This is a genomic window from Vibrio sp. SCSIO 43135, from assembly GCF_023716665.1.
Taxonomy (GTDB): Bacteria; Pseudomonadota; Gammaproteobacteria; order Enterobacterales; family Vibrionaceae; genus Vibrio; species Vibrio paucivorans.
In genome coordinates, this window is sequence record NZ_CP071859.1 from 288357 (window position 1) to 342580 (window position 54224).

At 45.4% G+C, this 54224-nt stretch carries 70 protein-coding genes (2 of these 70 cut by a window edge); 42 read left to right on the plus strand and 28 right to left on the minus strand.

Features of this window, described 5'->3' with window-relative positions:
- The 26 genes from rplD to rplQ all read left to right on the plus strand — a co-directional run.
- Positions 1–144 carry the 3' end of a 50S ribosomal protein L4 gene (gene rplD, locus J4N42_RS01305; RefSeq protein ID WP_038209089.1) on the plus strand. Its footprint begins 459 nt before the window's first position, so the window shows 144 of its 603 coding nt (coding positions 460–603); its start codon lies beyond the left edge, outside the window; its stop codon occupies positions 142–144.
- Positions 141–443 (plus strand): 50S ribosomal protein L23, encoded by a 303-nt coding sequence (rplW, locus tag J4N42_RS01310; protein WP_004398471.1) that lies wholly within the window; start codon positions 141–143, stop codon positions 441–443. Before rplD ends, rplW begins: the two co-directional genes overlap by 4 nt.
- Positions 444–458: 15 nt before the next feature.
- Positions 459–1283, plus strand: coding sequence for a 50S ribosomal protein L2 (rplB, locus tag J4N42_RS01315; protein ID WP_252029135.1), 825 nt, complete (start codon positions 459–461; stop codon positions 1281–1283).
- Positions 1284–1302: 19 nt separating this feature from the next.
- Positions 1303–1581 (plus strand): 30S ribosomal protein S19, encoded by a 279-nt coding sequence (gene rpsS, locus J4N42_RS01320; RefSeq protein ID WP_005435078.1) that lies wholly within the window; start codon positions 1303–1305, stop codon positions 1579–1581.
- Between the two features lie 10 nt (positions 1582–1591).
- Positions 1592–1924 carry a 50S ribosomal protein L22 gene (gene rplV / locus J4N42_RS01325; RefSeq protein ID WP_004745877.1) on the plus strand — a complete coding sequence of 111 codons (333 nt, stop codon included), beginning with the start codon at positions 1592–1594 and terminating at the stop codon, positions 1922–1924.
- Between the two features lie 19 nt (positions 1925–1943).
- Positions 1944–2642 (plus strand): 30S ribosomal protein S3, encoded by a 699-nt coding sequence (gene rpsC, locus J4N42_RS01330; RefSeq protein WP_021704473.1) that lies wholly within the window; start codon positions 1944–1946, stop codon positions 2640–2642.
- An 11-nt stretch (positions 2643–2653) separates the two neighbouring features.
- Entirely contained in the window at positions 2654–3064 is a 411-nt protein-coding gene (gene rplP, locus J4N42_RS01335) for a 50S ribosomal protein L16 (RefSeq protein WP_006075723.1), read from the plus strand.
- Complete coding sequence (gene rpmC / locus J4N42_RS01340; RefSeq protein WP_004410456.1) at positions 3064–3255, plus strand: 50S ribosomal protein L29; 192 nt, start codon at positions 3064–3066, stop codon at positions 3253–3255. The genes rplP and rpmC overlap by 1 nt, the downstream gene beginning before the upstream one ends.
- Positions 3255–3509 carry a 30S ribosomal protein S17 gene (rpsQ, locus tag J4N42_RS01345; RefSeq protein ID WP_252029137.1) on the plus strand — a complete coding sequence of 85 codons (255 nt, stop codon included), beginning with the start codon at positions 3255–3257 and terminating at the stop codon, positions 3507–3509. Before rpmC ends, rpsQ begins: the two co-directional genes overlap by 1 nt.
- A gap of 161 nt (positions 3510–3670) precedes the next feature.
- Positions 3671–4042, plus strand: a complete 372-nt coding sequence (rplN, locus tag J4N42_RS01350; RefSeq protein ID WP_006075569.1) for a 50S ribosomal protein L14 — start codon at positions 3671–3673, stop codon at positions 4040–4042.
- Between the two features lie 12 nt (positions 4043–4054).
- Positions 4055–4372 carry a 50S ribosomal protein L24 gene (rplX, locus tag J4N42_RS01355; protein WP_096994896.1) on the plus strand — a complete coding sequence of 106 codons (318 nt, stop codon included), beginning with the start codon at positions 4055–4057 and terminating at the stop codon, positions 4370–4372.
- A gap of 23 nt (positions 4373–4395) precedes the next feature.
- Positions 4396–4935: a 50S ribosomal protein L5 gene (rplE, locus tag J4N42_RS01360; RefSeq protein WP_239841884.1), complete on the plus strand. Its 540-nt coding sequence runs from the start codon at positions 4396–4398 to the stop codon at positions 4933–4935.
- A gap of 17 nt (positions 4936–4952) precedes the next feature.
- Positions 4953–5258 (plus strand): 30S ribosomal protein S14, encoded by a 306-nt coding sequence (gene rpsN / locus J4N42_RS01365; RefSeq protein WP_038228838.1) that lies wholly within the window; start codon positions 4953–4955, stop codon positions 5256–5258.
- A gap of 30 nt (positions 5259–5288) precedes the next feature.
- On the plus strand, positions 5289–5681 hold the full coding sequence (gene rpsH / locus J4N42_RS01370; protein ID WP_252029139.1) for a 30S ribosomal protein S8: 393 nt from the start codon (positions 5289–5291) through the stop codon (positions 5679–5681).
- Positions 5682–5693: 12 nt separating this feature from the next.
- Positions 5694–6227 carry a 50S ribosomal protein L6 gene (gene rplF, locus J4N42_RS01375; RefSeq protein ID WP_252029141.1) on the plus strand — a complete coding sequence of 178 codons (534 nt, stop codon included), beginning with the start codon at positions 5694–5696 and terminating at the stop codon, positions 6225–6227.
- A gap of 9 nt (positions 6228–6236) precedes the next feature.
- Entirely contained in the window at positions 6237–6590 is a 354-nt protein-coding gene (gene rplR / locus J4N42_RS01380) for a 50S ribosomal protein L18 (protein WP_252029143.1), read from the plus strand.
- 14 nt (positions 6591–6604) lie between these two features.
- Positions 6605–7108, plus strand: a complete 504-nt coding sequence (gene rpsE, locus J4N42_RS01385; RefSeq protein WP_004745894.1) for a 30S ribosomal protein S5 — start codon at positions 6605–6607, stop codon at positions 7106–7108.
- A 7-nt stretch (positions 7109–7115) separates the two neighbouring features.
- Positions 7116–7292, plus strand: a complete 177-nt coding sequence (gene rpmD, locus J4N42_RS01390; protein WP_252029144.1) for a 50S ribosomal protein L30 — start codon at positions 7116–7118, stop codon at positions 7290–7292.
- A 5-nt stretch (positions 7293–7297) separates the two neighbouring features.
- Positions 7298–7732 carry a 50S ribosomal protein L15 gene (gene rplO / locus J4N42_RS01395; protein WP_252029146.1) on the plus strand — a complete coding sequence of 145 codons (435 nt, stop codon included), beginning with the start codon at positions 7298–7300 and terminating at the stop codon, positions 7730–7732.
- Between the two features lie 20 nt (positions 7733–7752).
- The gene (gene secY / locus J4N42_RS01400) at positions 7753–9087 is read left to right on the plus strand and encodes a preprotein translocase subunit SecY (protein WP_252029148.1); all 1335 of its coding nucleotides are present in this window, start codon (positions 7753–7755) and stop codon (positions 9085–9087) included.
- 38 nt (positions 9088–9125) lie between these two features.
- Positions 9126–9239 carry a 50S ribosomal protein L36 gene (gene rpmJ, locus J4N42_RS01405; protein WP_000868186.1) on the plus strand — a complete coding sequence of 38 codons (114 nt, stop codon included), beginning with the start codon at positions 9126–9128 and terminating at the stop codon, positions 9237–9239.
- Between the two features lie 148 nt (positions 9240–9387).
- The gene (gene rpsM / locus J4N42_RS01410; RefSeq protein WP_252029150.1) at positions 9388–9744 is read left to right on the plus strand and encodes a 30S ribosomal protein S13; all 357 of its coding nucleotides are present in this window, start codon (positions 9388–9390) and stop codon (positions 9742–9744) included.
- Positions 9745–9762: 18 nt separating this feature from the next.
- Positions 9763–10152: a 30S ribosomal protein S11 gene (gene rpsK / locus J4N42_RS01415; protein WP_001118870.1), complete on the plus strand. Its 390-nt coding sequence runs from the start codon at positions 9763–9765 to the stop codon at positions 10150–10152.
- A gap of 27 nt (positions 10153–10179) precedes the next feature.
- Complete coding sequence (gene rpsD, locus J4N42_RS01420; RefSeq protein WP_252029152.1) at positions 10180–10800, plus strand: 30S ribosomal protein S4; 621 nt, start codon at positions 10180–10182, stop codon at positions 10798–10800.
- A gap of 24 nt (positions 10801–10824) precedes the next feature.
- Positions 10825–11817: a DNA-directed RNA polymerase subunit alpha gene (locus J4N42_RS01425; protein ID WP_252029154.1), complete on the plus strand. Its 993-nt coding sequence runs from the start codon at positions 10825–10827 to the stop codon at positions 11815–11817.
- A 26-nt stretch (positions 11818–11843) separates the two neighbouring features.
- Positions 11844–12224 (plus strand): 50S ribosomal protein L17, encoded by a 381-nt coding sequence (rplQ, locus tag J4N42_RS01430; RefSeq protein ID WP_005383141.1) that lies wholly within the window; start codon positions 11844–11846, stop codon positions 12222–12224.
- Between the two features lie 81 nt (positions 12225–12305).
- On the opposite strand, the gene J4N42_RS01435 is transcribed toward rplQ, so the two are convergent.
- Together J4N42_RS01435 and bamJ are read right to left on the minus strand one after the other, a co-directional pair.
- Positions 12306–12779 carry a DUF2780 domain-containing protein gene (locus J4N42_RS01435; protein ID WP_252029156.1) on the minus strand — a complete coding sequence of 158 codons (474 nt, stop codon included), beginning with the start codon at positions 12777–12779 and terminating at the stop codon, positions 12306–12308.
- 93 nt (positions 12780–12872) lie between these two features.
- On the minus strand, positions 12873–13493 hold the full coding sequence (gene bamJ, locus J4N42_RS01440; protein WP_252029158.1) for a BamJ family beta-barrel-assembly machinery protein: 621 nt from the start codon (positions 13491–13493) through the stop codon (positions 12873–12875).
- A 235-nt stretch (positions 13494–13728) separates the two neighbouring features.
- Here bamJ and J4N42_RS01445 point away from each other — a divergent pair, with 235 nt between their 5' ends.
- Entirely contained in the window at positions 13729–14289 is a 561-nt protein-coding gene (locus J4N42_RS01445; RefSeq protein WP_252029160.1) for a LysM-like peptidoglycan-binding domain-containing protein, read from the plus strand.
- On the opposite strand, the gene J4N42_RS01450 is transcribed toward J4N42_RS01445, so the two are convergent.
- The 4 genes from J4N42_RS01450 to cpdB all read right to left on the minus strand — a co-directional run bounded on the left by J4N42_RS01450 (position 14239) and on the right by cpdB (position 18271).
- Positions 14239–15141: a DMT family transporter gene (locus J4N42_RS01450; RefSeq protein WP_252029162.1), complete on the minus strand. Its 903-nt coding sequence runs from the start codon at positions 15139–15141 to the stop codon at positions 14239–14241. The genes J4N42_RS01445 and J4N42_RS01450 overlap by 51 nt on opposite strands.
- 2 nt (positions 15142–15143) lie before the next feature.
- A complete protein-coding gene (locus J4N42_RS01455) occupies positions 15144–15596 on the minus strand; it encodes a GNAT family N-acetyltransferase (RefSeq protein WP_252029164.1) in 453 nt (150 codons plus the stop codon).
- 70 nt (positions 15597–15666) lie between these two features.
- Positions 15667–16230 (minus strand): Crp/Fnr family transcriptional regulator, encoded by a 564-nt coding sequence (locus J4N42_RS01460; protein WP_252029166.1) that lies wholly within the window; start codon positions 16228–16230, stop codon positions 15667–15669.
- A 61-nt stretch (positions 16231–16291) separates the two neighbouring features.
- Positions 16292–18271, minus strand: a complete 1980-nt coding sequence (cpdB, locus tag J4N42_RS01465; protein WP_252029168.1) for a 2',3'-cyclic-nucleotide 2'-phosphodiesterase — start codon at positions 18269–18271, stop codon at positions 16292–16294.
- A gap of 418 nt (positions 18272–18689) precedes the next feature.
- On the opposite strand from cpdB, the gene cysD reads away from it, so the two are divergent.
- The 4 genes from cysD to cysC are packed head-to-tail and all read left to right on the plus strand — an operon-like array spanning position 18690 to position 23467.
- On the plus strand, positions 18690–19598 hold the full coding sequence (gene cysD, locus J4N42_RS01470; protein ID WP_252029170.1) for a sulfate adenylyltransferase subunit CysD: 909 nt from the start codon (positions 18690–18692) through the stop codon (positions 19596–19598).
- A gap of 16 nt (positions 19599–19614) precedes the next feature.
- Positions 19615–21042, plus strand: coding sequence for a sulfate adenylyltransferase subunit CysN (gene cysN / locus J4N42_RS01475; RefSeq protein ID WP_252029172.1), 1428 nt, complete (start codon positions 19615–19617; stop codon positions 21040–21042).
- Between the two features lie 45 nt (positions 21043–21087).
- Positions 21088–22812: an SLC13 family permease gene (locus J4N42_RS01480; RefSeq protein ID WP_252029174.1), complete on the plus strand. Its 1725-nt coding sequence runs from the start codon at positions 21088–21090 to the stop codon at positions 22810–22812.
- A 22-nt stretch (positions 22813–22834) separates the two neighbouring features.
- Positions 22835–23467, plus strand: coding sequence for an adenylyl-sulfate kinase (gene cysC, locus J4N42_RS01485; protein ID WP_252029176.1), 633 nt, complete (start codon positions 22835–22837; stop codon positions 23465–23467).
- On the opposite strand, the gene J4N42_RS01490 is transcribed toward cysC, so the two are convergent.
- From J4N42_RS01490 to J4N42_RS01520, 7 genes are all read right to left on the minus strand, one after another.
- Positions 23455–24357, minus strand: coding sequence for a TIGR03899 family protein (locus tag J4N42_RS01490; protein WP_252029178.1), 903 nt, complete (start codon positions 24355–24357; stop codon positions 23455–23457). The genes cysC and J4N42_RS01490 overlap by 13 nt on opposite strands.
- Before the next feature lie 300 nt (positions 24358–24657).
- Complete coding sequence (locus tag J4N42_RS01495; RefSeq protein WP_252029180.1) at positions 24658–25161, minus strand: DUF3299 domain-containing protein; 504 nt, start codon at positions 25159–25161, stop codon at positions 24658–24660.
- 11 nt (positions 25162–25172) lie between these two features.
- Positions 25173–26432, minus strand: coding sequence for an ABC transporter permease (locus J4N42_RS01500; protein ID WP_252029182.1), 1260 nt, complete (start codon positions 26430–26432; stop codon positions 25173–25175).
- Entirely contained in the window at positions 26429–27127 is a 699-nt protein-coding gene (locus J4N42_RS01505) for an ABC transporter ATP-binding protein (RefSeq protein WP_252029184.1), read from the minus strand. The genes J4N42_RS01500 and J4N42_RS01505 overlap by 4 nt, the downstream gene beginning before the upstream one ends.
- A gap of 67 nt (positions 27128–27194) precedes the next feature.
- Complete coding sequence (gene zrgA / locus J4N42_RS01510; protein ID WP_252029186.1) at positions 27195–27908, minus strand: zinc uptake protein ZrgA; 714 nt, start codon at positions 27906–27908, stop codon at positions 27195–27197.
- Between the two features lie 39 nt (positions 27909–27947).
- Positions 27948–28253 carry a DUF2607 family protein gene (locus J4N42_RS01515; RefSeq protein ID WP_252029188.1) on the minus strand — a complete coding sequence of 102 codons (306 nt, stop codon included), beginning with the start codon at positions 28251–28253 and terminating at the stop codon, positions 27948–27950.
- A 90-nt stretch (positions 28254–28343) separates the two neighbouring features.
- Positions 28344–28895 (minus strand): YtfJ family protein, encoded by a 552-nt coding sequence (locus tag J4N42_RS01520; RefSeq protein WP_252029190.1) that lies wholly within the window; start codon positions 28893–28895, stop codon positions 28344–28346.
- 278 nt (positions 28896–29173) lie between these two features.
- On the opposite strand from J4N42_RS01520, the gene J4N42_RS01525 reads away from it, so the two are divergent.
- The gene (locus J4N42_RS01525; protein ID WP_252029193.1) at positions 29174–29374 is read left to right on the plus strand and encodes a DUF1107 family protein; all 201 of its coding nucleotides are present in this window, start codon (positions 29174–29176) and stop codon (positions 29372–29374) included.
- Positions 29375–29407: 33 nt separating this feature from the next.
- Here the strand turns inward: J4N42_RS01525 and msrA are convergent, their stop codons facing one another.
- A complete protein-coding gene (msrA, locus tag J4N42_RS01530; RefSeq protein ID WP_252029195.1) occupies positions 29408–30037 on the minus strand; it encodes a peptide-methionine (S)-S-oxide reductase MsrA in 630 nt (209 codons plus the stop codon).
- Between the two features lie 129 nt (positions 30038–30166).
- Between msrA and tamA the strand changes: the two genes are divergently transcribed.
- The 4 genes from tamA (at position 30167) to J4N42_RS01550 (ending at position 36462) form a co-directional block, all read left to right on the plus strand.
- Positions 30167–31876 carry an autotransporter assembly complex protein TamA gene (gene tamA / locus J4N42_RS01535; RefSeq protein ID WP_252029197.1) on the plus strand — a complete coding sequence of 570 codons (1710 nt, stop codon included), beginning with the start codon at positions 30167–30169 and terminating at the stop codon, positions 31874–31876.
- On the plus strand, positions 31873–35631 hold the full coding sequence (tamB, locus tag J4N42_RS01540; protein WP_252029199.1) for an autotransporter assembly complex protein TamB: 3759 nt from the start codon (positions 31873–31875) through the stop codon (positions 35629–35631). The genes tamA and tamB overlap by 4 nt, the downstream gene beginning before the upstream one ends.
- Before the next feature lie 59 nt (positions 35632–35690).
- A complete protein-coding gene (locus J4N42_RS01545) occupies positions 35691–36038 on the plus strand; it encodes a gamma-glutamylcyclotransferase family protein (protein ID WP_252029201.1) in 348 nt (115 codons plus the stop codon).
- 70 nt (positions 36039–36108) lie between these two features.
- Positions 36109–36462, plus strand: coding sequence for a DUF2799 domain-containing protein (locus J4N42_RS01550; protein ID WP_252029203.1), 354 nt, complete (start codon positions 36109–36111; stop codon positions 36460–36462).
- A gap of 48 nt (positions 36463–36510) precedes the next feature.
- Here the strand turns inward: J4N42_RS01550 and ppa are convergent, their stop codons facing one another.
- Positions 36511–37038 (minus strand): inorganic diphosphatase, encoded by a 528-nt coding sequence (ppa, locus tag J4N42_RS01555; protein WP_252029205.1) that lies wholly within the window; start codon positions 37036–37038, stop codon positions 36511–36513.
- Between the two features lie 229 nt (positions 37039–37267).
- Complete coding sequence (fbp, locus tag J4N42_RS01560) at positions 37268–38281, minus strand: class 1 fructose-bisphosphatase (protein ID WP_252029208.1); 1014 nt, start codon at positions 38279–38281, stop codon at positions 37268–37270.
- 240 nt (positions 38282–38521) lie between these two features.
- On the opposite strand from fbp, the gene mpl reads away from it, so the two are divergent.
- From mpl to thiQ, 5 genes are all read left to right on the plus strand, one after another.
- Positions 38522–39877 (plus strand): UDP-N-acetylmuramate:L-alanyl-gamma-D-glutamyl-meso-diaminopimelate ligase, encoded by a 1356-nt coding sequence (mpl, locus tag J4N42_RS01565; protein WP_252029210.1) that lies wholly within the window; start codon positions 38522–38524, stop codon positions 39875–39877.
- Between the two features lie 5 nt (positions 39878–39882).
- A complete protein-coding gene (locus tag J4N42_RS01570) occupies positions 39883–40512 on the plus strand; it encodes a flavin prenyltransferase UbiX (protein WP_252029212.1) in 630 nt (209 codons plus the stop codon).
- Between the two features lie 257 nt (positions 40513–40769).
- Positions 40770–41762, plus strand: coding sequence for a thiamine ABC transporter substrate binding subunit (gene thiB / locus J4N42_RS01575; RefSeq protein ID WP_252029214.1), 993 nt, complete (start codon positions 40770–40772; stop codon positions 41760–41762).
- 12 nt (positions 41763–41774) lie between these two features.
- The gene (thiP, locus tag J4N42_RS01580) at positions 41775–43397 is read left to right on the plus strand and encodes a thiamine/thiamine pyrophosphate ABC transporter permease ThiP (protein ID WP_252029216.1); all 1623 of its coding nucleotides are present in this window, start codon (positions 41775–41777) and stop codon (positions 43395–43397) included.
- Positions 43384–44088 (plus strand): thiamine ABC transporter ATP-binding protein, encoded by a 705-nt coding sequence (gene thiQ, locus J4N42_RS01585; protein ID WP_252029219.1) that lies wholly within the window; start codon positions 43384–43386, stop codon positions 44086–44088. Before thiP ends, thiQ begins: the two co-directional genes overlap by 14 nt.
- 95 nt (positions 44089–44183) lie before the next feature.
- Here the strand turns inward: thiQ and yjgA are convergent, their stop codons facing one another.
- Positions 44184–44711: a ribosome biogenesis factor YjgA gene (gene yjgA / locus J4N42_RS01590; RefSeq protein WP_252029221.1), complete on the minus strand. Its 528-nt coding sequence runs from the start codon at positions 44709–44711 to the stop codon at positions 44184–44186.
- 118 nt (positions 44712–44829) lie between these two features.
- Between yjgA and pmbA the strand changes: the two genes are divergently transcribed.
- Positions 44830–46173 (plus strand): metalloprotease PmbA, encoded by a 1344-nt coding sequence (gene pmbA, locus J4N42_RS01595; protein ID WP_252029223.1) that lies wholly within the window; start codon positions 44830–44832, stop codon positions 46171–46173.
- A gap of 103 nt (positions 46174–46276) precedes the next feature.
- Here the strand turns inward: pmbA and mgtE are convergent, their stop codons facing one another.
- The 11 genes from mgtE to J4N42_RS01650 all read right to left on the minus strand — a co-directional run.
- Entirely contained in the window at positions 46277–47632 is a 1356-nt protein-coding gene (gene mgtE, locus J4N42_RS01600; protein WP_252029225.1) for a magnesium transporter, read from the minus strand.
- 112 nt (positions 47633–47744) lie between these two features.
- Complete coding sequence (locus J4N42_RS01605) at positions 47745–48023, minus strand: HPr family phosphocarrier protein (protein WP_252029227.1); 279 nt, start codon at positions 48021–48023, stop codon at positions 47745–47747.
- Between the two features lie 10 nt (positions 48024–48033).
- Positions 48034–48894 (minus strand): RNase adapter RapZ, encoded by an 861-nt coding sequence (gene rapZ / locus J4N42_RS01610; RefSeq protein ID WP_252029229.1) that lies wholly within the window; start codon positions 48892–48894, stop codon positions 48034–48036.
- An 11-nt stretch (positions 48895–48905) separates the two neighbouring features.
- Positions 48906–49352: a PTS IIA-like nitrogen regulatory protein PtsN gene (ptsN, locus tag J4N42_RS01615; RefSeq protein ID WP_252029231.1), complete on the minus strand. Its 447-nt coding sequence runs from the start codon at positions 49350–49352 to the stop codon at positions 48906–48908.
- A 2-nt stretch (positions 49353–49354) separates the two neighbouring features.
- Positions 49355–49642 carry a ribosome hibernation promoting factor gene (gene hpf, locus J4N42_RS01620; protein WP_252029232.1) on the minus strand — a complete coding sequence of 96 codons (288 nt, stop codon included), beginning with the start codon at positions 49640–49642 and terminating at the stop codon, positions 49355–49357.
- Between the two features lie 25 nt (positions 49643–49667).
- Positions 49668–51128, minus strand: coding sequence for an RNA polymerase factor sigma-54 (locus tag J4N42_RS01625; protein WP_252029234.1), 1461 nt, complete (start codon positions 51126–51128; stop codon positions 49668–49670).
- Between the two features lie 51 nt (positions 51129–51179).
- On the minus strand, positions 51180–51905 hold the full coding sequence (gene lptB / locus J4N42_RS01630; RefSeq protein WP_252029236.1) for an LPS export ABC transporter ATP-binding protein: 726 nt from the start codon (positions 51903–51905) through the stop codon (positions 51180–51182).
- Between the two features lies 1 nt (position 51906).
- Positions 51907–52401: a lipopolysaccharide transport periplasmic protein LptA gene (gene lptA, locus J4N42_RS01635; protein WP_252029238.1), complete on the minus strand. Its 495-nt coding sequence runs from the start codon at positions 52399–52401 to the stop codon at positions 51907–51909.
- On the minus strand, positions 52382–52945 hold the full coding sequence (gene lptC, locus J4N42_RS01640) for an LPS export ABC transporter periplasmic protein LptC (protein WP_252029240.1): 564 nt from the start codon (positions 52943–52945) through the stop codon (positions 52382–52384). The genes lptA and lptC overlap by 20 nt, the downstream gene beginning before the upstream one ends.
- On the minus strand, positions 52942–53499 hold the full coding sequence (gene kdsC, locus J4N42_RS01645) for a 3-deoxy-manno-octulosonate-8-phosphatase KdsC (protein WP_252029241.1): 558 nt from the start codon (positions 53497–53499) through the stop codon (positions 52942–52944). The genes lptC and kdsC overlap by 4 nt, the downstream gene beginning before the upstream one ends.
- On the minus strand, positions 53499–54224 hold the 3' portion of the coding sequence (locus tag J4N42_RS01650) for a KpsF/GutQ family sugar-phosphate isomerase (protein WP_252029243.1). It continues 246 nt past the right edge of the window; the window shows 726 of its 972 coding nt (coding positions 247–972); the start codon falls outside the window, past its right edge; the stop codon is at positions 53499–53501. Before J4N42_RS01650 ends, kdsC begins: the two co-directional genes overlap by 1 nt.

Consider the following 54224-nt stretch of genomic DNA (forward strand, 5'->3'; position numbering starts at 1 on the left):
GAGAATCTATTCCTAGCGGCTCGTAACCTGTACAAAGTTGACGCTCGCGACGTAGCTGGTATTGACCCAGTTTCTCTAATCGCGTTTGACAAGGTTGTAATTACTGCTGAAGCAGTTAAGCAAGTTGAGGAGATGCTAGCATGATCACTGAAGAGCGTATCCTAAAAGTTCTACGTGCACCGCACATCTCTGAAAAAGCAACTATGGCAGCTGAGAAAGCGAACACTATCGTTTTCAAAGTAGCTAAAGATGCAACTAAAAAAGAGATCAAAGCAGCTGTAGAAAAGCTATTTGAAGTTGAAGTTAAGTCTGTAAATACTCTTATCACTAAGGGTAAGACCAAACGTCAAGGTCTACGCCAAGGTCGCCGCAGCGACGTTAAGAAAGCGTACGTTACTTTGAAAGAAGGTCAAGATCTTGACTTCGTTGGCGGCGCGGAATAACAGGAGTAGTTAAAAATGGCTATTGTTAAATGTAAGCCGACTTCCCCTGGTCGTCGTCACGTCGTTAAAGTTGTTAACGCTGACCTACACAAGGGTAAGCCATACGCACCTCTTCTAGAGAAAAACTCTAAGAATGGTGGTCGTAACAACAACGGTCGTATCACAGTACGTCACATCGGCGGTGGTCACAAACACCACTACCGTGTAATTGACTTCAAACGTACTAAAGACGGTATCCCAGCGAAAGTTGAGCGTCTAGAATACGATCCAAACCGTAGCGCTAACATCGCTCTAGTTCTGTACGCAGACGGTGAGCGTCGTTACATTATCGCACCTAAAGGTGTTCAAGCAGGTGACCAGATCCAATCTGGTGTAGATGCGCCAATTAAAGCAGGTAACACTCTGCCAATGCGCAACATCCCAGTAGGTTCTACTGTACACTGTGTTGAACTTAAGCCTGGTAAAGGTGCACAGCTAGCTCGTTCGGCTGGTGCTTATGCTCAAATCGTTGCTCGCGACGGTGCATACGTAACTATCCGTCTACGTTCTGGCGAAATGCGCAAAGTACTTTCTGAAGGCCGTGCAACAATCGGTGAAGTTGGTAACTCTGAGCACATGCTACGTGAACTAGGTAAAGCTGGTGCTAACCGCTGGCGCGGTGTTCGTCCAACCGTTCGCGGTGTGGTAATGAACCCAGTAGACCACCCACACGGTGGTGGTGAAGGCCGTACTTCTGGTGGTCGTCACCCAGTTTCTCCTTGGGGTCAGCCAACTAAAGGCTTCAAGACTCGTAAGAACAAGCGCACTGACAAGTACATTGTACGTCGTCGTAACAAATAATCTATAAAGAGGAATCGCCATGCCACGTTCTCTCAAGAAAGGTCCATTTATTGACCTACACTTGCTGAAGAAGGTAGAGAAAGCGGTGGAAAGCGGAGACAAAAAGCCTATTAAGACTTGGTCCCGTCGCTCAATGATCATCCCAACAATGATTGGTTTGACCATCGCTGTCCATAATGGTCGTCAACACGTTCCAGTATTTGTAACTGAAGAAATGATCGGTCACAAACTGGGCGAATTTGCACCAACACGTACTTACCGCGGTCACGCTGCGGATAAGAAAGCTAAGAAGCGTTAAGGAGTAGATGATGGAAGCATTAGCTAAACATAACTTTGCTCGCATTTCGCCTCAGAAAGCTCGCTTAGTTGCAGACCAAATTCGCGGTAAGTCAGTAGACCAAGCACTAGAAATCTTGACGTTCAGCAACAAAAAAGCTGCTGATCTAATCAAGAAAGTTCTTGAGTCAGCTATCGCAAACGCGGAGCACAACGAAGGTGCAGATATCGACGATCTAAATGTCGCTAAAATCTTCGTAGATGAGGGCCCTATCATGAAGCGTATTATGCCTCGTGCTAAAGGCCGTGCGGATCGTATCTTGAAGCGTTCAAGCCACATCACTGTTGTTGTAGCAGATCGCTAAGAGACTAGGAGAGTAAGCAATGGGTCAGAAAGTACATCCAAATGGTATTCGTCTTGGCATCGTTAAGCCTTGGAATGCTACATGGTTTGCTAACACCAAAGATTTCGCTGACAACCTAGACGGCGACTTCAAGGTACGTCAGTTCCTTACTAAGGAACTACAAAAAGCGTCTCTATCACGCATCGTTATCGAGCGTCCTGCTAAGAGCATCCGTGTGACTATTCACACTGCTCGTCCAGGTGTTGTTATCGGTAAGAAAGGTGAAGACGTTGAGAAGCTACGCGCAGCTGTAGCTAAAATTGCAGGTGTACCAGCGCAAATTAACATCGCTGAAGTACGTAAGCCTGAGCTGGACGCACAACTTGTGGGTGACAGCATCGCGTCTCAACTAGAGCGTCGTGTTATGTTCCGTCGTGCTATGAAGCGCGCAGTACAAAACGCAATGCGTCTAGGCGCTAAAGGTATCAAAGTGGAAGTAAGCGGTCGTCTAGGCGGCGCTGAAATCGCACGTTCTGAGTGGTACCGTGAAGGCCGTGTGCCTCTACACACTCTACGTGCTGACATTGATTACGCAACTTCTTCGGCTCACACTCAATACGGTGTGATCGGCATTAAAGTTTGGATCTTCAAAGGTGAGATTCTAGGCGGTATGCCAGCTGCTAACGCAGTAGAGCCAAAAGGCGACAAGCCTAAGAAGCAGCGTAAAGGCCGTAAGTAAGGAGTCGACAGATGCTACAACCTAAACGTACTAAGTTCCGTAAGGTTCAAACTGGTCGTAACCGTGGTCTAGCGAAAGGTACCGACGTAAGCTTCGGTACATTCGGTCTTAAAGCAGTCGGCCGTGGCCGTCTAACTGCTCGTCAGATCGAAGCAGCTCGTCGTGCAATGACACGTCACGTTAAGCGTCAAGGTAAAATCTGGATCCGTGTGTTCCCAGACAAACCAATCACAGAAAAACCGCTAGAAGTTCGTCAAGGTAAGGGTAAAGGTAACGTTGAGTACTGGGTAGCCCAAATCCAACCTGGTAAGGTTATGTACGAAATGGACGGTGTACCTGAAGAATTGGCACGTGAAGCGTTCCGCCTAGCGGCACGTAAACTGCCTTTCAAGACTACATTTGTAACTAAGCAGGTGATGTGATGAAAGCACAAGATCTACGCGAAAAGAGCGTTGAAGAGCTTAACGCTGAGCTATTGAATTTGCTACGCGAACAGTTCAACTTGCGCATGCAAGCTGCAACTGGTCAGCTACAGCAAACTCATACTCTGAAAGCTGTACGCCGTGATATCGCACGTGTGAAAACTGTTTTGACTGAGAAGGCAGGCGCATAATGAGCGAACAAAAACGTACTCAACAAGGTCGTGTTGTTAGCGACAAGATGGACAAGTCTATCGTTGTTTCTATCGAGCGCATGGTTAAACACCCAATTTACGGCAAGTTCGTAAAGCGCACGACTAAAGTACACGCACATGACGAAAACAACGAGTGTGGCCTAGGCGACACAGTTGAGATCGCTGAGTGTCGTCCACTGTCTAAGACTAAGTCTTGGACTTTGGTTAAAGTCCTAGAAAAAGCGAAAATTTAATTTCGGTTTTTCTTCGATAATAAAGCGGCTCCAAATTTTTTTTGGGGCCGCTTGTTTTTTGTCTACCCAATCACAAAAAAGGGTGGTACAATTCGCGTCCCTTTAAAGAGGCAGCCCGACCCGAGAGGGTCTAGTTTTTAATATTTAGCGGAGCACTAACAATGATCCAAATGCAAAGTACACTTGACGCTGCAGATAACTCTGGCGCGCGCAAGGTAATGTGTATTAAGGTTCTGGGTGGCTCACACCGTCGTTACGCACACATCGGCGACATCATCAAAGTTACTGTAAAAGAAGCAATTCCACGCGGTAAAGTTAAAAAAGGTGATGTTCTGAAGGCGGTAGTTGTTCGCACCCGTAAAGGCGTTCGTCGTCCAGACGGTTCTGTCATTCGCTTCGACCGTAATGCTTGTGTATTGTTAAACGACACTACTGAGCAACCAGTCGGCACTCGTATCTTTGGCCCAGTGACTCGTGAACTTCGCAACGCGAAATTCATGAAGATTGTATCACTGGCTCCAGAAGTTCTGTAAGGAGCACGAAAGATGGCAGCTAAAATCCGTCGTAATGACGAAGTAATCGTTCTTGCTGGTAAAGATAAAGGCAAGAAAGGTAAAGTAACTAAGGTTCTAGCAACTGGTAAAGTTATTGTTGAAGGTATCAACCTTGTTAAGAAGCACCAAAAGCCTGTACCGGCTCTAGGTCAACAAGGTGGCATCGTTGAACAAGAAGCAGCTATTGATGCTTCTAACGTTGCAATCTTTAACGCAGCTACTGGTAAAGCTGACCGTATCGGTTTCCGTATCGAAGATGGCAAGAAAGTTCGTTTCTTCAAGTCTAACGGCGAAACCGTTTCTAACTAATAGAAGTAATTTGGAGTTCTACTATGGCGAAACTGCATGATTACTACAAGTCGTCTGTAGTCGCTGAGCTTACCAAAGAGTTCGGCTACACAAGCGTCATGCAAGTCCCTAGGATTGAAAAAATCACCCTAAACATGGGCGTTGGTGAAGCAATCAACGATAAGAAACTGCTAGAAAACGCAGCAGCTGATATGGCAACGATCTCTGGTCAAAAGCCACTTATCACTAAAGCGCGTAAATCTGTTGCAGGTTTCAAAATTCGTGAAGGCTACCCAATTGGTTGTAAAGTAACCTTACGTGGCGAACGTATGTGGGAGTTCCTAGAGCGTTTAATCTCTATTGCTCTTCCACGTGTACGTGATTTCCGTGGTGTTAGCGCGAAGTCTTTTGACGGTCGTGGTAACTACAGCATGGGCGTTCGCGAGCAAATCATCTTCCCGGAAATCGACTACGATAAAGTCGATCGTGTACGCGGTCTTGATATCACTATCACGACGTCAGCTGGTACCGATGCGGAAGGCCGTGCTCTGCTGGCTGCCTTTAACTTCCCATTCCGTAAGTAAGGTGAAGGGTTACTGTTATGGCTAAACAATCAATGAAAGCACGTGAAGTAAAACGTGCAAAGCTAGTTGCTAAGTTTGCTGAAAAGCGCTCAGCACTAAAAGCTATCATCAGCGATGTAAACGCATCTGAAGAAGATCGTTGGAATGCAGTTCTTAAGCTGCAATCTCTTCCACGTGATTCGAGTGCATCACGTCAGCGCAACCGTTGTAACCAAACTGGTCGTCCACACGGTTACCTACGTAAGTTCGGTCTAAGCCGTATCAAAGTTCGCGAAGCTTGCATGAAAGGCGAGATTCCTGGACTTCGTAAGGCTAGCTGGTAATTTGCCACTTAATCATTTGGAGTAAATCTTATGAGCATGCAAGATCCGATTTCGGATATGCTGACCCGCGTTCGTAACGGTCAGGCAGCAAACAAAGTTGCTGTTAAAATGCCTTCTTCAAAGCTTAAAGTTGCAATTGCTGCACTACTAAAAGCTGAAGGTTACATCACTGACTTCGCTGTTGAAGGCGAAGTAAAACCTGAGCTAGAAGTTACACTTAAGTACTTCCAAGCTAAACCAGTAATTGAGCAAATCAAGCGTGTATCACGTCCTGGTCTGCGTGTCTACAAGAACAAAGACTCGCTACCAACTGTGATGGGTGGTCTTGGTATTGCTGTAGTATCCACTTCCAAGGGTCTGATGTCTGACCGTGCTGCTCGCAAAGCAGGTCTTGGTGGTGAAATCATCTGCTACGTAGCGTAATAGGAGTAGAATATGTCTCGTGTTGCTAAAGCACCTGTCGCTATTCCAGCTGGCGTAGAGGTGAAACTAAACGGCCAAGAAATTACTGTTAAAGGCGCTAAGGGCGAACTATCTCGCACTCTTAACGATGCAGTAGTGATTGCACAGGAAGAAAACAACCTTACTTTCGGTCCAAAAGAAGGTGCTGCTAACGCTTGGGCACAAGCAGGTACTGCTCGTGCACTAGTTAACAACATGGTTGTTGGTGTTACTGAAGGCTTTACTAAGAAGCTAACTCTTAAAGGTGTTGGTTACCGTGCTGCTATGAAAGGCAACGCTGTAGGTCTAACACTTGGCTTCTCACACCCAGTAGAGCACGCTCTACCTGAAGGTGTTAAAGCAGAATGCCCTAGCCAAACTGAGATCGTTATTACTGGTTGTGATAAGCAACTAGTTGGTCAAGTTGCGGCTGACATTCGTTCTTACCGTGAGCCTGAGCCTTATAAAGGTAAAGGTGTTCGTTACGCCGATGAAATCGTGCGTACTAAAGAAGCTAAGAAGAAGTAAGGTAACACTATGGATAAGAAAGCATCTCGCATCCGTCGTGCTACACGTGCACGTCGTAAGATTGCAGAACTGGGTGCAACTCGCCTAGTAGTACACCGTACTCCTCGTCACGTGTACGCTCAGGTTATTGCAGCTAACGGCTCTGAGGTTATCGCAGCAGCTTCTACTGTAGAAAAAGCGATCCGTGAGCAAGTTAAGAACACTGGTAACATCGATGCAGCTAAAGCAGTAGGTAAAGCTATCGCTGAGCGCGCTCTTGAAAAAGGCGTTTCTGCTGTTGCATACGATCGTTCTGGTTTCCAATACCACGGTCGAGTAGCGGCGCTAGCAGAATCTGCTCGCGAAGCTGGTCTGAAATTCTAAGGTAGGGTTGGAAGATGGCTAAAGAACAACAAGTTCAAGCGAATGATTTGCAAGAAAAGCTAATCGCAGTTAACCGTGTATCTAAGACGGTTAAAGGTGGTCGAATCATGAGCTTTACTGCACTAACTGTTGTTGGTGACGGTAACGGTCGCGTAGGTTTCGGTTACGGCAAAGCTCGTGAAGTACCTGCAGCGATTCAAAAAGCAATGGAAAAAGCGCGTCGTAACATGACTACTATCGCGCTTAACGAAGGCACTCTTCACCACCCGGTGAAAGGTCGCCACTCGGGCTCTAAAGTTTACATGCAGCCTGCTGCTGAAGGTACTGGTGTTATCGCAGGTGGTGCGATGCGTGCAGTACTAGAAGTTGCTGGTGTACACAACGTACTATCTAAAGCATACGGTTCTACGAACCCTATCAACATCGTTCGTGCAACGATCGATGCACTAGGTAGCATGAAGTCGCCAGAAATGGTTGCTGCTAAACGTGGTCTAACTGTTGAATCTATTTCGGAGTAAGAACACCATGGCAACTATTAAAGTAACTCAAACTAAAAGCTCAATTGGTCGCCTACCTAAGCACAAACTGTGTCTAAAAGGTCTTGGCCTTCGTAAAATCAACCATACAGTAGAACTTGAAGATACTCCGTGTGTACGCGGTATGATCAACAAGGTTTACTACATGGTTAAAGTTGAGGAGTAATCAGAATGCGTTTGAATACTCTATCACCGGCTGCGGGTTCTAAGCCTTCTAAGAAGCGTTTAGGTCGTGGTATCGGTTCTGGCCTTGGTAAAACAGGTGGCCGCGGTCACAAAGGTCAAAAGTCACGTTCTGGCGGCTCTGTACGTCCAGGTTTTGAAGGCGGTCAAATGCCTCTGAAACAACGTCTACCAAAATTCGGTTTCACTTCTCGTAAGAGCCTAGTGTCTGCTGAAGTTCGTCTAGCTGAGCTAGCGAAAGTAACTGGTGACGTAGTTGATCTTAACAGCCTTAAAGCTGCTAACATCGTTACTAAGAACATCGAATTTGTAAAAGTTGTTCTTTCTGGCGAACTTAGCAAAGCTGTGACTGTTAAAGGTCTACGCGTGACTAAAGGCGCTAAAGCTGCAATCGAAGCTGCAGGCGGTAAAATCGAGGAATAATCTCGAGGAACGAGGTACAGATGGCTAAGAAACCAGGACAAGATTTTCGTAGTGCTCAGAGCGGCTTAAGTGAACTAAAGTCGCGCTTATTATTCGTAATTGGTGCACTTTTAGTATTCCGAGCGGGCTCTTTTGTGCCGATTCCTGGTATTGACGCAGCTGTACTTGCCGATTTGTTCGAACAGCAAAAAGGTACCATCGTAGAAATGTTTAACATGTTCTCCGGTGGTGCTCTTGAGCGTGCATCTATTTTAGCATTGGGCATCATGCCGTATATTTCGGCTTCGATTGTTGTCCAATTGCTAACTGTAGTTCATCCAGCGTTAGCGGAACTCAAAAAAGAGGGTGAAGCAGGCCGTCGTAAGATAAGCCAATATACACGCTACGGCACGCTTGTACTTGCAACATTCCAAGCTATTGGTATTGCAACAGGCTTACCAAACATGGTCGACAATCTGGTTGTTATCAACCAAACCATGTTTACGCTAATTGCAACCGTAAGTTTAGTAACCGGTACCATGTTCCTAATGTGGTTAGGTGAACAAATTACAGAGCGAGGAATTGGTAATGGTATCTCATTACTAATTTTTGCAGGTATTGTTGCTGGATTGCCTTCTGCAATCGGTCAAACAATCGAGCAAGCGCGTCAAGGTGAATTGCATGTACTTCTTCTATTGCTGATCGGTGTATTAGCTTTTGCTGTAATTTACTTCGTTGTTTTCATGGAGCGTGGTCAACGTCGTATCGTTGTCAACTATGCGAAGCGTCAACAAGGTCGTAAAGTTTTTGCAGCGCAAAGCACTCACTTGCCTCTTAAAATTAATATGGCAGGTGTTATACCAGCGATTTTTGCATCAAGCATTATCCTGTTCCCAGGAACACTGGCTCAGTGGTTTGGTCAGAATGGTGAGAGCAGCGCGTTCGGTTGGTTAACTGACGTGTCTTTGGCTCTTAGCCCAGGTCAGCCTCTGTATGTAATGTTGTATGCAGCAGCAATTATTTTCTTCTGTTTCTTCTACACGGCGTTAGTATTTAACCCGCGTGAAACAGCAGATAACTTGAAGAAGTCCGGTGCATTCGTACCCGGTATCCGCCCAGGTGAGCAGACAGCGAAATATATCGATAAAGTAATGACACGTTTAACCTTAGCTGGTGCACTGTACATTACCTTTATCTGTCTGATTCCCGAGTTCATGATGGTCGCGTGGAACGTACGTTTCTACTTCGGCGGTACATCACTACTTATCGTAGTAGTTGTTATCATGGACTTTATGGCACAGGTACAGACTCATCTGATGTCACAACAGTATGATTCTGTGTTGAAAAAAGCGAATCTGAAAGGGTACGGCCGTTAATCCGGCGGTAGTCTCAGATTTCATTACGGAGTTTAGCAATGAAAGTTCGTGCTTCCGTTAAAAAAATCTGCCGTAACTGTAAAGTTATCAAGCGTAACGGTGTCGTTCGCGTGATTTGCAGTGAGCCAAAGCACAAGCAACGCCAAGGCTAATTAGCAGAAATTTTTACTTGAAATATAAGGTAGTGTCGAGTATATTCCTCGGCCTACCTTTTGCGTGCAAAAGAAGTAGTATCCCACAGCGTATCCATCACGGGCTTTGCTGTGGTTAATTCTTTTATGAAACACTTAGGAGTGAATAATGGCCCGTATAGCAGGCATTAACATTCCTGATCAAAAACATGCTGTAATCGCACTAACTGCGATCTACGGTATCGGTAAAACTCGCTCTCAAGCTATTCTAGCTGACGTGGGTATTGCTGAAGATGTTAAGATCAGTGAACTATCTGATGAGCAGATCGATCAACTGCGTGATGGTGTAGCTAAATACACTGTAGAAGGTGATCTACGTCGTGAAGTATCAATGAACATCAAGCGTCTTATGGACCTTGGTTGTTACCGTGGTCTTCGTCATCGTCGCAGTCTACCACTACGTGGACAGCGTACTAAAACCAATGCTCGCACCCGTAAGGGTCCGCGTAAGCCGATCAAGAAATAATCGGGAAGGTAGAGTACAATGGCTAAACAACCAACTCGCGCGCGTAAACGCGTTCGCAAACAAGTTGCAGACGGTGTTGCGCACATCCATGCTTCTTTCAATAACACAATCGTAACTATTACTGACCGTCAAGGTAACGCTCTAGCATGGGCTACTGCAGGTGGTTCAGGCTTCCGTGGTTCTCGTAAGTCTACTCCGTTCGCAGCACAGGTTGCAGCTGAGCGTTGTGCTGAAATGGCTAAAGAATATGGCCTAAAGAACTTGGAAGTTATGGTTAAGGGTCCAGGTCCAGGTCGTGAATCTACTGTTCGCGCACTGAACGCTGCTGGTTTCCGCATCACAAACATCGTTGATGCTACACCAATCCCTCATAACGGTTGTCGTCCACCTAAGAAACGTCGCGTATAACGTTTTTTAGATTACTGGAGAAAGATCATGGCAAGATATTTGGGTCCTAAGCTGAAGCTTAGCCGTCGCGAAGGTACTGACTTATTCCTTAAGTCTGGTGTACGCGCGATCGATACCAAGTGTAAAATTGATAACGCACCAGGTGTACACGGCGCTCGTCGCGGTCGTCTATCTGAGTATGGCGTTCAGCTTCGTGAGAAGCAAAAAGTTCGTCGTATCTACGGCGTTCTAGAAAAACAATTCCGTAACTACTACAAAGAAGCTGCGCGTCTTAAAGGCAACACGGGTGAAAACCTACTTCAGCTTCTTGAAGGTCGTCTTGATAACGTAGTTTACCGCATGGGCTTTGGCGCAACTCGCGCAGAAGCACGCCAACTAGTTAGCCACAAAGCTATCCTAGTTAACGGTAACGTTGTAAACGTTCCTTCTTTCAAAGTTTCGGCTAATGACGTTGTTTCAATTCGCGAGAAAGCTAAAAAGCAAGCTCGTGTTAAAGCTGCTCTAGAAGTTGCTGAACAACGTGAAAAACCAACTTGGATTGAAGTAGATGGTGGCAAAATGGAAGGTACATTCAAGCGTATGCCTGAGCGTTCTGACCTGTCAGCTGACATCAACGAACAATTGATCGTCGAGCTTTACTCTAAGTAAGGTTTAAACTAAAGAGAGGACACAATGCAGGGTTCTGTAACAGAATTTCTTAAGCCACGTCTTGTTGACATCGAACAGATCAACACGACACACGCAAAAGTAACTCTTGAGCCGTTAGAGCGTGGTTTCGGTCATACTCTGGGTAATGCACTTCGCCGTATTCTTCTATCTTCTATGCCAGGTTGTGCTGTAACAGAAGTGGAAATTGAAGGCGTACTACACGAATACAGCACTAAAGAAGGTGTACAAGAGGATATCCTTGAGATTCTTCTTAACCTGAAAGGTCTTGCTGTTCGCGTTGCCGAAGGCAAAGATGAAGTGTTTATTACGCTGAACAAATCAGGCTCAGGCCCTGTGGTTGCAGGTGACATCACCCATGACGGTGATGTAGAGATCGTAAACCCGGAACACGTAATCTGTCACCTAACTGATGACAGTGCTGAGATCGCAATGCGTATTAAAGTAGAACGTGGACGTGGTTATGTTCCAGCTTCTGCTCGTATCCATACTGAAGAAGATGAGCGTCCAATCGGTCGTCTACTTGTTGATGCAACTTACAGCCCAGTAGACAAAATTGCCTACTCTGTAGAGGCAGCACGTGTAGAACAGCGTACTGATTTAGACAAGCTTGTTATCGATATGGAAACGAACGGTACTCTTGAACCTGAGGAAGCTATCCGTCGTGCAGCTACTATCCTAGCTGAACAATTGGATGCATTCGTAGATCTTCGTGATGTACGTGTTCCTGAGGAGAAGGAAGAGAAGCCAGAATTCGATCCGATCCTACTGCGTCCTGTAGACGATCTTGAACTAACAGTTCGCTCTGCTAACTGTTTGAAAGCAGAAGCGATTCACTACATCGGTGATCTTGTACAGCGCACTGAGGTTGAGCTACTTAAAACGCCAAACCTTGGTAAAAAATCTCTTACTGAGATTAAAGACGTACTTGCATCACGTGGTCTTTCTCTGGGCATGCGCCTAGAAAACTGGCCACCAGCGTCTATCGCTGAAGATTAATCGATACTAGTTAGAAGGATTAGGTCATGCGCCATCGTAAGAGTGGTCGTCAACTCAACCGCAACAGCTCACATCGTAAAGCGATGTTTAGCAACATGGCTAGCTCTCTAGTACGTCATGAAGTTATCAAGACTACTTTGCCAAAAGCAAAAGAGCTACGTCGCGTAGTTGAGCCTTTGATTACATTAGCTAAGACTGACAGTGTTGCTAACCGTCGTCTAGCATTTGCACGCACTCGTGATAACGAAGTAGTTGCAAAACTATTCAACGAACTAGGTCCACGTTTTGCTGCTCGTCAGGGCGGTTACACTCGTATCCTAAAAGCTGGCTTCCGTGCCGGTGATAAAGCTCCAATGGCTTACATTGAGCTTGTTGATCGCCCAGCTGCTGAAGAAGCTGCTGAGTAATCAGTTCGTTAGAACAAAAAAAGGCCGAGCGAAAGCTCGGCTTTTTTTGTATCTGTTGAAATCTCAACATTACCAGTTAAATTACTCCGACCATAGCTTCTCTAAGGAGGTTAGCAGTCCACTACTCGCACCTTGCTCGGTTAAGTAACCTAAGATCACGGGTGTAAACTGGCTGATCATTGATGGATCCAGTCCAACACTTTCAAATGCCTTTTTAACTGCTGGCATGTCTTGTAGTCCGCTAGCTAGGGTTGACACTTGATTGAACTCAGCCAACCCCGGAATGAGAGATGTTAGCTCTTTATTTTGCCCTGAGGTAAGTTGGCTTTGTGCTAAAGATAATAAGGCACTTCCTCCAGTCATTGCTTGCTGTTTTGATACGGGAAGTTGCTCAGTTAACTGGTCAGCTATTGGTGTTGATTCTGCACTCATTCCTTTTGCTACCATATCCATCAAGCCTTGCTGCTCTTCTTTATCTGTCAGGCTGTCTAGGAAGGCATATGTTGGTGTAGAGGTGAGACCAATAGTGGCGGCGAGAACTAAGTAGTTTTTCATACTTTTTCCTTGTTGTTTAACTCTTCCATATAGTTTAGATAAAAAAAGCAGCGCGATGCGCTGCTTTTTAAACAATCGTAACAATGAGATTGCTTACAGGATTGCTAGTAGTTCTACTTCGAATACTAGAGCAGCAAAAGGAGGAATAGCAGCACCTGCACCGCGCTCACCGTATGCTAGGTCTTGTGGGATGTATAGCTTCCACTTAGAACCAACTGGCATTAGTTGAAGCGCTTCAACCCAACCTTTAATTACGCCCGTTACTGGGAATTCAGCTGGTTGACCGCGAGATACTGAGCTATCGAATACAGTACCGTCTGTTAGTTCGCCGTGGTAATGAACTCGAACTTGCTTGTCTGAAGTTGGGATTTCACCTGTACCTTCAGTAATGATCTCATATTGTAGGCCTGATTCAAGAACAGTAACTTCAGGGCGAAGAGCATTGTCTTTTAGGTACGCTTCACCGTCTGCTGCCGCTGCTTTAGCTGCTTCTTGACGAGCTGATTCTGCACGAGTGTGAAGCTCTTGCAGTGCATTGTTGATCTCATCAATTTCGATAGCTGGCATATCACCAGTTAGTGCAGTTGCGATCCCTGCTGCGATAGCATCAACGCTTAGGCCTTCTAGACCAGAACCTGCAAGTTGTTGGCCCATTTGCAGACCAATACCGTAGCTTGCTTTTTGCTCTACAGTTTCAAATTTTACTTCAGACATGAAAGTCACTCTTTGTATGATAGACAAGAAAGAGCACAGGATAACAGGTATAGAAAAAGGATGAAACGCCTGCTACAACTGTATAGCGCGATAAGTCTACAGTGTGAGCTCTATCTTACTACGCCGCGAAAATTACAATATTTTACCGACTAATGACCTTGCTAAGCTAAATTCCCTATACTCAGAGCGAGTCTGTTTTTATACTAATCATATTCAAGTTTGGGAACGGATAGTAATGAATCGCCGTAAGAAGAAACAGCAGCAGGTTGATTACGTTGCATTAATTCAGGAAAGAGTTAAGCAGGTAGATTGGAAGAAAGCGAGTTTAGAACTAAAGTCGCTTTGGTTAAGTTTGCCTAAATTGCATCAAAGAGCATTGATGGTATTAGTACCACTTGTGATGATTTTGCTGGTTTTACCTACCCCTAAATCGGACGTTGAGCCTTCCATCAAGCCGAATCAAAGGGTAGAGATAGACATTAATACCCAAGGTTTGAGTGAACAAAAAAGCCAAGCGACAGTCACAGCCCCAATCGAGTCTTGGAGTGAATACACGGTGAAAAGTGGCGATACACTTGCCCAGGTATTCCGTGCTAATGGTTTGCCAATGGCAGATTTAAACGCTTTGGTAAAAGTTGAGGGTACCGACAAGCCATTAAGTCGAATTAAGAAGGGCCAGTTAGTGCGTTTTAAACTCGCATCTGATGGTAAGCTCGATATTCTTCAGCTAGAGAAAAATAGTGGTTCAGTGATGTTTTTCCGTCTTTCTGATGGAGGATTTGGACGCAGTAAGTAACGGATGCTTTTCCCTTCTTCTTAACACGCTCTTCCAAGGTAGTAGCGGAGCTATTATCAATGCTATGCCCGCTATGGTGAATCCATCTGGGATCTCGTTAAACCCAATTGCTCCAATAATAGCAACGAACACCAACCCCGAATATTCCGCTAACGCAACTTGGCTAGCCTGTGCCTTTTTGTATGCCAGGACCGCGAGTCCGTTGTAGGTTAGAATCAATACGGCGCTTACCACTATCCATAGTACCTGCGTATTTGTAATTGGTTGCCAGTAAATGTAGGCAAGAGCCGTTGATACTGGCAGAGAACTCAACGTTGTCCAAAATAGTGTAGCTATCATAGGTTGTTCTGAAGGTAGCCTACGCACCAATATATTAAATAGCGCTAAAGTGATTGCGGTACCGAGTGCAAAAATCGCTGCCCAATGAAATTGTGAAGGTCTGAGCACAATTAACACCCCAATAAATCCAATGCAGGTAGAGATTACTTTAGTGACATTTGGTGTTTCTTTGAGTAGCCAAATCGACAGAGGCAGCATGATCAGTGGGGCGGCATAAAAGACAGCGTTAGCAGTAGCCAAAGGTAGATAGGTTATAGCGACCATCATACAGCCGCTGCCCATCATAATCAGTTGTCCTCTAGTCACTGTAGTGATTACGGCGGTTAACTTGCGTTGTCGATGATGAAGCTGTAACCAAAAAGGTAGGATGATCGCGACCGAAGTGAGTTGCCGTATGAATATGTATTGGAAGGGAGATATCCCTCCCTCTAACAATTTTACCGCTACATCAGACAACGACGCCGCTAGATTTCCAACAACCAGTAACATTACCGCAACGGATTGAGGTGACATCGCTAGTCCTTACGAAGCATATCTATATGTGGGATACCGTCTTCCAAGTAAGGTGGTGAGCTTTTTTTAAAACCGTGAGCTTGGTAGAAGTGCTCGAGATGAGCCTGAGCACCTATCTCGATATCTTTATTTGGCCATAATTGTTCGCACTCCAACAGTGCTTTTGCGACGAGTTTGTGGCCTATGCCGTCACCACGTACGTTTTCTTTAGTTGCGATTCTACCTATGCTGATATTGGAGTAACTGACGCCTGCTGGGAGTAGGCGAGCGCATGCGACAATTTCGCCGCTCTGTCGGCCAATTAGGTGATGCACCTCGGTATGGGTATCTTTGTCGTCGAGTTCAGGGTAAGGACAGTTTTGTTCTACAACAAAGACGTTCACTCTAAGTTTAAGTAGTTCGTAGAGTTCATATTGGGATAACTCGGAAAAGCGTTTTAGTTGCCACTCAATCATTGGATAGTACTGGTTGTCTGAAATATTGATAAACTATAGCAATGAGAGGAAAGGGTGGCATTAACATATGTTAAGAGGTTGCCCGGTTTTTTATTCGGCTTAAGCTAATGGCGGTGATCCCCAAATAGGCCGCGATTTGATAGTCATTGAGTCGTTCCAGTAGTTCTGGGTAATGTTGGCAAAACAACTCGTAACGTTCTTCTGGTGTATATAACAACATAAAGCGTTCTTTGTTCTCTTTGTACATAAGCTGCGTTTCTAGCAGTTTTAGATAGATAGGGTGATTGACCTCCCGCCATTGCTGGAAAACCTCTATTGGTAGACAAAGCAGTGAACAAGCCGTTAGCGTTTCTAATAAGTAAGGAGAGGGTTGGTTTTTTATTACGCTTTCAAATCCAATGATCCAGTCGAGTTCCCAGTAAAACTCTTTGCTGAACTCTTTTCCCTTTTCTGTCAGGTAGCCTGCATGGCATACACCATCAAGAACGAAGTAAATATGGGACGCGATCTCCCCTTGATTGATTAGGATATGGCGAGTTGGGAGTTCTAACTCTGTCGTCACTTCGCCAATTTGAGTAATTTCGTCTTGAGTAAAACCATGCTTATCAAGTTGCTGAATAAGTCTTAAATCCATCTTTGCTCCTACAAAAAAGCCGCAACATGAGTTGCGGCTTTTTACTTTATATAACTAATGCCTATTTTTGTAGATCAATCTGGTAAACACCAAAGCCAACATCGTCTGTCGCGACACGTTTCATTGGGTACTGACCTTTCTCTTCGATGAACTTCGCAGCTTTTTCACTTGGTGAAGTTTCAAAACGGATATCCAGCTTCTTGTCCGACTTGATAGGAGCGAATGTCCAGTTGTTGTCTGCACTTGGTGTTACTTCACCTTTCTCTTGGCTTACGCGAGAGATGTATGCCGCGATAACTGAACGGTTTTCATCTGGAGAATCGAACGCAACGAACTCAGAGCCAGTGCCAGGGAATTTGTTGCTGTATGCACGGTAGTTGTTAGTTGCAATAATGAAGTCTTGATTCATTTCGATAGGCTTACCTTGGTAAGTTAGTCCTACGATACGCTCAGAACCTTCGTTAATAACTTTACAGTTACCATCGTATTTTGCTGGTTGAGTAACATCGATCTGGTAGTTCACGCCATCGATAACATCGAAGTTGTAAGTACGGAAGCCATCCCAGTCAATAAGCTGTTGAGGAGCTGTGCTGTTCACGTCAATTTGCTTGAACTGGCCTGCAGTACACTCTAGCCACTCTTTTACTTCTTTACCTGTTACTTTCATCGCTACTAGCGTATTCGGGTACAAGTAAAGGTCCGCGGCGTTACGGAACGTTAACTGGCCAGATTCAACTTCAGTAAAGTTTGCAGGGTCATTCTTACGGCCGCCTGCTTTAAATGGTGCAGCAGCAGAAAGAACAGGGATATCCGCTAGATCAGGGTCACCTTGGATGAAACGCTCAACGTAATCTTTTTGAGCTAGGTTGACGATTTGCACGGTTGGGTCGTCTTGAACAAGTGCTAGGAAGCTGTACATCACATCGTTCGCTTTACCAATTGGTTGGTTAACGAAGTCACGTGTGCCTTTGTGGTCGGCTTCTAGTGCTTTAACGATACCAGCGTCCGCGTCCGCCAGAGATTTCTTTTCTGTTTTGCTGTAGATCGGGCGAGCTTCAGATTGGCCTTTTTCTACTTCCCACTTACCGTCTTTTTGAACCAGAGTTAGATCCATGATACCAACGTGACTACCCCAACGGCCTGGCATTACAGCCGCTACGCCATTGATTGTGCCGTTTTCGTTGTCGATCCCTTGCATGTTGTCAAAGCCCTTACCAGGGAATACAGCATGCGAGTGACCAAATGCAATGGCATCGATACCTTCAACTTCTGATAGGTAGTAAGTTGAGTTTTCTTCACCTTGCTTGTACGGGTCCATTGAGACACCAGAGTGCGGGATAGCAACAATCACTTCCGCACCTTCTTCCTTCATTTGAGGAATCAGTTCTTCTGCTGTTTCTTTAATGTCACGAGCGGTAACTTTACCCTCAAGGTTCTTCTTATCCCAAATCATGATTTGTGGTGGAACAAAGCCGATGTAACCCACTTTTACTTCATGCTCTACGCCCGCAGTATCTTTAAATGTGTGCGTTTTGATGATGTATGGCTTGAAGTAGTGCTCACCTGTTTTGGCATCAAATACGTTTGCACTGATGTAAGGGAACTCTGCATCATTGATAGATTCAGCTAGGAATTCTAAGCCGTAGTTGAATTCGTGGTTACCAATGTTACCAGCATCATAGTTTAGCTGGTTCATCGCTTTGTACGCCGGGTGAACTTCGCCAGCTTCGATGCCTTTGTCTGCCATGTAGTCACCCATTGGGCTACCTTGCAGCAAGTCACCATTATCAACAAGAACACTGTTGGTTACTTCAGCACGAGCTTCTTTAACCAGTGTTGCAGTACGAGCAAGACCGATCTTTTGGCTTGGCTTGTCTTTGTAGTAATCGTAATCCATTAGGTTGGTATGAATATCTGTTGTTTCAACAACACGTAGTTTGATTACTTCGTCAGTATCTGGAGTAGTCGTACAACCAGATAGCGTCGCTAGGCCAAGACCTGCGATTACTGCGATTGATAAAGGTTTCATTGCCGATTTCATGGAAAGCTCCAATTTGGAATAGAAGAGATTTGTTGCGTAATGTAACAAATTACTATGCAAACAAATTAATTTGGAGCACGAAAGTGTGAACCCTTTCGGCGTTATAAGGCGAAATTTGGCGCTAAGTATAAGAATTTAGAATTTTTTAATAAATCGACATTCTGTTTATAAATGCTCTTATTGTTTTAAGTAATAAAAAATGAAATTTTAGAATTTCCGGTAATATATGCAGGTGTCCATAATGCGACTATCTGAAAGTATTAAGTGATGGGCTACAGCAGTGGAATTGAGAGTCTCAAAAGTTAGATTGGTTCTTATCTAATACTCAAATCAACAATAGTGCTATTGCCTTCTCAATATACTTTCGACCAAAGATTTAGGGACATAAATAAGCCTAAAGGCTTAAAAGGAAACACATATGGATCAACAACGCCTGACTCACTTAAAGCAGCTCGAAGCTGAGAGTATTCATATTATCCGCGAGGTCGCCGCTGAGTTTGATAACCCAGTGATGATGTACTCGATTGGTAAAGACTCTTCAGTGATGCTTCATTTGGCTCGCAAAGCTTTCTACCCAGGGAAAATTCCTTTCCCTCTACTCCATGTCGATACAGATTGGAAATTCCGTGAAATGATCGAATTCCGTGATCGTACCGCTGAAAAGTATGGCTTCGATTTACTTGTTCATAAGAACCCAGAAGGTTTGGCGATGGGGTGTAGCCCATTTGTTCACGGCTCGTCGAAGCATACTGACATCATGAAAACGCAAGGGTTAAAGCAAGCGCTCAATAAATATGGTTTTGACGCAGCTTTCGGTGGTGCTCGTCGTGATGAAGAAAAATCTCGTGCAAAAGAGCGCGTTTACTCCTTCCGTGATAAAAATCATACATGGGATCCTAAGAACCAACGTCCGGAGCTTTGGAAAACGTATAACGGTCAGGTGAATAAAGGGGAGAGCATCCGCGTTTTCCCGCTATCTAATTGGACTGAACTTGATATCTGGCAGTACATCTACCTGGAAAATATTGAAATCGTGCCACTTTACCTATCTGACAAGAGACCAGTAGTTGAACGTGATGGCATGCTGATCATGGTGGATGACGATCGTATGGAGCTTCAACCGGGTGAAGTGATCGAAGAGAAAAGCGTTCGTTTCCGTACATTAGGTTGCTACCCATTAACTGGTGCTATCGAGTCTGAAGCGAATACGTTGACAGGCATTATAGAAGAGATGTTGGTGGCAACATCCAGTGAGCGCCAAGGACGAGCGATCGACCACGATCAGTCAGGATCGATGGAACTTAAAAAACGACAAGGCTACTTCTAAGGATCAAGGAACGATTATGAACAGTGCAGTAGAAGCTCAACTTGCTGAGCTAGGTATTGAAGGTTACCTAAACCAACACCAACATAAATCCCTACTTCGATTCCTTACTTGTGGCTCGGTAGATGATGGTAAAAGTACTTTGATTGGGCGCTTACTCCATGACACACAACAGATTTATGAAGATCAGTTAGCAGCGGTTCATTCTGATAGCCAGCGTGTTGGTACAACTGGCGAAAAACCGGATTTAGCACTATTGGTTGATGGCCTTCAGGCTGAGCGTGAGCAAGGGATTACCATTGATGTTGCTTACCGCTATTTCTCGACTCAAAAACGTAAATTCATCATTGCCGACACTCCAGGGCATGAGCAATACACTCGCAATATGGCTACTGGAGCATCAACTTGTGATTTAGCTGTCATTCTAATTGATGCTCGCAAAGGTGTGTTGGATCAGACGCGTCGTCACTCGTTTATCTCCAACTTATTGGGCATTAAACACTTTGTTGTTGCGGTCAATAAAATGGATTTGGTCGATTATTCTCAAGATCGCTTCGAGACGATTCGAGATGAGTACTTAGCGTTTGCTGAAAACCTGCAAGGTGACACAAATATTCAGATTTTGCCGCTATCGGCGCTAGAAGGTGAAAACGTTGCCTCTTCAAGCGCGCAAATGAAGTGGTTTGATGGTCCATCGTTACTTGATCTTCTGGAAGGTGTTGATATTGATGCAACGAAATCATCGGGTGATTTCCGTTTCCCCGTTCAGTATGTCAATCGTCCTAATTTAGATTTTCGTGGCTTTGCTGGAACGATCGCTTCTGGAACAGTAAAAGTTGGTGATGAAATCAAAGCGTTACCCTCAGGCAAAACCTCAAAGATTGAGCGTATTGTGACCTTTGATGGTGACTTAGAAGAAGCGCAAGCCGGTTTAGCCGTTACTCTGACGTTAGAAGATGAAATTGATATTAGCCGTGGCGATCTTATCGTTCTGCAAAATGCGCAGGTGGAATCAAGTAACCATCTTCTCGCAGACATCGTATGGATGACTGAACAGCCTCTACAACCTGGCCGTGAGTACGATATCAAAGTCGCAGGTAAGAAAACGGTGGGGCAGGTTGAAGCTATTCGCCACCAATACGACATCAACCAATTATCTAAGCATGATGCTAATGAATTACCTTTGAACGGGATTGGTTTATGTGAGTGGTCGTTCACCGAATCGGTAGCTCTCGATAACTACCTGTCTTGTGCTGATACGGGAGGTTTTATCGTTATCGACCGTCTAACTAATGTGACTGTTGGGGCTGGGTTAGTTCGAGAAAGCTTAACCCATATCGAACGTACGGCGGGAGACTTCTCAGCGTTTGAGTTAGAGCTTAATGCGCTTGTTCGTAAACACTTCCCTCACTGGGAGGCGAAGGACTTAAATCAGCTATTTAAGTAAATAGCATTGCGGAGCTGAGAAAGCTCCGCTAGTTAAGGATGAGTTATGTGGGAACAGGGATTTGTGTTGGCGATGCTTCTTGTCATCATCACATGCTTAATTGTCACCAAGATTAAACCAAGCTTTATTTTTGCAGGTACTGCATTTGTGGCTTTTCTGGTCGGGACAATAGAGCTAAACACGATCGCATCGAATTTCACTAACTCATCTTTACTGACTTTAGTACTGCTAATTTTAGCCTCAAGTGCCTTGGAGAAAACGCGCTTGATTAGCTGGGTTAGCCAGTCTATATCTGATGGTAAGTTAGGGGTTGTCGTGGCTAAATTGGGTCTCTCTACAGCCATTCTTTCTTCCTTTACCAATAATACTGCCGTAGTGGTTTCGTTAATTGGAGCCATCAAACGCAATCCCAAACACGCTCCCTCCAAGTTACTCATCCCGCTTTCTTATGCGGCAATTTTTGGTGGTACGCTTACGTTAATAGGCACCTCAACCAACCTCATCATTAATAGTTTTGTTGAAGATGCGGGCTTACCAAGCTTAACGTTCTTTACTCCAACTCTTATCGGCCTCGCTGTTCTGGTTGGGGGAGTACTCATACTTATCCCAATGAGCTACTTGCTTCCGAGTTATGATGAGCAAGGGCAAGATGAACTGCCCTATTTCTTGGAAGCCCGGGTTGAACCTGGCTCCCCACTCGTTGGAAAAAGTATTGCAGAAAACAATTTACGGGCGCTTAGAAAGCTGTTTTTAGCCGAAGTTGTCCGTGATGGACAAAGCTTACCGTCGGTAGAGCCAGACTTCGTGCTCAAAGAGAAAGATCGACTGCTGTTTTGTGGGGACATCGAAAGTGTTGCGACCCTGCAGGAAATCCAAGGGTTAACCTTTTTTGGTCAGCATCATCTTAATGGTCAGGGCTTTATCGAGGTCATCGTCAGTTCTTCGGCCAGTTTTTGCAACAAGACATTGAAGTCTAGTCACTTTCGTGACCGCTTTGATGCTGTAGTAGTGGCGATTCGTCGCGGGCATGAGAGGCTAGAAGGTGGCCTAGGGAACATTGCTCTGGAAGCTGGAGACACTTTAGTTCTAGTGCCTGGAAAGCGTTTTGAAGCAGAACGAAGAGCGCACCGAAAAGAGTTCGTTTGGGTCAATAATCTTGACTCAAGTGCCAAGCTTGACAGTAGTAAGTCAACCATGGTGCTTTTAGGGTTTGCATTGACTATCGGCTTAGCCTTACTGGGGTTAGTTCCCATTATTAAAGGGCTAGCGGTTTATCTTATCGCTTTGCTCGCGTTTGGAATTGTGCAAGTGAGCGAGCTTAGACGGCGTTTCCCGACCGATATTGTTGTCATAGTTGGTTCGGCGCTTTCTATTGCACAGCTCATGCTATCGAGTGGGTTGTCGATGAGAATGGGCGAAATGTTTATGCAGGCCTTTAATGGTTGGGGTGTGTTTGGCGCCTTAGTCGCAACATATCTAATGACCCTAATTCTCACTGAGTTGGTGACTAACAACGCGGCGGCCGCTCTAGCTTTTCCAATTGGCTATAGTATGGCGCTGGGATACGGCGTTGATCCTATGCCTTTTATTATGGCTGTTTTGTTTGGTGCTAGTGCTAGCTTTATTTCTCCTTATGGGTATCAAACCAACTTGCTGGTATACAGCGTTGGCAATTACCGATTGGCTGACTACATCCGTATTGGTATCCCTATATCAATAGTTTACTCAGTGCTTGTACTTGGGTTGATCCCTCTATTTTTCCCGTATTGATTTGAAGTTTAAGGAATAAACTATGACTGCAGTAACATCTGCTAAAGATGAAAACATTGTTTGGCATCAGCATGTTATCGACAAAGGATTTCGAGCTAACCTTAAGAAGCAAAAACCGGCAGTGCTTTGGTTTACTGGGTTATCTGGCGCAGGGAAATCTACCGTAGCCGGAGCACTTGAAAACCGACTCGCAGAGCTTGGATATCATACATATCTACTTGATGGTGATAACGTGCGTCATGGATTGTGTAGTGACCTTGGTTTTTCAGATCAAGATCGCCGTGAGAACATTAGACGGATAGGAGAACTTGCGAAGCTGATGGCTGATGCTGGGCTGATTGTGTTATCTGCTTTTATTTCTCCGCACAGAACAGAGCGCCAATTGGTTAGAGATATGTTGCCAGAAGGGGAGTTCATCGAAGTGTTTGTGAATACTGCACTTGATGTATGCGAGCAACGTGATCCTAAGGGGCTTTATCAGAAGGCTAGAGCGGGAGAAATCTCGAACTTCACGGGAATCGATTCTGAGTATCAAGTGCCAGAAAACCCTGAGATTGACCTTCCTGCGGGAGAAAAGTCAATCGAGGAGCTCGTTGAGTTGTGTGTGGAGCAGTTAGAATCAAGAGAGATTATCGCTCTTCGTCAAACTGTATGATGAATGGAGCTGTTGGCTTCTGTGTGCACAGTAAACTTTTGGCTAAGCACAGCAATCATTTGATCATAATATTGGCTGTTGGGCTTATTACCCAACAGTTTACACAGCTCATTTCCTGTCGGGCTAAAGCGGTAATATAGCAGCCTGACACCTTTGGTTTGAGCCTGTAGCGATAGCGTTTTACCTTGATACGTGAGTGGCAATGGAGGTTCGACTTCAATTTCTCCTGATTCGAGCTCGGTACCATGTAGTAGGCCCAGTTCGATCAAAACAAGTAAGCTAGAGTAGGGCAATTGATAATTGCCGATGTTGATAGCGCTGGTGGTATCACGCTTACCAAAGTGAAAAATACCACCTCTCGCTTTAAAACCGATTAATAGCTTACGGCTATTGTCGCTGCCGAAGCTACAAGCCAACGCGGCCGCGCGTTGTAAGGTTTGAGCTTCTTTCGGGCTCATGTCCTGAAGGACTTTTAGGGCTTTCATTGATGTAGACCCAGGGTTCGTTACTTCCCTCTTTAGTACTTGGGCCCATAAACGTTGCATCGCAGGGTTGTGGATTTCCTGTGCCATATCGAAAAAACGATATAACCAGTCTTTGTCTGGTTCCCCGGCTGTCTCATCTCGACAAGACTGATGAGTTGCTTTCAGAATTTGTTCCAGATTTTGTTGACGTTGTTCACGTCGCTTACGTTCTCGAAGCAATGCTCTGTCTAACGTCGACTTCTCCGGGGCTTCACTTTGCAGTAGCGCATCAAGGCCGTAAGTCTGAGCAATATTGATCACTCGACTCGCGCTATCTTTAATGTAGCTTGATTTCTTTTCGTGGCTTTTCTTGGATTGCGTCGCACCTTCGTGCTCTATTACAACGGGCTTGTTTTCCTGCGCCATGTTAGCTCCAACTCAGTAAGCTTTTGGATTCACTGGTTAAAATGTAACTCGGAAACCGATTGCCTGCCACACAAAGGTTGTGAGCCCGCTTTAAAAATGGCTATCACGAATGATAATAATTTGTTAAAATTATTACTTGTGCAAGTGAGGGCTTATGAAGTATTTGAATGAGAATAAACTGAAAAAGCACCTGTCAATCGCATTACTATTACTAGTTTACCTAGGGGTTCTAGCGTATTTATCTAAATACATTTCGTAGAGCAGTGGATTAACAAGGTGCTTTGATTATACAACTAGTTGTTACATATCATCATATTCAGCGATAGCTGTACCCTCGATGATATAAGCTGTTTCAGCCAATTCATGGTTAAACGTTTCTGTTTTTAACTTTCCAATCACATATATAACATCCCAAAGTTGCTGAACTGGCGCACCTTCTGGGAATTTCACGTAAATGATTTGGTTTGGTGGTGGCGGTGGCACATGGATACATGCCCCAAAGTAAGGCACCAATAAGAATTCCGTTACGATGTTTTCATCCCCTTCAAGTGGGATAACAAAGCCTGGAATTTTAACCGTACTACCGTTGAGTTCTGGTCTTACACTACCTACCTTAGATTGCTCCATGGTGGCGCCAGAGTGGTCAATCACCGGCATGCCTATTGCGTCAAATTGATTACGTTCATGTTCTGGGACAAGGTCTATCCAATCCAGAGTGAGTACGTCTTCGCTACCACTGGCTTGAGCCAGAGCTGGAAAAAGCGAGGTTAAGATAACTAAGACATAGAGCGTCATTGTTTTCATATTTGTGCTTCCTAGATTCTAATGGTCATACCGTCGCTCAGAGATTGGCGGTAAGCTCTAAATGCTGGGATGAAACCTATAATAATACCAGCTAATTGTACAAACCCTAGAAGCATCCATTCGTGAGCCGTTATACCTGTGAGCGCGATGTTGATTCCATATTGCTGAGAAATTATCGGTTGAGCGATACTAAGAATCAAATAGACTCCAGCGATACCCGTGATAATGCCGGCGAACGTTAAAGCACTTGCTTCACTAATCAGTAACGCGAAGACATGCTTTGGCCTAGCGCCCATCGCTCTGAGTATCGCCATCTCACGGCGCCGTTCTTGCAGGCTAGTGAGTAGGCTACTTAGCATTCCGAGCAGTCCTGCGATGACTACAAAAATAGATACCGCCATCAGTGCTTGTTCTGCCACTGACATCATGCCCCATAATTCATGTAGGGCTATGCCTGGTAATATCGCGCTTAGCGGTTCTTTGTTGTAGGTATTGATTTGGCGTTGTAGAGCAAAGGTTTGGATTTTTGATTTCAATCCAAGCATCATTGCAGTAATTTGTTTCACTTCAAAACGATGGCTTTCGAGTTGCTCTGCTGTGGGGGTTGGCCCAAGGCGAGCGCCAGACTCCCAGCCCACATGAATGGCTTCGATCGCCTCGAGCGATACGTGAACGGTTTTGTCTACGGGTGTCCCGGTCGGTGCTAGAATCCCTACTACCTTAAATGGAAGGTTATCGTGTCGACTAAATCCGACATCACTGATCCCATGGGCGATGATCATTTCAGAACCAATATCATAGCCTAACGACTTTGCGACATCAGAGCCAATAACACCTTCAAATAAACTGTTGAACTCTCGGCCTTTTGCAAATGCGAGAGGTTGCTTTTGCCCATATTTGAAATGCTCAAAATAACTGTGATTGGTGCCCATGACGCGAAAGCCACGGTGCGAATCACCCAGTGAGATTGGAATTGCCCAGTCTACTGCAGGGTGTTGGCTAAACTCTTGGTAACTTTTCCAGTCGATATTATTGGTCGCATTTCCGATACGAAACACTGAATAAAGCAGAAGGTTAACTTGGCCTGAACGTCCACCAACAATGAGATCGGTACCAGAAATAGTATTGGCAAAGCTACTTTTAGCCTGAGTTCGAATTCGTTCTACCCCCATGAGTAGAATGACGGAAATCGCAACGGTTAAGATGGTGAGAATCGCAGTCGCTTTTCTATTGGTCGCACTCTTCCATGCTAAATTTGCTATCGCTTTCATTGTGCCGCTCCTACTTGGTTGAGATCGCGAAGATTGATACTGCGATTGAATAGGGGTTCCAAAGTGGGATCGTGGCTAACAAAAATAAGCGTCGATTGAGCTTGGTTTGCTTGCTCCATAAGAAGCTCAATAAATGCAGTACGATTATCATGATCCAGCGCCGAGGTTGGTTCGTCAGCAATCACTAGTCTAGGTGACCCCATCAGAGCTCTGGCGGCGGCGACGCGTTGTTGTTGCCCGATACTGAGCTCGACGACCGGTTTATCAAGCAGATCTGGAGATAAGTGCAAGCGTTCCAGTAGCAGCCGAGCGGTATTTGAAGGTGTATCGGTGAGTTTAGTTTGTCTTTGTGTTGAAAACTGGCATGGCAGAACAACGTTATCCACCACGTTTAAATAAGGCAGTAGGTTAAACTGCTGGAAGATATAGCCTATATTATCTGCCCTGAATTTATCTCGCTGACGAGCACTCAACTGAGATAAGTCTGTCCCTAAAATTTCTATGCGTCCCTGCTGACATTCATTAATTCCGGTCAGTAAGCTGAGTAAAGTCGATTTACCACAGCCACTAGGCCCTTTAATGAAAACGTGCTCCCCTTGCTCGATAGTCAGTGCGGGAATATCTAGTATAGCCTGCTGAGCATTTGGCCAAGTAAATTTCAGCTCACTCAATGTGACCACGGGTTGATTTGTCATAGCGTAGATTCCAAAGCTTTGATTGCTAGCCTTAGCAGCGAATTTCGCTGCTAAGGCTTAATGGAAATTAAAGAGAGATTGATGCGTTACCTTTCGACAGTTTTGTTGCGGTTTGGGCATCGTCGGTTAGTAGGTTAACACTGATTGACTCAGTCGTTGGGAAGTGGTTAAACCATTGAGTATCAATAGACTTTAATTTGTCTAAGTTGTCGCAGTGGTAATGATATTCCACGGTAAATGAGCCGTGACCATCGTGGTGTTCATCGTGGTCATGATGTTCATGATCGTCGTGCTTATCATGGTGCCCATGATCGTCATGCTTATCGTGATGTCCATGGTTGTCATGGTCATCATGATGGTCATGCTTTTCGTGGTCGTGGTCGTGGTCGTGGTCGTGGTCGTGGTCGTGGTCGTGGTCGTGGTCGTGGTCGTGGTCGTGGTCGCTATGGTCGTCACCGCCCAAAGTATGGCTGACCGATGCAGTCTCGATATGGCAGTTGGCTGCGCTAGTTAAGGTGATTACATTGTTTGCTTGTTCAAGCTTTGCAATGGTATCGCTCATCAGTGCTTTCTGCTCTTCATTCTTGGGAGCGTGCTCAAAACCTACTACGTCTGCACCAGGTGCAGTAAACTCCATCAATAGCTCATTGCCGTCCTGAACAATATTGAGTTCGACATGACCATGGGCGTGGGCGTCATGTTGTCTAAATCCTTCCTCGGCGAAAACAGAAGTGCTTAGTGCTAACCCGATTAATGCCGCTAATGGTGTTTTTGTATTCATTGATTGTTTCCTCAGTACTCAAATAGTTATAAAAAATCATTATGTTAAAAGAGTAGTCAGAAATGGCGGAGAGCGGGCTAGGTATGCGTAATATGGCTCAGAACCAGCAACAGCATGACGCTTCTCTTTTTGGAGAATACACCTATAACTCGGTGTTAATGTTGGAGCTGCTGGCGTGACAGCGCCATGCACGGCGGAAAACTGCTCACACTGGTGGTGTGCATGGTGACTGGGAATAAAGTCATATTGGTGCTGAACAGATGCAAAGCCTAACCAGAGCGTTAAAGCTATGGTATTGAATGCGATTAAGCGAAAAGAGTTCTTGCAATGCCGAAGGGTAGACACAACCAATCACCAATAAAACAACGAAGTGTTATAATATAACAACGGATGTTGGTTGTGTCAGGCGTTTATTAAAACATTGACGTCAAAGGGCTAAAGGTTCGCTTTGACAAGTTCCAGTACAGAAGCGATTTGGGCGTCATCGAGTGCACCCTCGTGGACAAATAGAACTTTACCTTGTTTGTCTTGAACAACAATTGCTGAAGACTCTTCTTGTAGGCCCCAAGAGCTGGCAACGACACCGGATTCATCCAATACCATGGAAGACCAAGGAAATTCTTGCTTACTATCTTCTGCCGAAGACTTAACAAAAGATCCCGTCCCCCACATTGCATCATCTTGATTAATGATAGTGGTGGTTTGGTAATCAGATTCTGAGAATTTAGCTGCAGTGATGGCTTGCATGAGGGGCGCGTTCATTTCCTTTGAGCTACTGCGGCCCGCAATCGCCTGTATAACTCGAACTTTGCCAAGCATCTCGGCATTACTCCAGCTTTGATAGGTTGTGTCGTCTCCGCTGATTAGGATCTCTCCGTATTTATCTACTTTCACGTCAGGAACGGTCTGACCAATAGATAAGTTGTGAGCGAGAACTGTTAGTGGAGAGCAAGTAAGTAGGGTTGCTATTAATAGTTTATGTTTCATTATTATCTTCCTTATTTAGCGCGTAAAACTCACTCTTTCTGAATAGTTATTAGCTACCCATATGAGTTAAATTTCAGCGTTAACAAGTATAACCCGATTTTTGTAACATAATACAGCCACCTCACTCCTTGCCGTTAAGTCTCAATTAGAGAATATTTTGGTTGAAGCATAACTATTCAAGACTATAATATCGCTATCTAGGGGGAAATTGGATTCACTCCCTGTGAAGTCTCTCAGGAAGAAGAGATTGTTGTACCGCAAAAGGATATTGAGGTTTTATGCTGCGCGAATTTACTATCTATCGCCCACGTCAGGTGGCACGTTTCGTTAAAACCCTTTTTAAAGGGCAATTCACTATCGCCGGAATTGGCGAATTTCAGTTTGATAACGGGAAGGTTCTACTCCCCGATACCACAGACCTGCAAAAGATGACCGTATTTAAAGAGATTAATGGCGTCATTGCGACTATGCAGGCATAGAGTTTCTACTCTCTAATTACTACTATCTCGGAACTATTCTGGTGGGAAGCACACACCAGTGCCACCTAATCCACAATACCCGTTAGGGTTTTTGGCAAGGTACTGCTGATGATAGGTTTCTGCCAGATAGTACTTGCCGGCAGGCAGTATTTCAGTAGTGATGGTCCCTTGTTTTTGTTCGGTTAGCAAAGCTTGATAGGTTTCTTTGCTTTGTTCTGAAATGGTTAACTGCTCTTGGTCGTAAACATAGATGGCAGAGCGATATTGAGTGCCTAAGTCGTTGCCTTGGCGCATTCCTTGGCTAGGGTCATGGCGTTCCCAGAAAACATTCAGTAGTTGTCTGAGTGGTAAAACTTGAGGGTCGAAAACGACGCGTACCACTTCGGTATGGCCGGTTTGCCCTGAACACACTTCTTCATAAGTCGGGTTGCGAGTATAGCCACCAGAGTAGCCTACCGAAGTCGATACCACACCATCTAGTTGCCAGAATAATCGCTCAGCTCCCCAGAAGCAGCCCATACCAAATAAAATTTCTTGGCAACCATTTTCAGGAGATGCGGTCAAACTAGAATGATTGACATAATGGACATCATCAACAATGAGCGCCTGCTCTCGCCCTGGTAACGCTTGGTCGGCGGTGATCATTATCTGTTTTTGTTTCATTGTGGATTTCCTTATTGCGATGATTTTAACAGTAGACCGCTTAATTAACTGATTTCATACAGACTTCAATAAATAATGTCGGTATTATTTCTACTACTTCCGTAACCCTAGATTTGCCTTAATAGAAGCATGATAAGAAAGCCATTACCAGTTTTACTCGCCTTCCTTGGCATGCCTGTTAGCGCCGCTGGTGTTGAGCTATCTATTGAAGGTTTGTCGGGCGCCCTGCAAGACAATGTTGATGCTTATCTGGTCTCTATTCCTGAAGAAGAATATTCCACAAGCTTACGTTTTCAATCTCGAATTGAACGAACTATCACAGAGGCATTAAACGCTTTAGGTTATTACCACCCAACGATTGATTTTACTGTCGCGGAAAGTGGCGATGAACTGATAGCCACCGTAACGCCCGGTGAGCCGGTGCGTATCAAACTGGTGGACATAGTGGTGACTGGCGAAGCGGAAAATGACGACTCGTTTACTAACCTTATAAAACGCAGCGGCCTTAAAGAAGGGCGCAGATTAAATCATGGGGCGTACGATGCATTGAAGTCAGGTATGCGTAATTTGGCTTTGCAGAGAGGGTATTTCAATGGCCAGTTTGAGCAAAGCAAATTGGAAGTCGTTCCTGAGCTTAATCAAGCGTTTGTTCGTTTACATTACGATAGTGGTAAGCGGTTCCATTTTGGCGAGACCTCGGTAAAGGGCAGCCAGATTGAAGAAGATCGGGTTCAATCGCTACAGCCTTACAAAAAAGGCGAACCTTATCTTGCATCCAAAGTTGGTGAATACAACCAGAACCTATCCAATACGGATTGGTTCTCATCTGTGTTTGTTGAACCTGATCTAGAGTCGCTTGGCGATGATCGTGAGCTACCGATGAAGGTCTCTCTAGCGCCTCAAGCGCAGAATAAAATCGAAACGGGTTTGGGTTACTCAACGGATGTTGGGGTGAGAGGCACATTGAAGTGGAAAAAGCCGTGGGTGAATGAACGAGGCCACAGCTTCGATAGTAGCTTTTCACTTTCCGCTCCAGAACAAACTATTACAGCGGGGTATAAAATCCCGTTGGAAGACGTACTGCATGAGTTTTATCAAGTCCAGTACGGCATGAAAAATGTCGATAACCGCGATACTAAAAGTTTGGAATCGAACCTTTCACTAGAGAGGCATTGGCTGGTGGATGATGGCTGGAATAAAACCGTGCGTGTCCGTTACCTGATCGAAAACTATACCCAAGGCTTGCAAGACGATGTTGGCCAGTTCGTACTGCCAGGTGTGTCATTTACCCGTACTCGAGTACGAGGGGGAGCGATGCCTTCTTGGGGTGACCGTCAGACATTGACTTTTGAATACGGTGACTCCGCGGCCTTATCGGAAACTCGAGTGTTTCGTGTATTAGGTGGTTCTTCTTGGATTCGTAGTGTGGGGCGCAATCATCGCGGATTACTGCGAATGGAAGGGGGCGCTAACATAACGGATGAATTTACCAAACTCTCTCCTTCATTGCGTTTCTTTGCTGGTGGCGATAACAGCCTGCGAGGTTACGGCTATGAGTCGATATCCCCGACCGATGAAAGTGGTGCATTGACCGGTGCTAAGTACATTTTTACCAGTACGTTAGAGTATCAATATCGTGTCACGGGTAATTGGTGGGGCGCGGTGTTTTTTGATGCTGGTGATGCATTTAACGATTCTCCTGATATTAAAAGAGGTACTGGTGTGGGTGTGCGCTGGGCATCACCTGTAGGTCCAATTCGTTTAGATTTCGCTTGGGGGCTAGATGCTAATAAGGGCGATGAATTTAAGGTCCACTTTACGTTAGGGCCAGAGCTATGATCAAACGCGTACTAAATTGGACCAAATGGTGCACAATCTCGTTGATTACGCTGTTAATCATTTTGATTCTAGCCATCATTGGGCTTCTATATACTAACGCAGGCTTGAATGTCGCCCTTTGGGGGGCACAAAAAGCCCTTCCGCAACTGACGGTTGAGTCTAGTTCTGGCGCGATCTTTCCCCGCTTTAGCTTGAATAATGTTCGCTATCAAGATGAGTCCTTGTTTATTGATACCAAACTTAAGCAGGTGACTCTAGCTATCAACCCAAGCTGCTTTTTAGAACCGAAAGTGTGTATCACTGAACTAGCTGTAGATGGGTTAGACTTTTCTATGCCGCAACTGGCACCTTCCGAACCAGCGCCAGACTCACCCGAAAGTACCGGTAACACACGTTTCAGAATGCCAATACCTATCAATGTGGGACGTTTGGCGTTGTCTGATATCCAATTGGATATATTGGGTACTCAAGTTGGATGGCAATCATTTACTACCAGTGCTTCTATGGTTCGTCACCGACTGAGAATAGGTGATACGGATTGGCAGAATATTCATTTGGAGTTGGCCAAATCAGAGCCGAGTGAGCCTGAACCTAAAAACAGTACTGACAAGCCTCCGACGCCAATTAAACTGCCTGAAGTGTTCATTCCCATTAATGTCGATATTAAGCGTTTTGACGTAAATCAGTTCACCCTACAACAGGAGCAACCTTTAGTAGTGAACCACCTTGGCCTCGAAGGAAGTGCAGGTGACTTCAATGTCGATATACGCAGGATAGAGCTCGATATGCCCCAAGTTAGCGCTGATGCACTGGCCAAAGTTGAGCTGAAACAAGGCTATCCGTTGGAACTCGAACTTAATAGCCTGATTAAGCAAACTGACCTTAAAGGGCAAACGATCCATTTAAGTGCATCTGGCAGTGTTGAAAAGTTACAGGCCGAAGCCGAGCTTAAAGGGGCAATCGAAGCCAAACTTGTAGCGAAATTGCAGCCTTTGCAACCAGAATTGCCATTTGACGTTCAACTGAAGCAAGGTCAAGTACAGTGGCCGATACAAGGAAAGGGTGACTACGTTGTAGAACAACTTGAACTCACCACTAAAGGGTCGCTAGAAGGTTACTCACTTGACTTAGACAGCCAAATCTCTGGAGCACAGTTACCTGATATGACCTTAACTGCCAGAGGTTATGGCACGTTATCTGATATCGATATCCAACAAATCGATCTGGCTACACTCGGCGGTCATGTTGCAGGAACCATTAAAGCGAACTGGGATACTCCAGTAAGCTGGGCGGCAGATTTGTCCCTAAGTGATATTCAGCCAGGCTTGCAGTGGCCACAAGCCGAAGGCTCACTGAGTGGTAAACTCGCAACAACTGGCGGGCTGACAGAACAAGGCGGTTGGCAGGTAGATTTACCCCTATTAGATATCGACGGATTGTTGCGTAATTACCCATTGAACCTTGAAGGCTCATTGAAGGCTTCCGACATCCAAGGGACAGGAGAGCTTCTCGTGACGACGCCAAAACTGGTGCTCGCTCATGGAGAAAATAAGCTGGAAGTTGCGGGAGAGCTGGATAAAACCTGGGATATGAACGCCAAGTTGCACTTGCCTGATTTAGCTAAATCGATTCCAGATTTGTCCGGAAGAGTTGAAGGCGACGTCAAGTTAGCCGGGAAAATGCAGCAGCCTGATGTGAAGCTGGACTTACGTGCGGATGGTATTCACTGGCAGGATCAAGCTGCTCTTGAACAATTAACACTGCAGGGTAGCGTGCATACAGCCCCAAACTTAAGTGCAGATTTAACTCTTAATGCTTACCAGTTGGCGTATCAAGATCAGCTTGTCGATAGTATTAAACTGGATGTTTCCGGAGGCGAAGAGTCTCATCAGGTCGCGTTGGATGTGATATCTGGGTTGGTTTCTACCAGTTTATTGATTACTGGCAGCTTACAACAATCTCCCAGTCTTATTTGGAGTGGGCAGTTAGAAAGGCTCAGTCTCACCTCAATGCAAGGCCCTTGGCGCTTGGAACATCCGACGCCGATTACCGTCGATGTTGATAAGCAGCAAGCCAATATTGCTGCGCATTGTTGGCTACAAGCAGACTCTTCGCTCTGCTTAGATAAAGATACAACGGTAGGCAAAAGTGGTGAAGCAGCATTAAGCATAAAGCAGTTTGACTTCGCGCAGATAAAATCGCTTCTGCCACACCAAACAGAGATACAAGGCATAGTGGATGCACAAATTTGGGCAAAGTGGGCGGAGTCTCAACCACCTGAAGTGAAAGTGAATGTGCAGCTTCCTAAAGGCCATGTTGAACAAACTATCGAGCAGCCAATCGTGCTGGGTTGGGAGAGTATTGAGCTCAATGCTGAACTCAAACAAGACCGCTTAGATGCGGATTGGATGATTGATGTAGTCGACAATGGTGATTTGTCTGGGCGTATTTCGATCCCTGATGTGTTGGCTAAAAACAAGCAAATTGACGGTGCACTCAAGCTAACCCCATTCAGCCTCGACTTCCTTTCTCCAATCGTGGGTGATTTCAGTAAGTTAAAATCTACACTCGAAACCGATGTCACGTTCAGTGGCCCGATTCTGCAGCCCGAAGTGCAAGGTCGATTAACAGTATCGGACATCTTACTCAAAGGGGATATTTCACCGGTTGATGTGAATTCGGGCCAGCTTACGCTCGATCTGAATGGTTATGAAGCAGAGCTCAATGCGGGCATTCAAACTCCTGATGGTGAGCTTAAGTTAGCTGGTGAAGCGGATTGGCAAGATATCGAAGATTGGCGTGCTCATTTACGGGTGTTTGCCGACGAATTATTGGTCAAGGTTCCGCCTATCGTACAAGTCAAAGTGGTGCCCGATATGACGATTTCAGCGACGCCAACATTGGCCAAAATTGAAGGTGATATCGGCTTGCCTTGGGGGCGTATTGTAGTTGAAGAACTACCACCGAATGCGGTCTCAGTTTCCAAAGACCAAGTGATTCTGGATGAGTCTTTGCAGCCGGTGGATGGTAGTGGCTCGTTGCCGCTGAACATTGAAACTAACGTTAACATCACCATTGGCGATGACTTTAAATTGTCGGCGTTTGGCCTTGAGGGGGGATTAAAAGGCCAGCTCAACGTGACTCAAAAAGATAAAGGCCCATTTATTACGGGTGAAGTGAATATCGTCGATGGTTCTTACCGTTCTTTTGGTCAGGATTTGTTGATTGAAGAGGGCAAAATCTTAATGAACGGGCCTGCTGATCAGCCATATGTAGCAATCACCGCGATCCGTAATCCTGACAACACCCAAGATGATGTTACTGCTGGGGTTCGTGTTACTGGCCCTGCAGATGAACCGTCACTGACTATTTTCTCTGACCCTGCTATGCCACAAGCGAATGCGCTTTCATATCTGCTCCGTGGGCAGGATATTGACGCAGAAACGGGGGGGAACACCATGACTACCACTTTAATTGGATTGAGCTTAGCCAAGAGCGGTCGCTTAGTGGGTGAGATTGGCCAGGCGTTTGGGGTGCAAGACCTTCAACTGGATACCGCTGGTACGGGTGACGATTCTCAGGTAACGGTGAGTGGCTATGTACTACCTGGCCTGAAAGTGCAGTATGGCGTGGGGATTTTTGAACCTGTCGGAGAATTCACAGTACGTTACCGACTGATGACTGACTTATATGTTGAAGTGGTGTCTGGTTTAGATAACGCCGTTGATCTGCTATACCAATTTGAGTTTGACTAAAATAGTCTTGTAGCTTGGTAGCTTGGTAGCTTGGTAGCTTGGTAGCTTAGGAGGAGCAAATGCAACATTTAGTATTTGTATATGGAACGTTGAGACAAGGTGAAGTGAATAGTCACTTACTTGCTAACAGTGAACTACTAGGGCAATTTGAAACTGGGCCTCATTACGCTTTGTTTGATTTGGGTGAGTACCCTGCGATCTCTGATGGTGAGCAGTCTATACTTGGAGAAGTCTATCGAATAGATGACACAACGCTTGCTAATCTGGATGTACTTGAAGATGTGCCTAATGAGTACCGACGATCGTCACTAGATACGCCTTTTGGTAAAGCTTGGGTATATCTCTATCAAGACGAATCAAAATTATCAGTACCCATTCAATCCGGTGATTGGTGCTATAAAGTGTGAACCTTTTCTGCGAACCAAACGTATGACAAGGCAGTGCAGTGGAATTTAAGCTAACAATTGGAGAACAACGATGAAAACTCTAATGCTAATGAGCGCTATGTTATTGACCGCATGCGCGCACAGCCCACTCCCTCTGACTGCTGAATCTTCGGGTTGGGAAGCGTATGGAAAACAGCAAGCGCTAGATGGCCAGTTAAAAATTTCTCAGCGATCATTAGAAAAGCGAGCCGATGTTTCGGTTTGGAATCCTGATTTATACACTGCTTACAGTGTTGGGTATGAAATGGGGAAACAAGAATACTGTAGTCAAAGTGCGTATATCTTAGGGGTAAAACAAGAACGGTACCTAGGTATTTGCGATGACATCAATATCTTCTTTCAACAAGATTATGTCTCGGGGCGCCACTCCACCGCTTCTATGTAGCGATACGGTCAGCTAGAAAAGAGCCTGCTTTAAGCAGGCTCTTTCAGTTTATTTTTGTGCACGTTCGTAAGACGATAAAATTTCGGCACGCGCTGCTTCAACATCAGCCCAACCATCGACTTTTACCCACTTACCTGATTCCAGCTCTTTATAGCGCTCAAAGAAATGAGTGATTTGCGCTTTAAGTAACTCGGGAATGTCACCCACATCTTGGATATGGTCGTATTCTTTAGATAGCTTAGAGTGCGGAACCGCAAAAACTTTCGCGTCTTCACCCGACTCATCAGTCATTTTTAATACACCAACTGGTCGGCAGCGAATGACAGAGCCCGGCATCAGTGGATGTGGTGTTGGGACGAGTACATCAACTGGGTCGCCATCGAGAGACAAAGTATGGTTCACGTACCCATAGTTACATGGGTAGAACATAGGTGCAGACATAAAGCGGTCTACGAATACGGCACCTGAGTCTTTGTCGACCTCATACTTGATTGGGTCGGCATTGGCAGGGATTTCAATCACGACATAGATGTCATCTGGCAGCGATTTCCCTGCCGGTACATTATTCAAACTCATACAAATTTCCTTTTGTCATAGCTCTGAGCTGAGTAAAGCTCGTTAATGTAAGTGTAACTTTAAAACTTCAACCGGGTATAGTTATCAAATTATCGAACATGGGTAAATTATGAATTAGTCTAATCCATAGTAATTTGGTCAAGTATTCGAGTGCGCTCATGCCCTGCCATCGATAGCAATAAAAAAGGGTAAGCACTTGCTTACCCTTTTTAGTGAAATGAGTGATGGATTACTCTTCGCGATACGTTTCCATGAACTCTTCGACTTTTTTGACCATGTTTTTAGAGCCACAGAAGAACGGCACTCGTTGGTGTAGTTCAGTTGGCTTGATGTCCATGATGCGAGTCGTACCATTCGAAGCTAAACCACCGGCTTGTTCCATTAGGAATGCCATTGGGTTGCACTCATAAAGAAGGCGTAGTTTGCCGTTTGGATGACTTAAAGTGCTTGGATAAAGGTAGATACCACCTTTTAGCAGGTTGCGGTGGAAATCTGATACGAGTGAGCCAATGTAGCGTGAAGTGTAAGGGCGCTTTTCTTCAGGCACATTCTCTTGGCAGTACTTAATGTACTTTTTCACTCCCATCGGGAAGCGGATGTAGTTACCTTCGTTGATAGAGTAAATAGTACCGTCTTGAGGAATCATCATGTTTTCATGAGATAGACAGAAGGTGCCAATCGATGGGTCATAAGTAAAGCCGTTAACGCCCTTGCCAGTGGTATAAACCAGCATGGTTGAAGAACCATAAACAACATAACCGGCGGCTACTTGTTTGTTGCCAGGTTGAAGGAAGTCCTCTTCTGTTGGCGGTGTGCCTACAGGAGAAACACGGCGGTAAATCGAGAAAATCGTACCAACAGAAACGTTAACGTCGATATTGGAAGAGCCATCAAGTGGGTCCATTAGCACCACGTATTTCGCGTTCTTGTTGAGCTCTTTATTGAACGCGACAGCTTCGTCTTCTTCTTCACTCGCAACACCACAAACTTGATCACGAGCTTCAAGTGCGGCCTTAAACTTGTCGTTTGCATATACATCAAGTTTTTGCTGTTCTTCGCCTTGTACGTTATCCGTACCAACAGCACCAGTGATATCCGCTAGCCCAGCTTTGTTAATCTCTCGGTTAACAATTTTTGCAGCAAGTCGAATAGAAGACAAAAGAGATGAAAGATCACCGCTAGCGTGGGGGAAGTCCGTTTGTTTCTCAACAATGAACTCGCCAAGGGTGCGCATTTCAGACATGTTATTTCCTTAACTATCTTTGGGAGTGGGGGAGTTAGCGCAAGTGTTGGCCTCTTATTGGGCTTTGGGTGCGCATAATTGTTAGTGTATGCGCCAGATCTTATTAATGGTAATGAACTAACCGACTGAGATCTCAATTCATTTGTCGACTGTTGCTTATTTGCAAAGCTGCTCGCTTTTAATAATGAAATGGCGATAATGAGTCATTCGTTTTAAATAACCGTTGCTAGGTTAGGTTTTATGCATATTCACATTTTAGGTATCTGTGGCACTTTTATGGGCGGTGCAGCAATTCTAGCGCGTCAACTAGGTCACAAAGTGACTGGCTCCGACGCGAATGTATACCCGCCAATGAGCACACTTTTAGAATCTCAAGGTATCGAAATTATTGAAGGTTTCGACCCGGTACAATTAGAGCCGAAGCCAGACTTGGTGGTGATTGGTAATGCTATGAGCCGTGGAAATCCTTGTGTTGAACATGTGTTGAATACCAACCTGCGTTATACCTCTGGGCCACAGTGGCTACAGGAATTTTTACTTCATGACCGGTGGGTGCTGGCTGTGTCTGGTACTCATGGTAAAACGACCACTTCCAGCATGTTGGCGTGGATTTTAGAAGATTGCGGCTACCAACCTGGCTTCTTAGTTGGGGGAGTGCTTGGTAATTTTGGTGTGTCTGCTCGTTTAGGGGAAAGTATGTTCTTCGTGGTAGAGGCCGACGAATACGACAGTGCTTTTTTCGACAAACGTTCTAAGTTCGTTCATTACCATCCAAGAACGTTAGTGATGAATAATCTAGAGTTCGATCACGCCGACATCTTTGATGATCTTGAAGCGATCAAGCGACAATTCCACCACCTAGTGCGTACTGTGCCAGGCAATGGACGAATTTTGGCGCCTCAAAGTGATGACGCGATTGCTGATGTGTTGCAGCGAGGTTGTTGGAGTGAAACAGAGCTAAGTGGTGAGTCGTCAGACTGGTACGCCAAGAAAGTACAGATTGATGGTTCGGTATTCGATGTGTATTTCAAAGGTGAACTTGTGGGCCAAGTAAATTGGGACTTGGTTGGCGATCATAACGTCGATAATGCACTAATGGCGATTGCCGCGGCGCGTCATGTTGGTGTCACTCCAGATCTTGCGTGTGAGTCTTTAGCCAAATTCATTAATACCAAGCGGCGTTTAGAGTTAAAAGGCACAGAGCATGGCGTGACCGTCTACGACGATTTTGCTCATCACCCAACCGCCATTGAACTTACGCTAGGTGGTTTGCGTAATAAAGTAGGTAAAGACAAGATAATCGCTGTGCTTGAGCCTCGCTCTGCTACGATGAAGCGTGGTGTACATAAGGAAACGCTCGCAACGTCTCTGAAAGAGGCCGATTCTGTTTACCTCTATCAGCCTGACAATATCGATTGGTCGGTGGAAGAAGTGGCTCAGCAATGTAGCCAAACAGCATTTGTAAGTGGCGATATTGAGCAATTTGTCGCTAAAATTAGTCAAGAAGCTCAGCCAGGAGAGCACATCTTAGTGATGAGCAATGGTGGCTTCGAAGGCATCCACGACAAACTATTGCAATCGCTAAAGGCGAAATAATACCAATGGCATCATCACAAAAGTCCATTACTCTGGCATTTACTGGCGCTTCGGGCGCCCCATATGGTCTGCGCTTACTCGAGTGTTTGTTAGCAGCAGACTATAAAGTGTATTTACTCATTTCTTCTGCAGCGCGAGTGGTACTTGCTACCGAGCACGATCTCAAGTTACCTGCAGGGGCAGAGGCGGCTAAAAAAGCATTGGTTGCACATTTGAACTGTGATAGCGAAAAGCTAGAAGTATGTGGCAAAGAGGATTGGTTCTCTCCTGTGGCATCCGGTTCCGCTGCGCCAAAGCAAATGGTGGTTTGCCCGTGTTCAGCTGGCAGTGTTGCTGCTATCGCTCACGGTATGTCTGACAACCTAATTGAGCGAGCGGCTGACGTGGTAATGAAAGAGCGAGGTCAGTTACTGCTGGTGGTACGTGAGACGCCATTTTCTACTTTGCATTTAGAGAATATGCACAAGCTATCGCAAATGGGTGTGACCATCATGCCTGCGGCCCCTGGCTTTTACCATCAGCCCAAATCTATCGAAGACTTAGTTGATTTCATGGTGGCACGAATCCTAGATCATCTTGGTGTGGAACAAGGCTTGGTTCCTCGCTGGGGCTACGATCAACGTAGTGAATCTTGATCCTTATAGCTAATTATCTCAATAACAATTACAATTTGGACAACTCATCGGGGAGCTTATTATTCATTTTATGAATGTGGGCTGAGATCAAGCGTCTGCTTGGGACCCGCACGATAAGGTTTGTGCTTCTACAAACCCACATCTTCACCTGACCCAGATAATGCTGGCGTAGGGATTGAGTTAGGAACTTCAATAGCAGTAAAGGACTATGTCTTCCTCCCTCAACCTCGCGCCGCTCAAACCAAGGAGAGCGAGTAGTGAAAACCACACTTAGCGCAATTGCACTGGCCACAATGGCTTCTTTTTCTGTCCAAGCCGAAGAAAACACTTTAACCGTCTATACCTACGACTCTTTTGCATCTGATTGGGGCCCAGGCCCGAAAGTAGAGCAAGCGTTTGAAGCGCACTGTGGTTGTAACGTAGATTTTGTGGCTCTGGATGACGGAGTGTCGATTCTTAACCGATTGCGTTTGGAAGGCAAAAATAGCAAAGCAGATGTGGTATTAGGCCTTGATAACAATCTTATGGCTGAAGCGAAACAAACCGGCTTGCTTGCTGAGCATAAGGTAGATACCTCCTCTATTTCACTACCAAGTGGTTGGAGTGATACCACCTTTATTCCTTACGACTATGGTTACTTCGCTTTTGTCTATAACAAAGAGAAGCTAGCTAACCCACCAAAAAGCTTGAAAGAACTGGTTGAGCAGCGTGATGATCTTAAGGTTATCTACCAAGATCCTCGTACTTCCACTCCGGGACAAGGTTTAATGCTGTGGATGAAATCGGTGTATGGCGATGAAGTGACGCCAGCATGGCAATCCCTGGCGAAGAAGACAGTGACCGTCACTAAAGGCTGGTCGGAAGCGTACTCTATGTTCTTAGAGGGTGAGTCAGATATGGTGCTGTCTTACACTACGTCACCTGCGTATCACTTGATTGCTGAGCAAGACGACAAGTTTGCCGCTGCAAACTTTTCTGAAGGTCATTACACTCAGGTCGAGGTGGCAGCGAAAGTGAAAGGCAGTAAAAATGAAAAGCTGGCAGATGAGTTTATGAACTTTATCCTAAGTGATGAATTCCAATCGGTGATGCCAACCGGTAACTGGATGTACCCAGTAACTGATGTCGAGTTACCAAAAGGGTTCGAAACTCTATCGGTACCAAGTAAAGCGCTGAGCTTTTCTCCTGAAGAAATTGCTGAAATGCGTAAACCATGGATCCGTGAGTGGCAACATGCACTTACGTTCTAATCGAGGCTTGATTTGAACACTATCCCGAAAGTGGGTATTTGGGTCGCGATAGCTATCGCGGCCTTTGTCATTTCAGCGCTTGGAGCGTTATTGCTAGAAGCGCCGTCGTTGAACCTAAGCGCGGTCTGGTCAGATCCGTATTATCGCCATGTTACTCAGTTTAGTTTCTACCAAGCCCTGCTCTCAAGTGTACTGAGTGTCGGGTTAGCGATACCTGTAGCTCACGCTTTGTCACGGCGTCAATTCAAGGGGCGCAGTCTATTACTCAAGTTATTTGCGACAACATTGGTATTGCCAGTTCTGGTTGGTGTGTTTGGGTTACTCGCGATTTATGGCAATAGTGGCTTACTGGCCAGCATGTTAAAGCAAATCGATCACTCTTTGCCTTTTTCTATATACGGCTTGAACGGCATATTACTGGCACATGTGTTTTTTAATCTTCCGTACGCGAGCCGTTTGTTACTGCAGGCGCTAGATACAGTTCCTTCGGAGCAGCACAAACTGTGTGCTCACTTGGGGATGAGCCATTGGCATAAATTCAAGTGGGTTGAGTGGCCTAGGCTGCGTCAGCAACTTCCTCATGTGTTTGGTTTAGTCTTTATGCTGTGCTTCACTAGCTTTGCAACGGTGATGGCGTTAGGCGGTGGCCCTAAGTCGACCACTATTGAGCTGGCAATATATCAGGCGATTAAGTTTGATTTTGATTTGCAAGCTGGAGCTCTGCTCGCGCTGTGGCAGATGTTGTTGTGCGGTGTACTTGCTTTGTCTATCCAGCGTTTAGCCAAACCGATAGCGGTTTCTACTGGAAGTGTGTCGCCGGGAGAAATACTGATTCAGGATAGTGTTGGTTCGAAAGTGTGGGACTTTTTTTGGATTGCTGGAGCATGTCTACTGGTTATCCCGCCCCTTGCTATGGTGGTTTTGAGTGGCATTAACGAGCAGGCTTTGCTGGTGTTTACTGACAGTCGATTCTGGTTAGCGTTTGGCGCGTCTCTTAAAGTGGCTATTTCAGCGAGTGCGATTGCGTTAGTGATAGGTATGGCTATATTGACGACCAGTCGGGCTTTAAGGCTGAGGAATAAAAACAGTAAAGCAGACGGAATCGAGTTGATTGGAACCATTATCCTTGTGACGCCGGGTCTGGTGATCAGCACGGGTTTATTTCTGCTACTACGTTATTTTGCGGATGCATTTAGTTATGCCTTTTACGTGGTGGTTGCGGTTAATGCTTTGATGGCGTTGCCGTATGTCATCAAGACCTTATCTCAGCCTATGCTGCATATTGCTCAGCAATATCAGTACCTGTGCGCGAGCTTAGGTATGCGAGGGTGGCAACGATTTAAGGTGGTCGAATGGCGCGCGTTACGAAAACCGATCGCGCATGCGTTTGCGATTGGCTTTATGTTTTCGATTGGTGATCTCAGTGCCATTGCTCTGTTTGGTAGTCAAGAGTTCCGAACGTTACCCCTGTATTTGTTCCAGTTACTTGGCAGCTATCAAATGGACGCCGCTGCGGTTGTGTCTGTAACCTTACTGCTACTCAGTGTAGGTTGCTTCACACTTACCGAAGTGTTGTTTAAAACAGGCTCAAAACCGGCGAAAAAAGACAAGAGAGGGCAAGATGTTATCGGTTGAACAGGTTGAATACTACTACCATCAAGAGCTGTTTGAGTTTGATATTCAAGTTCGGCCCGGTTCAATTGTGGCTTTAATGGGGCCTAGCGGGGCAGGGAAGTCGACGCTTTTTAGTCTTGTGGCAGGTTTTATCGAGCCAAGTCGTGGCCGGATAGACGTCGATGGTACGTCTCTATTGGGTAAACCTCCTCATCAGCGACCTTTTGCGATGTTGTTTCAAGAGCATAATTTGTTTGCGCACTTAAGTGTGCGAGAAAACATTGGGCTGGGTCTGCACCCAGGGTTAAAGCTGGATAATCAGCAGCAACAGCTCGTAGTTGAAGCTGCGCAGCAAGTCGGTGTGGATGCTTATCTAGACAGGTTACCAGAGCAGTTGTCTGGTGGACAAAGGCAACGCGTTGCCCTTGCGCGCTGCTTTGTTCAGCCGCATCAGATTTGGTTGCTCGACGAGCCTTTCTCGGCACTTGATCCGATTTTACGTGAAGAGATGCTGAGTTTAGTGAAGAAGCTAGCCATGGAGCGCGGTATCACCGTCGTGATGGTGACTCACCATATCAGTGATGCTAAAGCAATTGCGACGCATTTTGCTTTTATGACTCACGGTAAAGTAGCGCTGGTGGATAGCATTGAACATTTATCAGCACAGCATGCTAATCCAGCTCTAGCAGAATTTGTGCGAGCTGGTGAGTAGGGACTAAAACTGGCGAATGTCAGTGAAAGCTAGATATAAAAAAGCCGAGATTCACTCGGCTTTTTAGACTTTTCTTTCTGAGATTGTTTGTGCTCTTAAAGCTCTTCTGCGTTTAGCTCTTTCAACACTTGAAAGATTTCACGGTAAGCTTTCGCAGGTTTACCTGCTTTTTTCTCTTTGTTGGCCTGACGAGCAAGTTGGCGTAAGCGCTGACGATCAGCCTGTGGATACTGCTCGACCGCTTCAGCAATTGCACTGTCGCCTTCTTCAACAATACGGTCACGTAACTGCTCCAGTTTGTGCAGTTCAGCGGTCGCTTGTGAGTGTTTATTGCGAACTTTGTCTAATGCAGCTTGAAGAGGTTCTGGATCTTCATTGCGCATTAATTTTCCGATGTATTGAAGCTGACGACGTCGTGCTTCGTTTTTAAAGCGTTGAGCGTCTTTAATCGCGTCCGCTAAGTCTTCACTTAATGGAAACTTTTCAAGTACAGAAGGCTTTAAACCGACCAATTCTTCACCGAGCTTTTGTAGCTCTTCCATGTCATTTTTCATCTCGGTTTTACTTACCCAGATGATTTCTTCTTCCGGTTCCCAAGGCGCTTTCTGGTTTTTACGAGCCATCTTTTCTGCCTATATCACTATCTCAAACTAATATTAGGTCTATTTTAACAAGAATCGTGGGGAGAAAGCGAAATTCTTGTTATCCTAACGCTATCAATGGCAATTACTTAGATTCGATATGGATGTAAAACAACAAGTTGCTCAACAGCAAGTTGAGCTTGAAGCTGCGGTTGCGAAAGCGTTAGAGCTAGCTTCAGTGAGTGCTGATGCGGCTGAAGTGGCCATTACTAAATCAACAGGCCTAAGCGTTTCTACTCGCATGTGTGAAGTGGAAAATGTCGAGTTTAATAGCGATGGGGCTCTGGGTATCACGGTATACCGAGGCCAACGTAAAGGCAGTGCGTCTACATCAGATTTAAGTGAGAAAGCGATCAGCCAGACGGTAGCGGCTGCGCTTGATATTGCTCAATACACCTCAGAGGACCCTCATGCAGGCCCTGCGCCTAAAGAGTTGATGGTGCAAGATATTCCTGATCTTGACCTGTTCCACCCGGATACTCCAGACCCAGATTACGCCGCGAAAGTGGCGATTGCAGCTGAGCAGCAAGCGCTGGCTTATAGCGATAAAATTAAACAAAGTGATGGCGCAAGCTATGACAGTCACTATGGTCTAAAGGTCTATGGCAATAGCCATGGTTTGCTTGCTAGCTACGCTTCGAGCCGTCATAGCACTAGTTGTTGTGTGATTGGTCAAGGAGCCAATGGTGAGATGGAGCGTGACTACAGCTACACCGTTGCCCGTCATCGTGATGAGCTTTGGGCTCCTGAAAAAGTAGGTCAACTAGCCGCTGAGAAAACCGTTAACCGATTAGATGCGAAAAAGCTGACCACAGGTAAGTACCCTGTTATGTTTGCAGCGGATGTCGCGACTGGCCTATTAGGCCACTTGGTGATGGCGATCAGTGGCGGTAACTTATACCGTAAATCTTCTTTCTTACTCGATCACCTTGGTAAGCAAGTACTTCCAGAATGGTTTAGTGTATCTGAGCGCCCACACGTATTGCGTGGCCTAGCATCTAGCCCTTTTGATAGTGAAGGTGTGTTTACTCAAGACCGTGAAATTATCACTGATGGCGTACTGTCTACTTACCTACTGACCAGCTACGCAGCGCGCAAAATGGGCATGACTCCAACGGGGCACGCTGGTGGTATCCATAACTGGTTTGTGAAATCTACTGGGCAAGGTTTTGAGCAGATGCTTAAAGAGCTTGGTACTGGTTTCTTAGTGACTGAAGTCATGGGCCAAGGCGTGAATATCGTGACAGGTGATTACTCACGTGGTGCGGCTGGTTTCTGGGTTGAAAACGGCGAAATTCAATACCCAGTGTCGGAAGTGACCATTGCAAGCAACCTCAAAGATATGTTTAACCAAATTGTGGCAGTGGGTAACGACGTTGAAACTCGCTCACAAATTCAGACGGGTTCTATTTTGCTGGAATCAATGAAAGTCGCGGGTGAATAACATAACCTGACGGTAGCAAATATTATGGTTAGTAGAAGGGCTCGTACTAGATAGTACGAGCCCTTTTTGATTTGGAACTTTAGTAACGAGCTTTAGAGTGCGACTAAATTAAAATCGTCGCAAGCCCTAAGAATACGGAGAGGCCGATGACATCGGTCACGGTAGTGAGCGCCATACCACCCGCTAAGGCTGGGTCAATATTCATTTTCTTGAGTAGAATTGGGATAGTTACCCCAGCAATCCCTGCAACCAGTAAGTTAGTCATCATGGCTGCGGAGATAATGCCGCCAAGCATCCAGTCACTCTTCCATGCGACAACAATACCACCAATGATCAGCGCCCAAAGAATACCGTTAAGGAAACCGATAGCGGCTTCTTTAAGCAGTAATTCGCGTTTGTTACTGTCACCGATATGGCCTAAGGCTAAACCGCGGATGACGAGAGCAACAGTTTGGTTACCTGCTACGCCGCCCATTGAAGGCACGATGGTCATCAATACTGCGATAGCAGCCATTTGATCTAATGTCGCTTCAAACATGTTTGAAACCGAAGCCGCAGCAAGAGCAGCTAAAACGTTGGCTCCAAGCCAAACGCTACGCTTACGTGCCGACTTTACTACAGGTGCAAAGGTATCTTCGTCATCATCAAGGCCAGCCATACTCATCATTGAGTGCTCTGCATCTTCACGAATGACATCGACCACGTCATCGATCGTTATACGACCAACCAGATGTTGGTTTTCATCAACAACAGGTGCAGAAACCCAGTTACGACGTTCGAACAAGCTGGCGACATCTGAGTCGCTGGTATCGACAGAAATCGCTTCATCCGCGTCATCCATAACTTCGATAACCGGAACATCTGGTTGAGTCGTGAGTAGCGTCGTCAGTGATAAATGGCCGATAAGGCGGCTTTCTTCGTCGATGACGTAAAGTGCATCGGTTGCCTCAGGCAGTTCACCTTTCATGCGCAGATAACGAAGGACTACGTCGACGTCGACGTCACCACGAATGGTTGTGACGTCAGTATTCATTATCCCGCCAGCAGTGTCCTCTGGATACGACAGCGCGGTTTCAACACGCAATCTATCAGCCGTGTCCATTTGCGATAGGACTTCACGTGAGACATCATCAGGTAGGCTTCGCAGGACGTATGCAACGTCATCGGTGTCCATACCTTCTGTTGCTTCTGCCAGCTTTTCTGGCGCCATCTTGGAGACAAGCGCATCTTTAACGTCTTCGCTTAACTCGTCGAGGATTTCACCGTAATCTTCAGGATCGGTGAGCTGCCAAAGAACGTCACGGCTTTTACGTGGTGAGGCTTCAAGGAGGTGAGCAATATCTTCTGGCTCCATATCCTGCAGTTGGCGTCGGACATGGACAAAACGGCCATTTTCTAGAGCTTCAGTAACTTCTTGGAGGGCTTGGTGAGCTTGGTCAAATTCTATTTGCTCTGCCATTGATTCCCCCTAAACTCTTAATACTTACAATGTTTTAAATAGTAACTTAAATATATAGCTTGGTTAATAAGATATTGTGAACAAACGGCTATTTAATGAGTTTATGGGCAGGTTATTCGTCTTCGTCGAACTTGTGTTCGATTAAGTTACACACCGCTTCCAGCGCTGGGGCGGCGTCATTGCCTTCGGCGGTGATAGTCACGTGTTCGCCTTGAGCAGATTCGAGCATCAGCAACCCCATGACGCTATCGGCTGTTGCTTCTTTGTCTTCGTGGTTGCGAATAGTCAGAATCGCTTCAAACGATTGAGCTAATTCTACCAATTTAACAGCAGCACGAGCATGAAGACCTAATCGGTTCTGAATGAGTACAGTTCGGCTTTGCTGCTGCATGGTAAGAGTCCTATGAGTGATGTTTTTCTAACGAAGTGTGGCGGATTTGAACTTGATGGCCCAGCTGAGAAAAGTACTCACCAATTTGTTGAGTCAAATACACTGAACGGTGTTTTCCGCCAGTACAGCCAATCGCCACAGTGAGATAGCTGCGATTGTTTTTCTCTAGCATAGGTAGCCAGTTGTCAATAAAGCCTTGGATTTGCAATTTGAGGTCGATGACTTCTTGGTGAGATTCCAAGAAGGATTTAATCGGGGTATCGAGTCCGGTTAACGGCCTTAACGCGGGTTCCCAGTGAGGGTTCGGTAAAAAACGAACATCAAACACGTAATCAGCATCATTAGGTAAGCCGTATTTGAACCCAAATGATTGGAATACCATGACAAGCTCTTGCCGTTCCCTTCCTTCTACTCGCATACGAACGGTTTCGCTGAGTTCGTGTAGAGATTGGTTACTACTGTCCAACACTAGGTCGGCATGCTCTTTTAGTGGTGCGAGTATCTTGCGTTCAAGCTCAATCGCTTGGGCCAACGAAGGTTTTGAATCACTTAACGAGAGCGGGTGTAGACGGCGAGTTTCACTATAGCGCTTTAGGAGCGTTTCTTGGTTAGCTCCTAAGAAAAGAACGTTAACGTCAGTGCTTTGCTTGAGTTTTTCAAGCAAGTCGTCAACTAATGTCGGCTCTTTAGGTAAGTTTCGGATATCAATACTAACGGCGACATTTTGCTTGCTGTCAGATACCGACTGAATAAAAGCATCAAGTAGACTAACGGGCAAGTTATCTACACAGTAATATCCAAGGTCTTCAAGAACTCTTAGAGCGACACTTTTACCTGCACCAGATTGACCACTCACAACGATTAAACGCATCGCAATACTGCCTACTTGTTAACCATGATGTTATAGAGCTCTTGATCGCTTTGTGCGTTTCTCAGCTGCTTAAGGATTTGTTTGTCGTTAAGACGTTCGGCCATCGAAGAAAGTGTTTTCAGGTGCTCTTTACATTGTGCGTCTGGCACGAGCAGAGCGAAAAGAAGGTCGACAGGTCGATTGTCTATAGAATCAAATTCGATAGGTTGTTCACATTGAAGAAGTACGGCTACCGCTTGGTCGCTCGACATCATACGAGCATGGGGAATGGCGATACCATTTCCAATGCCAGTACTGCCCACCTTTTCACGGCTGAGCATACATTCAAAAAGTTCGGTGGAGTTTTGACCAGTTTGCTGTGCGACGATTTCGCTGATCATTTCTAGAGCGCGTTTTTTGCTCGTGCATTGGACTGCACTTTTAGTGCAGTCCAATGAAAGTACTTCGCTGATTTGCATGATTAGTGGCTACTTAGCTTTTCTTTATGCTTGTTAAGTTGTCTAACGAGTTTATCCACTAGTGCATCGATTGCAGCGTACATATTTTCGTCGTCTGCAGTTGCGTGGATATCCCCTTGGTTTACGTGAAGGGTAGCTTCAGCGATTTGTCTTACTTTCTCAACACGCAATACAACGTGTACGTTATTGATATGGTCGAAAAATCGCTCAAGTTTTTGAAACTTTGAGTTTACATAGTCTTGCAGTGAATCGGTAAGATCAACGTGATGGCCATTAATGTTAATTTGCATAGACTTTCCTTCTCGGTTATAGGCCTTAAAGTAGGCGTTTGCGCTGACTTGAAGGGGCAATGCCCAAAGATTCTCGGTACTTAGCTATGGTTCTTCTAGCGACCTGAATCCCTTGATCAGCCAGTAATGCTGCAATCTTGCTGTCACTGAGTGGTTTCGCGGTGTTTTCCGCTGCCACCAGTTTTTTAATCAAAGCGCGAATTGCAGTGGATGAACACTCTCCTCCGTTGTCTGTACTAACGTGACTAGAGAAGAAGTACTTCAATTCAAATATGCCTCTAGGGGTATGCATAAACTTCTGAGTCGTAACACGTGAAATAGTGGACTCATGCATATCAACAGCGAGGGCAACATCATTTAGGACCATTGGTTTCATGGCCTCTTCCCCATACTCGAAGAAATCACGTTGGTGTTCAACTATGCATTTTGCAACTTTGAGCAACGTCTCGTTTCTACTTTCTAGGCTTTTAATTAACCACTTTGCTTCTTGCAAATTGGTTCGAATGTACTGGCTATCGGCACTGTTTCCTTTGCCTAAGCTAGCATATTGTTGATTTACTTTAAGTTTTGGAACACTGTCTGGGTTGATGGTAACCACCCACTTACCATGGTCTTTGAAAACAGACACATCAGGAATGACATACTCAGCGTGATCTGGGGTGATGCGACTACCTGGACGAGGATCCAGTTGTTGGATAAGCGCCAGTACGTCTCTTAACTCTGCTTCTTTAAGTTTGGTTTCTTTAATGATCAGCTTGTAGTCTCGATTACCAAGATGATCGATATGGTTGTTCAAGACCAATTTGGCTTCATTTAGCCAAGGAGTATCTTCTGGGAAAGTCGCCAGTTGTAATAACAAGCAATCTTGAAGGTTTAAAGACGCAACGCCCAGTGGGTCAAATTGCTGGATGCGTTTACGCACAGCTTCAATTTCATCCAGTTCGATCTCTTCATTATCAAAGCTGTCGAGGATGTCTTCACTGCTAATCGTAAGGTAACCATAATCATCGATAGCGTCGATGATAGCTAGCGCAATGGTTCGGTCGGTTTCACTGAATGGAGTTAAGTCGAGCTGCCACAACAGGTAATCATGCAGTGACTGCGTAGTTTCACCTTGGTAAATAGGTGCATCGTCATCTAGAGCAATACCAGTGCTACCTGTATTCGCGCTGTATACATCATCCCAAGTGGTATCGATTTCGAGTTCGTTGCTGATTTCTGATTTTTCGATCAACTCGGAGCTGTCTTTAGGCTCAGGCTCTGCAACTTCTACGGTAGGCTCTTTTTCCTCATTAGTGCTTTTTTCTTCGCTCGATGCTGGTTCATCGCTACCTTCTTCAACATCAAGTAGCGGGTTGGAGTCCAGCGCTTCTTGAATCTCTTGTTGAAGATCCAAAGTAGACAGTTGCAGTAAGCGAATCGCTTGCTGCAACTGAGGAGTCATGGCTAATTGCTGACCTAGCTTGAGTTGTAATGAGGGTTTCATTCAGTGTCGCTTACCTTATTATTTTTAGATTCCGCTACCGACTCTATTTAATCATAGACGGAATTGTTCACCGAGATAAACTTGTTTTACTTGTTCATTATTGAGAACGTCCGCCGGTGTTCCTTCAGCGATCAAGTGCCCTTGGCTTACGATGTAAGCTTTTTCACACACATCAAGCGTTTCACGCACGTTGTGGTCGGTGATCAGCACACCTAGGCCACGATCTCTTAAGTGTTCGATGATCTTTTTGATGTCAATAACTGAGATTGGGTCAACCCCGGCAAAAGGCTCATCCAGCAAGATGAACTGTGGGTTTGCTGCTAATGCGCGCGCTATCTCTACGCGTCGACGCTCACCACCTGACAACGCCATCCCCGCGCTTGCACGGATATGTTGGATGTGGAACTCTTCCAGCAGGTCTTCAAGTTTATCTTGGCGCTCCTCACGAGTCATTTCTTCACGAGTCTGAAGAACGGCCATGATGTTATCTTCCACCGATAATTTACGGAAGATAGACGCTTCTTGCGGCAAGTAGCCTATACCCATGCGAGAGCGGCTGTGCATTGGAAGAATACTGATATCTTGATTGTCGATGCTTATTTTTCCTTCGTCTCGAGCGACGAGACCAACAATCATGTAAAACGATGTGGTTTTACCTGCACCATTCGGGCCGAGTAGGCCAACGATTTGACCAGACTCTACTTCTAAGCTCACATCAGAAACTACGCGGCGGTTTTTGTAGCTTTTCGCTAGGTGCTCTGCTTTTAATATTGCCATATTAGTTTTGGGCTGCCTGTGGTTGAAGAACGGTGCTGACACGGTCGCCTGTTTGACCGTCGGCAATGAGCTTCTGCTCGGTGATTCTATAGCGGATCTTGCTGCCACGGATTACGCTGTCGTCTTGTGACAGCATGGCTCGCTTAATCATAGTGAGTTGGTCATCGACCATTTTGTAATACAGCTCTTCTGCTTCACCATAAAGGGTTTTACCATCGTCAGTCAGCTGTGAAAACGTCGCTAGATCGCCATAGCCTTCAATCTCTTGGATTGTGCCATCTTTTGGGTCACGAATGACGATTACTTTATCGGCATTCATATTGATACTGCCTTGCTTAAGCTTTACATCGCCGAGGAAAGTCACTCGGTTGCTCTGCATATCTAGGTGCTGGCTGTCAGAGTCGATGTAGACAGGCTGGTCTTGGTCTGTAGATAGTGCCATGGCATTGCTTGATGCCAATAGGCAAGCAAATAGACTAAGGTGTGAGAGTTTCATATCTACCTTGTACATGGTTGTAAAGAACAGCGGTATTGTCAGCAAAATTGCCTTTCATCGCCTGTCCTTCCGTTTCAAATTGAGGGCCGACAAGAACAACTCGATTGTCTGCCCAAAAGTCTCGATTATCAAGTTTTATGCTCATTTCGTCGGTAGACATAGTGTCAAATCCCGAGTCACTGAGTAGGTTTTTAGCCAAAACGTTGTCGTATAATGTCAGGACTTGCTCTTCACTGAGGATGGCTCGATCAGCAGTGATTTCCCATTCCTGAATGACACCTTCTTTATAGATTTTCAGTACAGGAAAATCGAACTCAGTGTCGCCACTTTTCGCGAAGTGGTCTAAGTGTGTTGAAGTAATGATGTAGCTGCGGATTCCGTCTTCTGCGTAAGAAACGTTCTCCATGTTGGTGCCGCTAAACATCGGCAACTCCTGATCTGGAGTTACTTGGATATCGAATGTTTGTTCTTTGTCGAAGAGGTAATAAGCCGACCAACATGCAACAAAAAACAGTAAAGTATAAATAATACGAGATAAACTCATATACTTAAGCCTTTATGTACGTCTAACTCATCACGTGCTTGAAGAATAAGATCGCAAACCTCTCGTACTGCACCATGCCCACCTTTGATAGTAGTGACATAATTCGCTCGTTTGGCGAGAAGTGGGTGACCATCAGCGACGCAAACTTGTAGTGCAACTTTTTCCATTACTGGCCAGTCAATCAAATCATCACCGATGTAACCAGTTTGCTCGGGTGCAATATTAAGCTTACGACATATGTCTTGGTATGCTTTAATTTTGTCGTCTTGCCCCTGGTAAATCAGAGATATACCAAGAGCCTTCATGCGATTTTCTACAATTTGAGATTGGCGCCCTGTGATAATGGCTACTTCAATCCCGGCGTTCATTAATGATTTGACGCCATAACCATCGCGAGTATGAAACGTTTTCAGCTCCTCGCCATTATTACCCATGTAGATTAAGCCATCTGAGAACACACCATCGACATCGCAGATCAGCAGTTTAATCTCTTTGGCAATTTTTAACAGGTTTTGTTCGACTGGACCATAAAGAGTTTCAATTAATTTGCTCATTACATCACTCCAGCTTTTAATAAATCGTGCATATTAAGCGCACCAACCAGTTTGCCATTATCACACAGCATCAGGCCATTGATGCTTTTCTCTTGCATTAAGTTAACCCCTTCAGCTGCAAGCATATCTGGGCTGGCTGTAGTTGGGTTTTGAGTCATTACTTGGCCAATGGTTTCAGTATGGATATCGACGCGCTTGTCGAGAATACGACGTAAATCACCGTCGGTAAAAATTCCGACGAGTTGCTGAGTGTCGTCAACAACAGCTGTCATCCCCAAGCCTTTTTGGCTAATTTCCAATAGGGCGTCGCGGATTACCGTATCGGCGGTGACCATAGGTAACTGCGCTCCGGAGTGCATAATATCGGATAATTTGAGTAGCAGCTTACGCCCAAGCGCACCACCTGGGTGAGAGAGCGCAAAATCTTCAGCAGTAAAACCACGAGCCTCGAGTAGGGCAATTGCAACAGCGTCCCCCATGACTAGCGTAGCCGTCGTACTGGATGTTGGAGCTAGCCCGAGTGAACAGGCTTCTTTCGGTACCGTAATTTGCAGGTGTGCGTCAGATAGCTTCGCCATATTGGATTGCGGCTTACCTGTCATACTAATGATACGAATATTCAAGCGCTTCAATACTGGGAAAAGAGAAAGAATTTCTGTTGATTCTCCAGAGTTTGAAATAGCAAGAACGATGTCACCTGGTTCAATCATACCAAGGTCGCCGTG

Bases quoted from the DNA above. Each gene is read 5' to 3' on its own strand.
- rplX (WP_096994896.1), top strand. From the start codon at position 4,055: ATGGCAGCTAAAATCCGTCGTAATGACGAAGTAATCGTTCTTGCTGGT.
- rapZ (WP_252029229.1), bottom strand. From the start codon at position 48,894: ATGCGTTTAATCGTTGTGAGTGGTCAATCTGGTGCAGGTAAAAGTGTC.
- cysD (WP_252029170.1), top strand. From the start codon at position 18,690: ATGGATCAACAACGCCTGACTCACTTAAAGCAGCTCGAAGCTGAGAGT.
- cysN (WP_252029172.1), top strand. From the start codon at position 19,615: ATGAACAGTGCAGTAGAAGCTCAACTTGCTGAGCTAGGTATTGAAGGT.
- tamA (WP_252029197.1), top strand. From the start codon at position 30,167: ATGATAAGAAAGCCATTACCAGTTTTACTCGCCTTCCTTGGCATGCCT.
- cpdB (WP_252029168.1), bottom strand. From the start codon at position 18,271: ATGAAATCGGCAATGAAACCTTTATCAATCGCAGTAATCGCAGGTCTT.
- zrgA (WP_252029186.1), bottom strand. From the start codon at position 27,908: ATGAATACAAAAACACCATTAGCGGCATTAATCGGGTTAGCACTAAGC.
- J4N42_RS01605 (WP_252029227.1), bottom strand. From the start codon at position 48,023: ATGCAGCAGCAAAGCCGAACTGTACTCATTCAGAACCGATTAGGTCTT.
- J4N42_RS01520 (WP_252029190.1), bottom strand. From the start codon at position 28,895: ATGAAACATAAACTATTAATAGCAACCCTACTTACTTGCTCTCCACTA.
- J4N42_RS01460 (WP_252029166.1), bottom strand. From the start codon at position 16,230: ATGGATTTAAGACTTATTCAGCAACTTGATAAGCATGGTTTTACTCAA.
- rplQ (WP_005383141.1), top strand. From the start codon at position 11,844: ATGCGCCATCGTAAGAGTGGTCGTCAACTCAACCGCAACAGCTCACAT.
- J4N42_RS01625 (WP_252029234.1), bottom strand. From the start codon at position 51,128: ATGAAACCCTCATTACAACTCAAGCTAGGTCAGCAATTAGCCATGACT.
- secY (WP_252029148.1), top strand. From the start codon at position 7,753: ATGGCTAAGAAACCAGGACAAGATTTTCGTAGTGCTCAGAGCGGCTTA.
- kdsC (WP_252029241.1), bottom strand. From the start codon at position 53,499: ATGAGCAAATTAATTGAAACTCTTTATGGTCCAGTCGAACAAAACCTG.
- fbp (WP_252029208.1), bottom strand. From the start codon at position 38,281: ATGTCTGAAATGCGCACCCTTGGCGAGTTCATTGTTGAGAAACAAACG.
- rplW (WP_004398471.1), top strand. From the start codon at position 141: ATGATCACTGAAGAGCGTATCCTAAAAGTTCTACGTGCACCGCACATC.
- rplP (WP_006075723.1), top strand. From the start codon at position 2,654: ATGCTACAACCTAAACGTACTAAGTTCCGTAAGGTTCAAACTGGTCGT.
- ppa (WP_252029205.1), bottom strand. From the start codon at position 37,038: ATGAGTTTGAATAATGTACCGGCAGGGAAATCGCTGCCAGATGACATC.
- J4N42_RS01445 (WP_252029160.1), top strand. From the start codon at position 13,729: ATGAATCGCCGTAAGAAGAAACAGCAGCAGGTTGATTACGTTGCATTA.
- J4N42_RS01545 (WP_252029201.1), top strand. From the start codon at position 35,691: ATGCAACATTTAGTATTTGTATATGGAACGTTGAGACAAGGTGAAGTG.
- rplO (WP_252029146.1), top strand. From the start codon at position 7,298: ATGCGTTTGAATACTCTATCACCGGCTGCGGGTTCTAAGCCTTCTAAG.
- rpsH (WP_252029139.1), top strand. From the start codon at position 5,289: ATGAGCATGCAAGATCCGATTTCGGATATGCTGACCCGCGTTCGTAAC.
- rplF (WP_252029141.1), top strand. From the start codon at position 5,694: ATGTCTCGTGTTGCTAAAGCACCTGTCGCTATTCCAGCTGGCGTAGAG.
- rplB (WP_252029135.1), top strand. From the start codon at position 459: ATGGCTATTGTTAAATGTAAGCCGACTTCCCCTGGTCGTCGTCACGTC.
- rpsK (WP_001118870.1), top strand. From the start codon at position 9,763: ATGGCTAAACAACCAACTCGCGCGCGTAAACGCGTTCGCAAACAAGTT.
- J4N42_RS01425 (WP_252029154.1), top strand. From the start codon at position 10,825: ATGCAGGGTTCTGTAACAGAATTTCTTAAGCCACGTCTTGTTGACATC.
- cysC (WP_252029176.1), top strand. From the start codon at position 22,835: ATGACTGCAGTAACATCTGCTAAAGATGAAAACATTGTTTGGCATCAG.
- rpmC (WP_004410456.1), top strand. From the start codon at position 3,064: ATGAAAGCACAAGATCTACGCGAAAAGAGCGTTGAAGAGCTTAACGCT.
- rpsN (WP_038228838.1), top strand. From the start codon at position 4,953: ATGGCTAAACAATCAATGAAAGCACGTGAAGTAAAACGTGCAAAGCTA.
- tamB (WP_252029199.1), top strand. From the start codon at position 31,873: ATGATCAAACGCGTACTAAATTGGACCAAATGGTGCACAATCTCGTTG.
- J4N42_RS01490 (WP_252029178.1), bottom strand. From the start codon at position 24,357: ATGGCGCAGGAAAACAAGCCCGTTGTAATAGAGCACGAAGGTGCGACG.
- rplR (WP_252029143.1), top strand. From the start codon at position 6,237: ATGGATAAGAAAGCATCTCGCATCCGTCGTGCTACACGTGCACGTCGT.
- bamJ (WP_252029158.1), bottom strand. From the start codon at position 13,493: ATGTCTGAAGTAAAATTTGAAACTGTAGAGCAAAAAGCAAGCTACGGT.
- lptA (WP_252029238.1), bottom strand. From the start codon at position 52,401: ATGAAACTCTCACACCTTAGTCTATTTGCTTGCCTATTGGCATCAAGC.
- rpsQ (WP_252029137.1), top strand. From the start codon at position 3,255: ATGAGCGAACAAAAACGTACTCAACAAGGTCGTGTTGTTAGCGACAAG.
- lptB (WP_252029236.1), bottom strand. From the start codon at position 51,905: ATGGCAATATTAAAAGCAGAGCACCTAGCGAAAAGCTACAAAAACCGC.
- mgtE (WP_252029225.1), bottom strand. From the start codon at position 47,632: ATGGCAGAGCAAATAGAATTTGACCAAGCTCACCAAGCCCTCCAAGAA.
- rpsM (WP_252029150.1), top strand. From the start codon at position 9,388: ATGGCCCGTATAGCAGGCATTAACATTCCTGATCAAAAACATGCTGTA.
- thiQ (WP_252029219.1), top strand. From the start codon at position 43,384: ATGTTATCGGTTGAACAGGTTGAATACTACTACCATCAAGAGCTGTTT.
- rpsS (WP_005435078.1), top strand. From the start codon at position 1,303: ATGCCACGTTCTCTCAAGAAAGGTCCATTTATTGACCTACACTTGCTG.
- J4N42_RS01525 (WP_252029193.1), top strand. From the start codon at position 29,174: ATGCTGCGCGAATTTACTATCTATCGCCCACGTCAGGTGGCACGTTTC.
- rplE (WP_239841884.1), top strand. From the start codon at position 4,396: ATGGCGAAACTGCATGATTACTACAAGTCGTCTGTAGTCGCTGAGCTT.
- rpsC (WP_021704473.1), top strand. From the start codon at position 1,944: ATGGGTCAGAAAGTACATCCAAATGGTATTCGTCTTGGCATCGTTAAG.
- rpmJ (WP_000868186.1), top strand. From the start codon at position 9,126: ATGAAAGTTCGTGCTTCCGTTAAAAAAATCTGCCGTAACTGTAAAGTT.
- rpsE (WP_004745894.1), top strand. From the start codon at position 6,605: ATGGCTAAAGAACAACAAGTTCAAGCGAATGATTTGCAAGAAAAGCTA.
- rplV (WP_004745877.1), top strand. From the start codon at position 1,592: ATGGAAGCATTAGCTAAACATAACTTTGCTCGCATTTCGCCTCAGAAA.
- J4N42_RS01435 (WP_252029156.1), bottom strand. From the start codon at position 12,779: ATGAAAAACTACTTAGTTCTCGCCGCCACTATTGGTCTCACCTCTACA.
- J4N42_RS01455 (WP_252029164.1), bottom strand. From the start codon at position 15,596: ATGATTGAGTGGCAACTAAAACGCTTTTCCGAGTTATCCCAATATGAA.
- J4N42_RS01505 (WP_252029184.1), bottom strand. From the start codon at position 27,127: ATGACAAATCAACCCGTGGTCACATTGAGTGAGCTGAAATTTACTTGG.
- lptC (WP_252029240.1), bottom strand. From the start codon at position 52,945: ATGAGTTTATCTCGTATTATTTATACTTTACTGTTTTTTGTTGCATGT.
- hpf (WP_252029232.1), bottom strand. From the start codon at position 49,642: ATGCAAATTAACATTAATGGCCATCACGTTGATCTTACCGATTCACTG.
- rpmD (WP_252029144.1), top strand. From the start codon at position 7,116: ATGGCAACTATTAAAGTAACTCAAACTAAAAGCTCAATTGGTCGCCTA.
- J4N42_RS01450 (WP_252029162.1), bottom strand. From the start codon at position 15,141: ATGTCACCTCAATCCGTTGCGGTAATGTTACTGGTTGTTGGAAATCTA.
- J4N42_RS01480 (WP_252029174.1), top strand. From the start codon at position 21,088: ATGTGGGAACAGGGATTTGTGTTGGCGATGCTTCTTGTCATCATCACA.
- J4N42_RS01500 (WP_252029182.1), bottom strand. From the start codon at position 26,432: ATGAAAGCGATAGCAAATTTAGCATGGAAGAGTGCGACCAATAGAAAA.
- ptsN (WP_252029231.1), bottom strand. From the start codon at position 49,352: ATGCAAATCAGCGAAGTACTTTCATTGGACTGCACTAAAAGTGCAGTC.
- J4N42_RS01495 (WP_252029180.1), bottom strand. From the start codon at position 25,161: ATGAAAACAATGACGCTCTATGTCTTAGTTATCTTAACCTCGCTTTTT.
- pmbA (WP_252029223.1), top strand. From the start codon at position 44,830: ATGGATGTAAAACAACAAGTTGCTCAACAGCAAGTTGAGCTTGAAGCT.
- J4N42_RS01570 (WP_252029212.1), top strand. From the start codon at position 39,883: ATGGCATCATCACAAAAGTCCATTACTCTGGCATTTACTGGCGCTTCG.
- rpsD (WP_252029152.1), top strand. From the start codon at position 10,180: ATGGCAAGATATTTGGGTCCTAAGCTGAAGCTTAGCCGTCGCGAAGGT.
- rplN (WP_006075569.1), top strand. From the start codon at position 3,671: ATGATCCAAATGCAAAGTACACTTGACGCTGCAGATAACTCTGGCGCG.
- msrA (WP_252029195.1), bottom strand. From the start codon at position 30,037: ATGAAACAAAAACAGATAATGATCACCGCCGACCAAGCGTTACCAGGG.
- J4N42_RS01550 (WP_252029203.1), top strand. From the start codon at position 36,109: ATGAAAACTCTAATGCTAATGAGCGCTATGTTATTGACCGCATGCGCG.
- mpl (WP_252029210.1), top strand. From the start codon at position 38,522: ATGCATATTCACATTTTAGGTATCTGTGGCACTTTTATGGGCGGTGCA.
- yjgA (WP_252029221.1), bottom strand. From the start codon at position 44,711: ATGGCTCGTAAAAACCAGAAAGCGCCTTGGGAACCGGAAGAAGAAATC.